Source organism: Phocaeicola fibrisolvens, assembly GCF_025567125.1.
GTDB classification, from domain to species: Bacteria; Bacteroidota; Bacteroidia; order Bacteroidales; family Bacteroidaceae; genus Phocaeicola; species Phocaeicola fibrisolvens.
Genome location: NZ_JAOQJI010000020.1, coordinates 1 through 57,671, shown reverse-complemented (window position 1 = coordinate 57,671; position 57,671 = coordinate 1). Strand labels below are relative to the sequence as shown.

Annotated in this window: 47 protein-coding genes and 2 pseudogenes (1 of these 49 running past the window's edge); 39 read left to right on the top strand and 10 right to left on the bottom strand. The window is 45.4% G+C overall.

Annotated features, from left to right (window positions below):
• Positions 1 to 220, bottom strand: the 5' end (the start) of a protein-coding gene (locus OCV81_RS09930; RefSeq protein WP_148329875.1) for a DUF6242 domain-containing protein. 1,211 nt of this gene lie to the left of the window's left edge; only the first 220 of its 1,431 coding nucleotides appear in the window; its start codon is at positions 218 to 220; the stop codon falls past the left edge of the window.
• Positions 221 to 523: 303 nt separating this feature from the next.
• On the opposite strand from OCV81_RS09930, the gene OCV81_RS09925 reads away from it, so the two are divergent.
• From OCV81_RS09925 to OCV81_RS09910, 4 genes are all read left to right on the top strand, one after another.
• Complete coding sequence (locus OCV81_RS09925) at positions 524 to 2,410, top strand: glycoside hydrolase family 97 protein (protein ID WP_148329874.1); 1,887 nt, start codon at positions 524 to 526, stop codon at positions 2,408 to 2,410.
• A gap of 248 nt (positions 2,411 to 2,658) precedes the next feature.
• Complete coding sequence (locus OCV81_RS09920) at positions 2,659 to 3,261, top strand: carboxypeptidase-like regulatory domain-containing protein (protein ID WP_262640310.1); 603 nt, start codon at positions 2,659 to 2,661, stop codon at positions 3,259 to 3,261.
• Positions 3,240 to 5,732: a SusC/RagA family TonB-linked outer membrane protein gene (locus OCV81_RS09915; RefSeq protein WP_317259222.1), complete on the top strand. Its 2,493-nt coding sequence runs from the start codon at positions 3,240 to 3,242 to the stop codon at positions 5,730 to 5,732. The genes OCV81_RS09920 and OCV81_RS09915 overlap by 22 nt, the downstream gene beginning before the upstream one ends.
• A 19-nt stretch (positions 5,733 to 5,751) precedes the next feature.
• Complete coding sequence (locus OCV81_RS09910; RefSeq protein ID WP_148329873.1) at positions 5,752 to 7,440, top strand: RagB/SusD family nutrient uptake outer membrane protein; 1,689 nt, start codon at positions 5,752 to 5,754, stop codon at positions 7,438 to 7,440.
• A 14-nt stretch (positions 7,441 to 7,454) separates the two neighbouring features.
• Here OCV81_RS09910 and OCV81_RS09905 read toward each other — a convergent pair whose 3' ends face one another.
• On the bottom strand, positions 7,455 to 8,309 hold the full coding sequence (locus tag OCV81_RS09905) for an AraC family transcriptional regulator (protein ID WP_148329872.1): 855 nt from the start codon (positions 8,307 to 8,309) through the stop codon (positions 7,455 to 7,457).
• A 202-nt stretch (positions 8,310 to 8,511) separates the two neighbouring features.
• Between OCV81_RS09905 and OCV81_RS09900 the strand changes: the two genes are divergently transcribed.
• The 8 genes from OCV81_RS09900 (at position 8,512) to OCV81_RS09865 (ending at position 15,979) form a co-directional block, all read left to right on the top strand.
• Positions 8,512 to 10,155, top strand: a complete 1,644-nt coding sequence (locus OCV81_RS09900) for an alpha-L-fucosidase (protein ID WP_148329871.1) — start codon at positions 8,512 to 8,514, stop codon at positions 10,153 to 10,155.
• 4 nt (positions 10,156 to 10,159) lie between these two features.
• Positions 10,160 to 10,540 carry an L-rhamnose mutarotase gene (locus tag OCV81_RS09895; RefSeq protein WP_148329870.1) on the top strand — a complete coding sequence of 127 codons (381 nt, stop codon included), beginning with the start codon at positions 10,160 to 10,162 and terminating at the stop codon, positions 10,538 to 10,540.
• Between the two features lie 11 nt (positions 10,541 to 10,551).
• A complete protein-coding gene (locus OCV81_RS09890; RefSeq protein WP_148329869.1) occupies positions 10,552 to 11,484 on the top strand; it encodes an aldo/keto reductase in 933 nt (310 codons plus the stop codon).
• A 15-nt stretch (positions 11,485 to 11,499) separates the two neighbouring features.
• Positions 11,500 to 12,420 carry an amidohydrolase family protein gene (locus OCV81_RS09885; protein ID WP_148329868.1) on the top strand — a complete coding sequence of 307 codons (921 nt, stop codon included), beginning with the start codon at positions 11,500 to 11,502 and terminating at the stop codon, positions 12,418 to 12,420.
• Between the two features lie 18 nt (positions 12,421 to 12,438).
• Positions 12,439 to 13,689 carry an L-fucose:H+ symporter permease gene (gene fucP / locus OCV81_RS09880; RefSeq protein ID WP_148329867.1) on the top strand — a complete coding sequence of 417 codons (1,251 nt, stop codon included), beginning with the start codon at positions 12,439 to 12,441 and terminating at the stop codon, positions 13,687 to 13,689.
• A 32-nt stretch (positions 13,690 to 13,721) separates the two neighbouring features.
• On the top strand, positions 13,722 to 14,741 hold the full coding sequence (locus OCV81_RS09875; RefSeq protein WP_148329866.1) for a zinc-binding alcohol dehydrogenase family protein: 1,020 nt from the start codon (positions 13,722 to 13,724) through the stop codon (positions 14,739 to 14,741).
• Positions 14,742 to 14,876: 135 nt separating this feature from the next.
• Complete coding sequence (locus tag OCV81_RS09870; RefSeq protein ID WP_148329865.1) at positions 14,877 to 15,389, top strand: flavodoxin family protein; 513 nt, start codon at positions 14,877 to 14,879, stop codon at positions 15,387 to 15,389.
• Positions 15,377 to 15,979: a hypothetical protein gene (locus OCV81_RS09865; protein WP_148329864.1), complete on the top strand. Its 603-nt coding sequence runs from the start codon at positions 15,377 to 15,379 to the stop codon at positions 15,977 to 15,979. The genes OCV81_RS09870 and OCV81_RS09865 overlap by 13 nt, the downstream gene beginning before the upstream one ends.
• Before the next feature lie 19 nt (positions 15,980 to 15,998).
• Here OCV81_RS09865 and OCV81_RS09860 read toward each other — a convergent pair whose 3' ends face one another.
• A complete protein-coding gene (locus OCV81_RS09860) occupies positions 15,999 to 16,625 on the bottom strand; it encodes an HU family DNA-binding protein (protein WP_148329863.1) in 627 nt (208 codons plus the stop codon).
• A gap of 611 nt (positions 16,626 to 17,236) precedes the next feature.
• Between OCV81_RS09860 and OCV81_RS09855 the strand changes: the two genes are divergently transcribed.
• The 14 genes and pseudogenes from OCV81_RS09855 (at position 17,237) to istB (ending at position 38,825) form a co-directional block, all read left to right on the top strand.
• Complete coding sequence (locus tag OCV81_RS09855; protein ID WP_148329862.1) at positions 17,237 to 20,170, top strand: SusC/RagA family TonB-linked outer membrane protein; 2,934 nt, start codon at positions 17,237 to 17,239, stop codon at positions 20,168 to 20,170.
• Between the two features lie 15 nt (positions 20,171 to 20,185).
• Positions 20,186 to 21,700, top strand: a complete 1,515-nt coding sequence (locus OCV81_RS09850) for a RagB/SusD family nutrient uptake outer membrane protein (protein WP_148329861.1) — start codon at positions 20,186 to 20,188, stop codon at positions 21,698 to 21,700.
• A gap of 24 nt (positions 21,701 to 21,724) precedes the next feature.
• Entirely contained in the window at positions 21,725 to 22,612 is an 888-nt protein-coding gene (locus tag OCV81_RS09845) for a DUF4984 domain-containing protein (protein WP_148329860.1), read from the top strand.
• A gap of 23 nt (positions 22,613 to 22,635) precedes the next feature.
• Complete coding sequence (locus OCV81_RS09840; protein ID WP_262640309.1) at positions 22,636 to 24,189, top strand: hypothetical protein; 1,554 nt, start codon at positions 22,636 to 22,638, stop codon at positions 24,187 to 24,189.
• A gap of 13 nt (positions 24,190 to 24,202) precedes the next feature.
• Entirely contained in the window at positions 24,203 to 26,833 is a 2,631-nt protein-coding gene (locus OCV81_RS09835) for a DUF4458 domain-containing protein (protein WP_262640308.1), read from the top strand.
• Between the two features lie 26 nt (positions 26,834 to 26,859).
• Positions 26,860 to 28,641, top strand: a complete 1,782-nt coding sequence (locus tag OCV81_RS09830; protein WP_148329857.1) for a BACON domain-containing protein — start codon at positions 26,860 to 26,862, stop codon at positions 28,639 to 28,641.
• Positions 28,642 to 28,675: 34 nt separating this feature from the next.
• Positions 28,676 to 30,751 carry a S8 family peptidase gene (locus OCV81_RS09825; protein WP_148329856.1) on the top strand — a complete coding sequence of 692 codons (2,076 nt, stop codon included), beginning with the start codon at positions 28,676 to 28,678 and terminating at the stop codon, positions 30,749 to 30,751.
• A gap of 18 nt (positions 30,752 to 30,769) precedes the next feature.
• Entirely contained in the window at positions 30,770 to 31,564 is a 795-nt protein-coding gene (locus OCV81_RS09820; RefSeq protein ID WP_148329855.1) for a DUF1573 domain-containing protein, read from the top strand.
• Between the two features lie 23 nt (positions 31,565 to 31,587).
• Complete coding sequence (locus tag OCV81_RS09815) at positions 31,588 to 32,058, top strand: lipocalin-like domain-containing protein (protein ID WP_022353158.1); 471 nt, start codon at positions 31,588 to 31,590, stop codon at positions 32,056 to 32,058.
• A gap of 418 nt (positions 32,059 to 32,476) precedes the next feature.
• Positions 32,477 to 34,711 (top strand): S9 family peptidase, encoded by a 2,235-nt coding sequence (locus tag OCV81_RS09810; protein WP_148329854.1) that lies wholly within the window; start codon positions 32,477 to 32,479, stop codon positions 34,709 to 34,711.
• A gap of 82 nt (positions 34,712 to 34,793) precedes the next feature.
• A pseudogene (locus OCV81_RS17860) lies at positions 34,794 to 34,934 on the top strand (hypothetical protein); the annotation flags it as partial.
• Complete coding sequence (locus OCV81_RS09805) at positions 34,911 to 35,762, top strand: TGS domain-containing protein (protein WP_394802532.1); 852 nt, start codon at positions 34,911 to 34,913, stop codon at positions 35,760 to 35,762. The pseudogene OCV81_RS17860 and the gene OCV81_RS09805, both read left to right, overlap by 24 nt.
• Before the next feature lie 726 nt (positions 35,763 to 36,488).
• The gene (gene istA / locus OCV81_RS09800; protein ID WP_148329852.1) at positions 36,489 to 38,090 is read left to right on the top strand and encodes an IS21 family transposase; all 1,602 of its coding nucleotides are present in this window, start codon (positions 36,489 to 36,491) and stop codon (positions 38,088 to 38,090) included.
• A gap of 12 nt (positions 38,091 to 38,102) precedes the next feature.
• A complete protein-coding gene (gene istB / locus OCV81_RS09795) occupies positions 38,103 to 38,825 on the top strand; it encodes an IS21-like element helper ATPase IstB (protein WP_262640306.1) in 723 nt (240 codons plus the stop codon).
• A gap of 797 nt (positions 38,826 to 39,622) precedes the next feature.
• Here istB and OCV81_RS09790 read toward each other — a convergent pair.
• The 4 genes and pseudogenes from OCV81_RS09790 to OCV81_RS09775 form a co-directional block, all read right to left on the bottom strand.
• Positions 39,623 to 39,820 carry a hypothetical protein gene (locus tag OCV81_RS09790; RefSeq protein ID WP_262640305.1) on the bottom strand — a complete coding sequence of 66 codons (198 nt, stop codon included), beginning with the start codon at positions 39,818 to 39,820 and terminating at the stop codon, positions 39,623 to 39,625.
• Positions 39,821 to 39,935: 115 nt separating this feature from the next.
• A pseudogene (locus tag OCV81_RS09785) lies at positions 39,936 to 40,341 on the bottom strand (antitoxin HicB).
• A gap of 1 nt (position 40,342) precedes the next feature.
• Entirely contained in the window at positions 40,343 to 40,708 is a 366-nt protein-coding gene (locus tag OCV81_RS09780; protein WP_148329850.1) for a helix-turn-helix domain-containing protein, read from the bottom strand.
• 65 nt (positions 40,709 to 40,773) lie between these two features.
• Positions 40,774 to 41,040, bottom strand: coding sequence for a type II toxin-antitoxin system HigB family toxin (locus tag OCV81_RS09775; RefSeq protein WP_148329849.1), 267 nt, complete (start codon positions 41,038 to 41,040; stop codon positions 40,774 to 40,776).
• Positions 41,041 to 41,413: 373 nt separating this feature from the next.
• Between OCV81_RS09775 and OCV81_RS09770 the strand changes: the two genes are divergently transcribed.
• From OCV81_RS09770 to OCV81_RS09755, 4 genes are all read left to right on the top strand, one after another.
• Entirely contained in the window at positions 41,414 to 41,611 is a 198-nt protein-coding gene (locus tag OCV81_RS09770) for a quinol oxidase subunit 4 (protein WP_148329848.1), read from the top strand.
• 149 nt (positions 41,612 to 41,760) lie between these two features.
• Positions 41,761 to 42,123 carry a BlaI/MecI/CopY family transcriptional regulator gene (locus tag OCV81_RS09765; RefSeq protein WP_148329847.1) on the top strand — a complete coding sequence of 121 codons (363 nt, stop codon included), beginning with the start codon at positions 41,761 to 41,763 and terminating at the stop codon, positions 42,121 to 42,123.
• Positions 42,120 to 42,875 carry a TlpA family protein disulfide reductase gene (locus OCV81_RS09760; protein ID WP_148329846.1) on the top strand — a complete coding sequence of 252 codons (756 nt, stop codon included), beginning with the start codon at positions 42,120 to 42,122 and terminating at the stop codon, positions 42,873 to 42,875. The genes OCV81_RS09765 and OCV81_RS09760 overlap by 4 nt, the downstream gene beginning before the upstream one ends.
• A gap of 60 nt (positions 42,876 to 42,935) precedes the next feature.
• Positions 42,936 to 44,831 (top strand): M56 family metallopeptidase, encoded by a 1,896-nt coding sequence (locus OCV81_RS09755; RefSeq protein WP_148329845.1) that lies wholly within the window; start codon positions 42,936 to 42,938, stop codon positions 44,829 to 44,831.
• 164 nt (positions 44,832 to 44,995) lie between these two features.
• Here the strand turns inward: OCV81_RS09755 and OCV81_RS09750 are convergent, their stop codons facing one another.
• Together OCV81_RS09750 and OCV81_RS09745 are read right to left on the bottom strand one after the other, a co-directional pair.
• Complete coding sequence (locus OCV81_RS09750; RefSeq protein ID WP_148329844.1) at positions 44,996 to 46,489, bottom strand: UxaA family hydrolase; 1,494 nt, start codon at positions 46,487 to 46,489, stop codon at positions 44,996 to 44,998.
• A 20-nt stretch (positions 46,490 to 46,509) separates the two neighbouring features.
• Entirely contained in the window at positions 46,510 to 47,586 is a 1,077-nt protein-coding gene (locus tag OCV81_RS09745) for a LacI family DNA-binding transcriptional regulator (RefSeq protein WP_148329843.1), read from the bottom strand.
• Between the two features lie 219 nt (positions 47,587 to 47,805).
• On the opposite strand from OCV81_RS09745, the gene OCV81_RS09740 reads away from it, so the two are divergent.
• The 4 genes from OCV81_RS09740 (at position 47,806) to OCV81_RS09725 (ending at position 51,612) form a co-directional block, all read left to right on the top strand.
• On the top strand, positions 47,806 to 48,828 hold the full coding sequence (locus OCV81_RS09740) for a sugar kinase (RefSeq protein ID WP_148329842.1): 1,023 nt from the start codon (positions 47,806 to 47,808) through the stop codon (positions 48,826 to 48,828).
• 40 nt (positions 48,829 to 48,868) lie between these two features.
• Positions 48,869 to 49,537: a bifunctional 4-hydroxy-2-oxoglutarate aldolase/2-dehydro-3-deoxy-phosphogluconate aldolase gene (locus OCV81_RS09735; protein ID WP_148329841.1), complete on the top strand. Its 669-nt coding sequence runs from the start codon at positions 48,869 to 48,871 to the stop codon at positions 49,535 to 49,537.
• 182 nt (positions 49,538 to 49,719) lie between these two features.
• Positions 49,720 to 50,814 carry a Nif3-like dinuclear metal center hexameric protein gene (locus tag OCV81_RS09730; protein WP_148329840.1) on the top strand — a complete coding sequence of 365 codons (1,095 nt, stop codon included), beginning with the start codon at positions 49,720 to 49,722 and terminating at the stop codon, positions 50,812 to 50,814.
• 6 nt (positions 50,815 to 50,820) lie between these two features.
• Positions 50,821 to 51,612: a zinc ribbon domain-containing protein gene (locus OCV81_RS09725; RefSeq protein ID WP_148329839.1), complete on the top strand. Its 792-nt coding sequence runs from the start codon at positions 50,821 to 50,823 to the stop codon at positions 51,610 to 51,612.
• 62 nt (positions 51,613 to 51,674) lie between these two features.
• Here OCV81_RS09725 and OCV81_RS09720 read toward each other — a convergent pair whose 3' ends face one another.
• Positions 51,675 to 52,124 (bottom strand): type I restriction enzyme HsdR N-terminal domain-containing protein, encoded by a 450-nt coding sequence (locus OCV81_RS09720; RefSeq protein WP_148329838.1) that lies wholly within the window; start codon positions 52,122 to 52,124, stop codon positions 51,675 to 51,677.
• 206 nt (positions 52,125 to 52,330) lie between these two features.
• Here OCV81_RS09720 and OCV81_RS09715 point away from each other — a divergent pair, with 206 nt between their 5' ends.
• The 5 genes from OCV81_RS09715 to OCV81_RS09695 all read left to right on the top strand — a co-directional run bounded on the left by OCV81_RS09715 (position 52,331) and on the right by OCV81_RS09695 (position 57,067).
• On the top strand, positions 52,331 to 53,107 hold the full coding sequence (locus OCV81_RS09715; RefSeq protein WP_148329837.1) for an AMP nucleosidase: 777 nt from the start codon (positions 52,331 to 52,333) through the stop codon (positions 53,105 to 53,107).
• Between the two features lie 15 nt (positions 53,108 to 53,122).
• Positions 53,123 to 54,139, top strand: a complete 1,017-nt coding sequence (gene holA / locus OCV81_RS09710) for a DNA polymerase III subunit delta (protein ID WP_148329836.1) — start codon at positions 53,123 to 53,125, stop codon at positions 54,137 to 54,139.
• A gap of 709 nt (positions 54,140 to 54,848) precedes the next feature.
• Positions 54,849 to 55,298, top strand: coding sequence for a helix-turn-helix domain-containing protein (locus OCV81_RS09705; RefSeq protein WP_148329835.1), 450 nt, complete (start codon positions 54,849 to 54,851; stop codon positions 55,296 to 55,298).
• 93 nt (positions 55,299 to 55,391) lie between these two features.
• Positions 55,392 to 56,168, top strand: coding sequence for a dihydroorotate dehydrogenase electron transfer subunit (locus OCV81_RS09700; RefSeq protein WP_148329834.1), 777 nt, complete (start codon positions 55,392 to 55,394; stop codon positions 56,166 to 56,168).
• Positions 56,156 to 57,067, top strand: a complete 912-nt coding sequence (locus OCV81_RS09695) for a dihydroorotate dehydrogenase (protein WP_148329833.1) — start codon at positions 56,156 to 56,158, stop codon at positions 57,065 to 57,067. Before OCV81_RS09700 ends, OCV81_RS09695 begins: the two co-directional genes overlap by 13 nt.
• The last annotated feature ends 604 nt before the right edge of the window (positions 57,068 to 57,671 follow it).

Genomic DNA, 57,671 nt, shown 5'->3' with positions numbered 1-57,671 from the left:
TAAACGGATATTTAGAACAGTTAAGCGTGTCAGTATATGCACTATCTTCCCCGTTTTTATCTTTTCCTACCCGGTCAATGTTTAATGTCCCGAGCGAGAAACCCGTGATGCTGGTTTCTGAAGTGTAAGTCATTTGTTCTACATCATTATCCAAACACGATGTCATTATAGATGTTGCGGCAAAGAATACCACAATCAATGGCAAAAACTTTATTTTCATCTGCAAATGAGTTCTTTTAATTACAAGTTGCAAAAGTAGAAAGTTTTTCTTCGTTTCCTCTCTTTTAGGGGAAGTTTTATATAAAATTATATTGTTATCTGCTCTTTATCAAGCTCTGTTTCATAATGTCCTGTTTTGTTAATGTATAAAGGTCCGTGTGAAAAGAGCTTGTCAGAAGGAATTAAAAGACATCAGGAAGTCTATGTTTGAGGCTGTAAATCGATATTGTCCAATATAAAGCAATTTTATGCAATTCATTTCGTGCAAGAACGGGTAATTTTGTAATTAAAAAAGAAGAAAATTATGTATAGCCTACCAAATTCTAGTCAATGGAAATCATGTATCCTCTTAGTCTGTTTGTTGCTGGGTGGTATATCTGGAGAAGCAAGTGAAGTGTTGCACTCTCCCAACGGGAAGATTGCAGTAAGTGTCGATCATTCTTGGAAAGATTTAAAGGTGTCCTATAAAAAAGGGAATAAAATGATTCCGGTACTCCATATTAATGATGTAGGGCTTCAGCTTTTGCATAAGGAAGGAGATTTTGTGTATACGGCTTCTTCTTCAGTAATTCCAATAGAAGAAGATTACACGATGATAACGGGCAAACGTCGCTATTGTACAAATAAGGGTAACCAGCAGGTGTTTCATTTCAAGAATGACCGGGATATATGTCTTGACCTGGAGTTTCGGGTGTACAACGATGGTATTGCTTTCCGCTATGTATTTCCTGAATTAGATGGAGAAGTTTGTATTGCCGGAGAAAAGACCTCTTTTCAGTTTCAGGAGGGCATTACCCGCTGGACCCAGAGGCTGAATCAATCGTATGAAGATTTTTATTTGAAAAATAAAGGGAGGGTGGCAGGCTATACCCAAGGACAGTGGGGATTCCCGGCATTATTTGAAGTTTCGGATGCTGTCTTTGCACTTGTGTCAGAGGCCAATATCATGAGAGGAAACTGTGGCTCTTGGCTGAGTAATGTTTCCGATGAATCTGTCTATCAGGTGGAGATGGCGGCTCCGGCAAAGGTTTCCGGTAAATGGTGCTCTCCATGGCGTTTGGCTATCATCGGCTCCTTGGCCGATGTAGTGGAGTCTACTTTGATTACGGATGTCAGTGAGCCTTGTCGCCTGACGGATGTTTCCTGGATTAAGCCAGGAGTCGTTTCGTGGGTTTATTGGGCTTATAATCACGGTTCGAAAGATTATCAGATTGTAAAGAAGTACATTGACTTTGCGGCCGACTTTCATCTTCCATACGTCTTGATTGATGCGGAGTGGGATGAAATGGCGAACGGAGGCAATGTGAACGATCCCTTGCGCTATGCGAAAGAGAAACATGTTTCTCCTTTGTTATGGTATAATTCTTCCACTGCTTGGTGCTTGTATGGACCTTTGTATCGCTTGAACAAACCAGAAACACGTCAGAAGGAGTTTGCTTGGTTGGAGTCAATGGGGGTGAAAGGAATAAAGGTGGATTTTTTCCATCCGGATAGTGCTTCTGTGATGAACTATTTTGTAGATATTCTGGAAGATGCGGCAAAGTATCATTTGATGGTCAACTTTCATGGGGCTACCATTCCCCGTGGCTGGCAACGTACATACCCTCACATGATGTCCGTGGAAGGTGTATACGGGGCGGAATGGTATAACAACAAGGAGGTACTGACGGATAGTGCGGCTTGGCACAACTGTACGCTGCCTTTCACCCGGAACGTGGTGGGACCGATGGATTATACTCCTTGCACTTTCACCGATTCTCAGCATCCGCATATCACTTCCAACGGGCATGAACTGGCTTTGCTGGTGGTCTTTGAATCGGCCCTGCAACATTTGGCCGACCGACCGGAGGGGTATCAGGCTCAGCCGGCTGAAGTGCGTGCGTTCATATCGTCTCTCCCCACCGTTTGGGAAGACACGAAGCTGCTCGATGGCTATCCTTCTCATCATGTGGTGATTGCTCGAAAGAGTGGAAACTGCTGGTATATTGGAGGATTGAACGGAACTAACGAATTGATGTCTCTTCCGGTAGATTTAAGCTTTATTCGAAATGGCATCAGAGGAATCACCTTGTATGCCGATGGACAGAAGAGCAACCAGTTTGCTGTCTGCAAACTCTCAGGCTTGAAAAAGAACGTACAGGTGGATTGCCTTCCGCGGGGCGGGTTTGTGATGAAAGTCGAGGTAGAATAAGAATGAGTTTGCTTTGTCAATGAAAATATGAGGTTGGGTAAAAAGACGGATGTGAAATAACAATAAGAGAAAGATGGTTATTGTTATTTATATGTGCCGATATAGTTAAATATATGTCGATATTATCCTATTGATAGATTGTGTTTTGACTTTATAAGTCGATTTTGTATTATTGAAAGTTTATTTAATCCTATACTGTGGATATACGGTTAGTTAACTTTGCATTGTACAATTTAAATCTAAAAAAGATGAAGCACAATTCTATTAGGAAAATGTGGCAGGCATTGAGGATGTTTGCTTTACTTTTTGCTTGCTGTATGAGTTCCGTGGCGTGGGGACAAGGAACAAACAATGTGAAAGGTCACATTACAGACACTAATGGGGAGCCCTTGATTGGGGTTAGTATTTTAGTGAAAAATACCAGTAATGGAACTGTAAGTGATTTGGATGGTAATTTTGCGTTATCGGTGAATCCGGGAGATGTTTTACGGATTACGTATGTGGGGTATGCGTCTCAGGAAGTTCCGGCTGTGTCGGGAAGACTGATGCGGATTGTTTTGAAGGAGGATACTGAGGTATTGGACGAAGTGGTAGTTGTCGGTTATGGTACGCAGAAGAAAGTGAATCTCACAGGGGCTGTGTCTGCTGTCACAAGTGATGATTTGATGAATAAACCGGTGATGAGTACGGCGCAGGCTATTGCGGGGTTAGCTCCAGGTTTGAGCGTGGTACAAAATTCCGGGCGCCCGGGTACTGGTGCAAACGTAAAGATTCGTGGAACAGGAACCTTCTCTAGTGCAGGAACCGATCCGTTGGTCTTGATTGATGGATTGGTAATCTGGATGACGTAGATCCTAATGATATTCAGAGTATTTCTTTCTTAAAGGATGCAGCTTCAGCTTCTATTTATGGTAATCGGGCTGCCAATGGGGTAATCTTGATTGAAACGAAGAAAGGGGCACAGGGAAAAACTGTCGTTACTTATAATAACTCTTTTGGCTGGCAGAAAGCAACCGAACTTCCTGATTTTCTTCCTTCATGGGAATATGCGCAGTATTATAACATGGCAATGCAGAATATGGGAAAGTCGGATGCCTATACAGCAGAACAAATTCAGAAATATAGAGATGGTTCGGATCCAGACAATTATCCTAATGTGAATCATTTGAAATGGCTTTTAGAAAGTGGTTCTGGCTTCCAACATCAGCACAATGTCAGTATTCAAGGAGGGAATGCAACCACCAGTTATAATTTGTCTGTTGGATATAGAAATCAAGAAGGACTTACGGCTAAAACATCCAATGAACGTATGACTGCCTTGTTTTCTTTGAGAAGTCAGTTGGGCAAATCGGTTTCTTTGAGTTTGAATATCAATGCATATAATAATAAATACAATGCACCTAATGGAGAACCGACAAGCATTGACGGTATTATTGGGTATGCAGTGCGTGAAGCTCCTATTTATGCAGGACAGAAATCTGATGGCAGTTTCGGCTATCAGGATAACTATAGTCCGGAAGCATGGCTGGCTAGCGAATCGTTTGTACAGAATATCAGCCGCAATATCAGTGCGTCGGGACAGTTAAGATGGGAGACGCCGTTAAAGGGATTGTCATTGACTGGAAAAGCAGGTGTGACGTACTATACGAAATACGATAAAAGCTATCGTGCTGAAACTTACTTTGATGAGAACAAGACCATCGGTCCTTCCATATTGAATATATGGACTTCAAATAATACGAATACAATTCTGGAAGCACTGGCTAATTATGAAAGAACATTTGGCAGTCATGACCTTAAGATACTGGTCGGTACTTCAGTGGAACAGACATCCAATAAAGGCTTAGAGGGATATCGTAATACATTTCCTAACAATTCATTGTATGAACTGGGTGCGGGTGATGCATCTACGGCAACCAATAACAGCTCTTTGGAAGAATATGCGTTGGTTTCTTTCTTCGGTCGTGTGAATTATGCATTTAAAGATCGTTATTTGCTGGAAGCAAACTTGCGTTATGATGGTTCTTCCCGTTTTGCAAAAGATAACCGCTGGGGTATTTTCCCTTCTGTATCTGCTGGATGGAGAATCTCAGAAGAAAATTTCTGGCGCAATGCACGTATCGGCGAAGTGTTCAATAACCTGAAACTACGTGCTTCCTATGGTGTCTTGGGGAATCAGAATATCGGTGTATATCCTTATCAGCAGACATACGATTTAGGGCATAATTATCCATTGGGTAATCCGGCAACCCTAGTTCCGGGTACGTATGTTTCTACTTATCGTAATCCTGAAATTACTTGGGAGAAAACGGCCATCACCAATGTCGGACTTGATTTCGGTTTGTTTAATAACACACTGAGTGGAAGCATTGAATACTTTTATAAATATACTTCCGATATTCTTGCTCCGGTAGAAGTAACAGGTATTATCGGACAAAGTGTAGGAGAGTCAAATGTAGGAGCCGTATCCAATAAGGGTATTGAAGTCAACTTGAGTTATAATGGGCATATTGGAAAAGATTTCCGGTTTAGCATTGCACCTAATTTTACATGGGTAAAGAATGCAGTAGAAGAATTAGCCAACGGAGCTACCGAGGAAATCAACAACAATCGTATTGTAGGGCAGCCAATAGGTATTATTTATGGATATCAAACAGAAGGTTTGTTTGTGGATCAGGCAGAAATTGATGCAGCACCTGAACAGTTGGTAGGAAAAAGTGATTTGAAACCGGGTTATGTGCGTTATAAAGATATTAGTGGCCCGGATGGTGTGCCCGATGGAAAGGTCGATGCAGAATATGACCGTACAGTGTTGGGCAGCACTACTCCTAAATTCTATTACGGTTTGAACCTTTCCGCGTCTTATAAAGGATTCGATTTCTCTGCTTTGTTCCAAGGGCTGGGAGGTTATCAGCGCCAGATAGGTTCTTATATGGCTTATGCGTTCTATAACGGTGGGCAAATTCAAAGATGGCAGGCTGAAAACTGTTGGACAGAAGAAAATCCTGATAAATGGGCGGAATATCCACGGCTGGAAACATTGAATATGAATAATCCGAATCTGCAAACATCTGATTATTGGGTTCGCAATGCAAGTTTCCTGCGTTTAAAGAATCTGCAACTGGGCTATACATTGCCACAGGCATGGACGAAGAAAATTGGTATAGAAAAGCTGCGTGTGTATGTGAGTGGACAGAATCTGTTTAGCTTTAACAGTTTCTATCAAGGCTGGGATCCTGAAAATGAAATCGGAACAGGAGACTCTCCTTCTTATTATCCTATTACAGCGATTTATTCATTCGGATTTAACTTCAAGTTCTAATTACTATAAATCATATTATATGAAACCATTATTACACATATTACATATAGCCAAATTGTCCATTTATACATTGGCTTTGTCAGGAACACTTGTGAGTTGTTCGGATTTATTGGAGAAAAACCCTCCTTCTGCTATTTCAGAAAGCACATGCTGGACCGGTGAGAATGATGCATATTTAGCATTGGTAGGTTGTTATCGGTTCCAAACAGGATGGGCCCATGATGATTTTGCTACTCCTCAAGGATTATTGTATCTGGATTTTGTTGGGGGAAATGGCACGGAAAAAGAAAACTTTACAACTTTGATGGCCAGTTCTAATACCGTAGCAACAAACTCGAATATTACGACATATTGGAAGAATGCTTATACCCAAATAGCAAAATACAATAATTTCTTGGCGAATATAGGAAAATGTCCAATGGATGAAGATACGAAGGAAAAATGGATTGCTGAGGTAAAGACTTTGCGAGCCTATTTCTTCTTTAATTTGGCATTTTATTTTAAAGATGTACCTATGCCGCTTGCCCCATTGAGTGTGGAAGAAGCGAATACGATTGCTCAGACAGCGCAAGCTGATGTGTATGCACAAGTAGAAACAGATTTGAAGGAGGCTGCCCAGTTACTACCAGACAGTTATGATGCAGAGGATTATGGACGTTTGACCAATGCTGCTGCAAAAGTATTGCTATCCCGTTTGTATTTGGCACAGGATCGTTGGAGAGATGCGGCAAATATCTTGCATGAGGTGATTATTTCGGGAGATTATGAGTTGGATCGCCGGAATGGAGAAGAAAGTTATGAGAAATTATTCCAAATAGGCGGTGAATATAGTCCTGAAACCATCTTCTGTATCATGGGTATTGCAGATAAATATACCAACTCACGTTATCAATATTTGTATCCGGAATGTGCGTATGGAGGTTGGCATCAGTTTGCCCCTTATAATGAATTGGTGAAAGAATATTTCTGTACAGACGGAAAGGGCATCGAAACATCGGCTGTGTATGATGAGAATGATCCGTATGTAAATCGGGAGATAAGACTATATGCTTCTATATTTCTTCCTCCTGTAGGATCTTATCCGGGTACAACCTATAATGATATCACTTATAATTGTTTTTTGGGACCTAATACAGCGGATAGTTATAATCGTTATGCTCTGTTTAATGGGTATTGTCCGAAAAAAGGTTGTGATCCTTCAATTACTAATAACATTGCTTCGACTCCGACTTACACTCCGATTATGCGTTATGCAGAAGTCTTGTTGAGTTATTTGGAAGCGTTGAATGAAGTGGCGCCTGGTGAAGTGGACCAGTCTGTTCTTGATTTGACCATCAATGACATTCGTAATCGTGTCAGTCTGCCAGGTTATCAGAAAGCAGATTTGCCTACTCAGGAAGATGTACGTAAAGCGGTGCGGAAAGAAAGACGGGTGGAACTTGCATTTGAAGGTTTCCGGTACTTCGATGTGCTTCGTTGGGGAATTGCCGAACAAGAGTTGAACCACACGTTTACGGGTGTGAAATTGTCTGATGATTCTTCTGCTCCGAATTATCGGGGAAGTGGTTCTGCTGCTTCACCGGTAGATGAAGATATGTATTATCAATTTGAAACTCGTACTTGGGCTGCTCATAATCGTTACTTCCCTATTCCACAGAGTGAAAGGAATGTGAATAAGAATCTGAAACAGAATGAAGGCTACAATTAATTTGTAGTTTTAACTTAATATAGCCGGCGGTATTCTTGAGGAGTCACGCCGGTTATTTTTTTAAATAAACGGTTGAAGTAAGAATAATCTTCAAAAGCCAATTGAAAGGCTATTTCTTTAACCGCTAAATCCTCCGTAATCAGAAGTAATTGGGCTTTTTCTATTTTCTTTTGGTTGATATATTGCAGAGGGGTATTTCCCAATTCTTTCTTGAACAGTCGGATAAAATGGTCTTTCGATAAGCAGGATATTTCGGCCAACTTCTCAAGTTCAATGGACTCGTTAAGGTGCTTGCGAATGTACATCACGGTTTTGGCAATTCGGTTATCTTCCATTTCAATTTTAGGTTGGGCATGTTTCAGGAAGTGTGACAACAGTTGCAGTACAATTCCTCTTGACTCTACTTTGTCGCAGAACGCTCTTTGCCGGTTCTTAAGCAGGTTACGCATAAGTGTCGGATTGTTGTCGTATGTGGTGGGATCTGATTTCTGAAGTGTCATGTGGGGGTTGATTTCACACAAGCGTTGGAAAAGTGCTAAATCGAAGGGGGCGGCTTCTATCTCTACCGGGAATTTCCAGTGCTCCAGCCAGTCATTTTCCGAATAGTGGTCCTCATAAATATGCAAGTAGTAATGAACAAAGTGTGAAGAACAGATATTGGTATGTACCGTAAATGCCGGCACGAAATACATGTGATTGGGATGTAAGGTATGTATTCCGTCGGGTAGTTCTATTTGAGCTGTACCTTCTGTGACATAGTACAAACGTGTAAACGGGCTGTTGACATTTTTCCAGTTCCAGTCGGCGTTGTGGATAGCCAGCCCTACACTCAGGACCAGTGGATGCAGTTGTTCTACTTGCAGATTCATAGGCTAAATTTTGGTGATAAATTTACAGTTTTATTCTTTTTCTTGATGAAAGCTTGTCGAAATAAGTGTGAATAAATTGGGAAAAAGAGGCTTTTGAGGGACAGTTTGTCGATATTGACATATAAACTTACCATTTAATCCTATTCCTGTTTTTAGTTTCTCTGTACATTTGTTTTTGTAAGAATCTCTAAAAATCATACTTATGAAAACAAAACTCATATTGGCTTCTTTATTTTTATCTGTCAGCGGACTGGCTGCTCAAACCTATCAGGTGCCGGTTTCGGAGAAAGACGAACCGATGATGAAAGGCAAATTCGAACCTACCTGGGCTTCGCTTGAAAGCAACTATCAGGTACCGGAATGGTTCCGGAACGTGAAGTTTGGCATTTGGGCGCACTGGGGTCCCCAATGTGTGGAAGGTTCCGGCGACTGGATGGCCCGCTCCATGTATATTGAAGGCTCGAATGAATATAAGTTCCATGTGGAACACTATGGCCATCCGTCGGAGGTGGGTTTCAAGGACATCATTCCGTTGTGGAAGGCCGAGAAATGGGACCCCGACAAGCTGGTGGCCTTTTATAAGAAAATCGGTGCTCAGTATTTCTTTGCCTTGGGCAATCACCACGACAACATGGACTTGTGGGACAGCAAGTACCAATCTTGGAACTCGGTAAACATGGGACCGAAAAAAGACATTCTGGCCGGATGGGAGAAAGCTGCCCGGAAATACGGGTTGTATTTCGGCATCAGTTTCCATGCCGACCATGCGTGGAGCTGGTATGAACCCTCACAGCGTCATGATACGATTGGCCCGAAAAAAGGTATTCCTTATGATGGAAAGCTGACCAAGGCCGATGGAAAAGGTAAGTGGTGGGAAGGATACGACCCGCAGGATTTGTATGCACAGAACCATCCGTTGAGTGAAAACAGTTGGGATAATGGAATGATTCACCGACAGTGGGCGTGGGGAAACGGAGTGTGCATTCCTACCCCGGAATATTGCACAAATTTCTATAACCGTACGGTAGATGCCATCAACCGTTACAATCCGGATTTGATTTATTTCGATGTGACGGTTGCTCCTTTTTATCCCATCAGTGATGCGGGACTGAAGATTGCGGCACATTTCTATAACCACAACATGGCTACACATAAAGGCAAACTGGAGGCGGTGATGTTCGGAAAGATTTTGGACGAAAACCAGCGGAAGGCATTGGTATGGGATGTGGAACGCGGGGCTCCTAATCAGATTATCGACCAGCCTTGGCAGTCATGCTCCTGCATCGGCGGGTGGCATTACAATACGTCCATTTATGAGAAGAATGAATATAAGTCGGCTGCCTACGTAGCCAAACTGTTGGTTGACATCGTGAGCAAGAACGGTAATCTGTTGCTGAGTGTGCCGTTGCGGGCTGATGGAACTTTCGATGAGAAGGAAGAGAAAATCTTGAAGGAGTTTGGCGAATGGATGAACATCAACAAGGAAGCCATTTACGATACGCGTCCGTGGAAAGTGTTTGGCGAAGGCCCGATTGCGGAAGAAGACATTCCGCTGAATGCGCAAGGTTTCAATGAAGGCTCCTACAGTCAGGCGGGAGCCAAGGAAATCCGGTTTACCCAAACCCCGAAAGCTTTGTATGCCACCGTACTGGCCTGGCCGGAAGATGGTAAAGTGACCGTCAAGTCGCTGGCTGCTGGTAGCAAACTTTATGAAGAAAATATTCGGCGAGTAGAATTATTGGGATACGGAAAGGTCGATTTTGTACGTACGGCAGAGGGGTTGCGGGTGACATTACCGACTCAGCCATTGAATCAGATTGCGCCTGTACTGAAGATTATGAAATGATAAAATGGAAGGATATAGAGTAAAAGAATATAGGATGCCCGTCAAGCGCTACTGCCAGACATTGGATTTGAAAAACAATCCGGAACTGATAGCGGAATACCGGGAAATACATAGTCGTGAAAAGGCTTGGCCGGAGATTCGGGAAGGTATTCGGTCGGTCGGGATTCTGGAGATGGAGATTTACATCATCGGCAGCCGCCTGTTCATGATTGTGGAAACACCATTGGATTTTGACTGGGATACCGCGATGAAACGCCTGGCTCAATTGCCCCGGCAGGCCGAATGGGAAGACCATGTAGCCCGTTTTCAGGAATGTGTGCCGGGCAGCACTTCTGCCGAAAAATGGCGGTTGATGGAACGAATGTTTTATTTGTATGAATCTTAAATAAAATGACTATGCAATACCATGAAATTGGAAAAACGGGAATGAAAGTTTCTTCCCTGAGTTTTGGAGCTTCTTCTTTAGGAGGAGTATTCCATGACATTAAAGAAAAAGAGGCCTTGGAGGCGGTGTTTACAGCTATCGATTTGGGAATGAATTTTATAGATGTGTCACCTTATTACGGGCATTACAAGGCGGAGACCGTGTTGGGAAAGGCGTTGAAGGATATTCCACGCGACAAGTATTACCTCTCCACGAAGGTGGGACGTTACGGAAAAGATGGCGTGAATACGTGGGATTATTCCGGCAAACGGGCTACGGAGAGTGTGTACGAAAGCATGGAACGCCTGCATATTGATTACATCGATTTGATTAACGTGCATGATATCGAGTTCGCCGATTTGAACCAGGTGGTGAATGAAACTCTGCCAGCCTTGGTGGAACTGAGAGAAAAAGGGGTGGTAGGCCATGTGGGCATTACCGACCTTCAGCTGGAGAACCTGAAATGGGTGATTGACCATGTGCCGGACGGTACGGTGGAATCGGTGTTGAACTTTTGTCATCACTGCCTGTGTGACGACAAGCTGTTGGATTTCCTGGATTATTTTGAATCGAAAGGTATCGGCGTCATCAATGCCTCTCCGTTGTCTATGGGATTGCTGACGGAAAGAGGCGTACCGGCTTGGCATCCGGCACCCCAGCCGCTGGTAGAGGCCTGTCGGAAGGCGATGGAACATTGCAAAGCCAAGCATTATCCCATTGAGAAGCTGGCCATGCAGTATGCAGTCAGCAATCCGCGGATTGCCACTACATTGTTCAGTACGGCCAATCCGCAGAATGTGAAGAAGAATGTAGCGTATATCGAGGAACCGATGGATGAGGAATTGGTACGTGAAGTGCGGGAAATCATCGGCAACCAGTTCCGCGTGAGCTGGGCTAACTCATAAAGGAGGAAGTTGTATATGGGGTTGATTATAGATGCACATTCTCATTTATGGTTGAAGCAGGATACGGTGGTTGATGGACTGCCTATCCGTACCTTGGAGAATGGGCGGTCATTGTTTATGGGGGAAGTGCGTCAGATGCTTCCCCCGTTTATGACCGACGGGGTGAACAGTGCCGAAGTATTCCTGTCGAACATGAATTATGCGCAGGTGGCTGCGGCAGTGGTGACACAGGAGTTTATCGACGGTTTTCAGAATGATTATCTGGAGGAAGTCGCTGCCCGCTATCCCAACCGGTTCTTTGTGTGCGGTATGTGCGAATTCCGCAAACCGGGTTTTCTGGAGCAGGCGCGTCAGCTCATTGCTCGCGGGTTCCGGGGTATTAAGATACCGGCTCAGCGGCTGTTGCTGAAAGAAGGCCGTGTGTGGCTGAACAGTGAGGAAATGATGCAGCTGTTCCATTTGATGGAACAACACGGAGTATTGCTTTCCATCGACATGGCCGACGGGGCTACGCAGGTGGGTGAGTTGGAAGAGGTGATTCAGGAATGTCCTGACCTGAAAGTGGCCATTGGCCATTTCGGGATGGTGACCACTTCCGGTTGGACGGAGCAAATCAAGCTGGCGCGCCATCCGAATGTGCGTATTGAGTCGGGCGGTATCACCTGGCTGTTCAACGACGAGTTTTACCCGTTCAAGGGGGCTATAAGGGCCATTCGGGAGGCAGCCGATTTGGTTGGTTTCGAAAAACTGATGTGGGGGTCGGACTATCCGCGGACGATTACCGCCATTACGTATCGGATGTCGTACGATTTCGTGAGCAAGTCGAAGGAACTGACAGACGAGGAGAAAGCCCTGTTCCTTGGAGAGAATGCCCGCCGTTTTTATGGTTTCCAGAAGTTGCCGGAACTTCCTTATGTCAAGAATATGTCGGAATAAGTGAAAAAGCAGGATACGATGAAAAACAAAAGTTATACACTTCCGCTGGCACTGGTGTTCAGCTTGTTCTTTTTGTGGGCCATCAGCAGCAACCTGCTGCCTACCATGATCCGGCAGCTGATGAAGACCTGTGAGCTGAATACCTTTGAAGCCTCTTTTACGGAAACGGCCTACTGGCTGGCTTATTTTATTTTCCCGATACCGATTGCCATGTTCATGAAGCGTTACAGCTACAAGGCGGGTATTGTGTTTGGATTGTTCCTGGCAGCCGTGGGAGGCTTGTTGTTCTTTCCGGCAGCCATCTTGAAAGAATATTGGGCGTATCTGTGCATCTTCTTCATTATTGCCACCGGGATGTGTTTCCTGGAGACAGCGGCCAATCCGTATGTCACGGCGTTGGGTGAGGCGGCTACTGCTCCCCGGCGCCTGAACCTGGCGCAGTCGTTCAACGGGCTGGGTGCCTTCATCTCGGCCATGTTCTTGAGCAAACTGGTGTTGAGCGGTACTCATTATACGCGCGAAACGTTGCCTGCGGATTATCCAGGCGGATGGGACGCTTATATCCAGTTTGAAACGGATGCCATGAAAACTCCTTATCTGGCGCTGGCCGTATTGTTGCTGCTCATTGCCGTGGTATTCCTTTTTGCCAGACTGCCGAAGATTGGCGACGAAGGTCACCGTGAGTCGGTTAAGGAAAAACTGATAGATTTTGGGGTATGGAAACGGTCGCATCTGCGCTGGGGAGTAATTGCCCAGTTCTTCTATAACGGCGGGCAGACGGCCATCAACAGCCTGTTTCTGGTGTACTGCTGTACGTATGCAGGCATTTCGGAAACCGTGGCTACCACGTATTTTGGATTATATATGCTGGCTTTCCTGCTCGGACGATGGATTGGTACCGGACTGATGATTCGTTTCCGTCCGCAGGACATGTTGCTGGTGTATGCACTGGTGAACGTGGTGCTGTGTCTGCTAGTGACCGTGTGTGGCGGGCGGACCGGGCTGTATGCCATGCTGGGCATCTCCTTCTTTATGTCCATCATGTATCCCACACAGTTCTCGCTGGCATTGAAAGGGTTGGGCGACCAAACCAAGAGCGGGGCCGCTTTCCTGGTGATGGCCATTGTGGGAAATGCCTGTCTGCCTCAGTTCACGGCCTATCTGATGCATGTCAATGCGCAGATGTATCATGTGGCTTATCTTGTTCCGATGGTTTGTTTCCTGTTCTGTGCCTATTATGGCTGGAAGGGATACAAGGTGTTGGATTAAAATAGAAACGTAGAATTAAAAATAAAAAGAAAATGAAAGCTGTTCAAATTGCAGCTCCCCAGCAAATGGCGGTCGTGGAGATTGAAAAACCCGAACTGCACGAAGGGGAGATATTGGTAAAGATTGAGTATGTAGGTTTTTGTGGTTCCGACTTGAATACGTATCTCGGACGGAACCCGATGGTGAAGATGCCGGTCATTCCGGGACATGAAGTCGGTGCCGTGATAGAAGCCGTAGGGGCAGGAGTACCCGACAGTTTCAAGAAGGGCATGAGTGTGACGCTGAACCCTTATACGAATTGCGGCAAGTGTGCTTCGTGCCGGAACGGACGAGTGAACGCTTGTGAACACAATGAAACCCTCGGTGTGCAGCGTCAAGGGGTAATGTGTGAATATGCCGTACTGCCCTGGAACAAGGTGATTCCGGCAGAGGGTATTTCTGCCCGCGACTGTGCCCTGATTGAGCCGATGAGTGTGGGCTTCCATGCCGTGTCACGTGGACAGGTGGTCGACAACGAACTGGTGATGGTCATTGGTTGCGGAATGGTCGGTATGGGAGCCATCGTACGTGCGGCCTTACGCGGTGCCACGGTGATTGCCGTCGACCTGGATGACGAGAAATTGGCATTGGCCCGTAAAGTGGGTGCTTCGTATGTGATTAATTCACGGACAGAGAACGTGCATGAACGGGTGCAGGAGTATTCTGGTGGAATGGGTGCCGATGTGGTAATCGAAGCGGTAGGAAGTCCGGCTACTTATGTAATGGCAGTTGATGAAGTCGGCTTTACTGGTCGGGTGGTTTGCATTGGTTATGCCAAGAGTGGAGTGGAATTCCAGACGAAGTTTTTCGTACAGAAGGAACTGGACATTCGGGGCTCCCGAAATGCACTTCCCGCCGATTTTCGCGCTGTAATACACTATATGCAGACAGGAAATTGTCCGGTTGAGAAACTTATTTCAAGAATCGTCCTGCCGGAAGGGGCTGCAGAGGCCATGTCCAGTTGGGCTGCCAATCCAGGTAAAGTATTCCGTATCTTGGTCAAGTTTGCCTGATGAACACTTTGTTTTATTCCTAATCCATTGAACCATTAGCCTTTTTGGCTTGTTCTTTAGTAGAGTATCCCCCGGCCTTTAAGAAAGTTGGGGGATACTTTTATCAGAATATTTAAAGACAAAAGAGTAAGGTAAATGAGATTAATTATGAGCGATAGGCCACTGGAGGTCACATTGCGTGATGATGCACGTATGAAATACATTGATTTGTCCTCATTGAAGATTGCGAACTGCATGGGATGTTTCGGGTGCTGGACAAAAACGCCAGGACGTTGTGTGATTCGTGATGATGCCACGACAGTATATCCGTATATAGCCCAAAGTGAGGAACTTCTTTATGTCAGCCGTGTCAAATATGGAGGATATGATACGGTGATGAAGACCATGCTGGAACGTGCAATTCCTGTCCAGCAGGCATTCTTGCGTATCTTTAAGGGGGAGACACACCATGTGCAGCGCGCAGTATCGATGAAAAAAGCCACTATTTTGGCCTATGGATGTATGTCTTCGGAAGAAGAGGATATTTTTCGAAGGCTGGTTGCCCGAAATGCGCACAACATGAGTTTTGAGAGTTACGAGGTTTTGTTTGTAGAAGAAACCAAGGTTGCCGATAGGGTGAAAAAAATTATTGAGCAATGGGGAAAGTAATGATGGTAAATGGGAGTCCACGGGCTCCGAAATCAAATTCACGGCATTATGCTGAGATATTTGCCCGGTATTGTCCGGCAGAATGTGATTATTTTGTGTTATCCAGAAACAATCATGAAGACTTGTGTCGCAGGATGAAAGATTATACGGATGTGTTGTTCGTCTTTCCGCTTTATGCAGATGCTCTTCCAGTGGGATTTCTTGGTTTTTTAAAGTTTCTGGAAAAGAATCCTCCCTGTAAGAAGCCTGTTGTGTCTCTGCTTATTAATTGCGGTTTTTTGGAATACCAGCAGAGCGACGTAGCAGTCAGTATGATGAAGCTTTTCTGTCGTCAGTGTGATTATGAGATGGGTTCCATCCTGATGCTGGGTAGTGGTGAGGCCATTTTGCGGACTCCGTTTAAGCCGTGGGCCGTGTGGAGCATCCGGAAACTGGCCCGGTCGGTGGGCAACGGAAATTACCGGCTGTTTCAAATGACCATGCCGTTGTCCAAGAGACTGTTTCTGATGGCCTCCACCTATTACTGGACACGTTATGGTCGGAAGTTTGGTGTCACAAAGCAACAGATGCAGACCATGCAGATAGAGTGATGTCTCTTTGAACAAAGTGTTAGCGTATGAGGTTGTCACAGGGAAGTACATAAATTTTATGCGGGGCCTTCCCTTGACTTTCCAGAACTTTGTTCTTCAGCCAGTTGTTCAAATCTTTCCATGCTTTTGATTTTTGCAGTCCGGTCAGGTTGCCATATTCCGTACGTGTAATGAACGGATGCTGTTTCAAATAATCCCTCAAGAGGCTGAGGCGTTCTGCTTCTGTGTAGCGGGTGGAACTTTGCTTGAACTTCCATGCAGCCTTGGCCCGTGTCAGTTGTTGTCCTCTGCATCTTTGATTGAAACTTTTGGCCGTGCGGAACCGTACTTTGTTAAAACGGATGTTCTGTGCATGTATTTCTCCTTCATCCGTGATTTCTTTTTCTGCTTTCAGGTTGGCTACAGCGTATGCCATGTGTCCTATTTCTACACATTCCCCTTTGGAAATATAATAAGCAGTCCATCTTTCTATTTCTTCCATGACTCCGATGACAGTTCCTTCCTTGAAGCCGGAAGAGCGGGCTATTTGTCTGATGATTTCACTGAAGGGTACAGCCCCTCTGGTTACGAGCTTCGGGTAAAGTTTCGGATTCTGTGCATCACTTTTTGTACCGGGTACGGGAAGAAAATCGTATAATGCTTCCATGTTTTTTAGATGATTTATAGTTAATATTTATGTCTCTGCTGCTGAAAACGTAAGTTTCGTATGGTGGAAACGTAGGTTTCTGCTTGGGAAAACATACGGTTCACATGAGCGAAATCTATTATGCTACAAGGCAAATATAGAAAAAGGCTTCGGCGCTTTGTAGACATTTGAAGAGATACGTACACTTAAGAGGTTATTATGAGTAAAAATTCCGCTTGTTTTAATATTTATTTGATTAAAGTCTTATAGCTGATAAAATAAGATGGATAAAAATATGTCATATTATAGTTTTTGTGTACTTTTGCAATCAGATTTATTAGAGAGTAAATAGGGTTCATGAATATATATTCATTTTGTATGATTATAGGTATTAGCAATCGGGATTGGGTATTTCGTAATGTAAAGTCACGTGATTCTTTCTGAAAGGAGTAGATAGAAAGGTGGGACTTTCCTGATTTTGTATTTTCTGATTTATGTTTAAGCACATTCACGGATTGTGAATGGAAGATAATTTTGTCCGGTTTCGTCGTGTGACGAAGCGGGATAGATTGTTGATGTGTGGTCGAAATTTTTTTTTATTTAATCATTAATTTTTATTTTACAGACAAAAGATGAAAAGATTTAGTCTTTGGTTACTCTTTTTTGCTGTATTAAGTGTTCAATCAGTCTTGGCCCAGTCGTATAGGGTGAAGGGTAATGTCGTGTCGAAAACCGACAATGAACCGTTGATTGGAGTATCTATTCTGCAAAAAGGAACTACTAATGGTGTGGTTACTGACATTGACGGTAACTATGAGCTGCAGATTCAGGGTGGCGAAGCTACTTTGGTCTTCTCTTATATCGGTATGCAAACGCAGGAACTGAAGGTGAATGCTAAGACAGGCATACTGAATGTGGTTATGACAGACGATTCACAGATGATGGACGACGTGGTGGTCGTGGCATACGGTGTTCGTAAAAAGGGAACCATTGCGGGTTCTGTGTCTACCGTGAAGAGTGAAAAGTTGGAAAATGTTCCTACAGCCAGTTTCGATCAGGCATTACAGGGACAAACTCCAGGTTTGACTGTCATTGCAGCTTCCGGTGAACCTAGCCGAGCAGCAACTTTCCAGATTCGTGGTACAAACTCTATCAATTCAGGAACGACTCCGCTTTTTATCCTGGATGGGGTACCTATCGAATCTTCCAGTTTCAATGCATTGAACCCTAGTGATATAGAGAGTATTTCTGTGTTGAAGGACGCTTCTTCCACTTCTATTTATGGAGCACGTGCAGCCAACGGTGTGGTAGTGATTACGACGAAGCGCGGACGTGATATAGGTAATGCAAAAGTTACTTTCCGTGGACAGTGGGGATTCTCTCAGTTGGCTGGAAACAACTGGAACCTGATGAATACTGCAGAGCGTATTCAGTATGAAAAGGAAATCGGATTGGATCTTGGAGATGACTTTTATAATAAGGTAAAGGATATTGATGTAAACTGGATGGATGAGGTGTTTAATAACAATGCCCCTTCACAGAGTTACGAGCTGTCTGTCAATGGAGCCACAGAGAAAACCAATTATTATGTATCAGGGGGCTTCTTTGATCAGGATGGTATTACAATTGGCTCCTCATTCAGCCGTTATAACCTTCGTGCCAACGTGGAAAACCGGGCAAAGGACTGGCTGAAACTGGGTACCAACACGTTGCTGGCCTATGAAGAGATGGAACAGGCTGAGGACGGAGAATATACTTTGTATGCGCCGATTTCGGCTTCTCATTTCATGCTTCCTTATTGGAATCCGTATAATGCGGATGGAACATTGGCTTCACAGAATGAGGGTGAATGGACTGGGACAGGACAGAATCCGATTGAATGGATGGAGAATAATCCGGTGAAACATAAGGTCTACAAAGTTATTTCTTCTCTTTATGCGGAAATTACTCCGATTGAAGGGCTGACCATTCGTTCACAGTTCGGTGCGGATTATTCACACTCCACTACTTTCATGCAGTCGTTCCCGAGTTATATTTTGAATAATAACTCAGGTTCTGCAGGTAGAGCCTCTACCGATGGATTGACATTGACCATTACGAATACGGCCAACTATCATTTCAACCGAGACAACAAGCATGATTTTAATTTTATGATTGGACAGGAAGGAGTAAATTATCATTATGAAACTTTCCAGGTGGTAGCCGACGGTCAGACCAACGATGCCTTGACCAATCTTTCTGCCGGCTCGTACGCTACGACATGGATGGATTCGACCACTGATTATGGCTTCCTTTCTTTCTTTGGAAGAGCTGAATACAATTATGACAGCAAGTATTATGCTGATTTCTCTATTCGTGCAGACGCTTCTTCCCGTTTTGGTAAGGATAACCGTTGGGCAGGATTCTGGTCTGTCGGACTGATGTGGGATTTCAAGAAGGAAGATTTCTTTAAGAAATATGACTGGCTGACGAACGGGCAGTTGACTTTTAGTACGGGTACCTCCGGTAACTCTTCTATTTCCAACTATGAACATCTGGCTTTGGTGACAGGAGATTCCAATTATATGGGTGAGACCGGTCTTACTCCTTCACAGCGTGGAAATGAGAATCTGACATGGGAAAAACTGTGGACAACCAACATCGGACTTCGCTTAGGATTCTTCAATCGTGTGAACTTTACGGCAGAATTCTATAACAAGCTTACTACCGACATGCTGATGCAGGTACCTGTAAGCTATGCCGACGGAGGTTATGGCTCTTATTGGGACAACGTGGGTGCAATGGTGAACCGTGGTATTGAACTGTCGGTAGATGCCGACCTTATCCATACCAAGAATTTCACATGGAACGTGTTTGCCAATGCTTCGTTCAACAAAAATAAACTGACGGAACTTTACAATGGTATAGACCAGTATGTAGACAGTAATGTCAACATGTATGCGGTGGGACACGATGTGTCGAATTTCTATATGGTACGTTATGCAGGTGTCAATCCGGCCAATGGAGATGCATTGTGGTATACAAAGGATGGAGAAATCACAAATGTCTTCAGTGAAGAAAACCGTGTGCTGATTGAAGGCAAGAGTTTTGTGGCTCCTTGGCAGGGAGGTTTTGGAACCAATCTTTCGTGGAAGGGGATTACTCTTTCTGCTCAGTTCAGCTGGATGGCCGACCGTTGGGTATACAACAACGACCGTCTGATGGATGAAAGTAACGGACTTTATACTTCCTATAATCAGTCCAGACGCTTGCTGTATAATCGCTGGAAGGAACCAGGTGACGTGACAGATATTCCAAGACATGGAGTGACTCCGCAGTTTGATACCCATTATCTTGAAAATGCGTCTTTCCTGCGTCTGAAGAATCTGATGATTGCCTATAATTTCCCTAACAGCTTGTTGGGAAAAACACACTTCTTTGATGCAGCCCGGATTTTTGTTCAAGGACAGAACCTGCTGACATTTACGAAGTTTACCGGTCTTGACCCTGAGGTCAGCTCAAATATATACCGGGCACAATACCCTATGACACGTCAGTTTACCTTGGGTGTGGAGTTGAACTTTTAAAAAAAGATGAAGACAATGAGAAATATTAGAATATATTTATTAGGTGTTGCGACAGCACTGCTTTCAACCTCCTGCTTGGATAAGGAACCAACTCATGCCATCCTTGCCGACCATGCGATTACTACCGTGGAAGAAGCAAATCAGGCGGTAGTAGGTATCTATGCAGACTACAAGAGCCAGTATCTTTATAGTGGAAACCTGACACTGTTGCCTGATATCCAGGCCGATCTGGTGTATGCCGTGAACGGATATTCAAATACGTACGGAGATATATGGCGTTGGAACATCAATCCGACCAACTCGGATATAGAAGCGGTGTATGGTACGCTTTATAAAGTGATTGGTGACTGCAATTTCTTCTTTGAGCAAATCGCAAAATGGGAAAATACCTTGGTGGATGACGATGCGTATGACCGTTTGCAGGGATTTAAAGGAGAAGTCTACTTTGCCCGTGCGTTAGCCTATTCTGAACTGATTAAATGTTTCTGCAAGGCATACGACCCGGCTACCGCAAAGGATGAACTAGGTGTGGTACTTGTTTCAAGCTACTCCAATCCGGGAGAGATGAAGCGTGCTTCTTTATACGATTCCTATCAGTTTGTGTTGAATGATCTGGCAAAGGCTGCAGAAGCTCTTGATTCGGATCAGGATGAAGATGCGGCTAATCTTTACAATACGCCTTACTTCACTTACTATACAGTGCAGGCGCTGTATGCACGTGTATATTTGTATATGCAGGATTGGGACAATGCCATTGAAGCGGCTTCCAAGGTGATAGACAGCAATAAGTTCTTGCTCTCGGATGCAAATACCGTTTATACCGGGAACTATTCTTATTACGACTACATGTGGCAATATGATCAGGCTACAGAAATTATCTGGAAAGTAGGGTTCACCAATACTTCTTATGGCGGTAAGCTTGGACAGGTGTTCTTGAATTATGACTTTTCAACTTATCGTCCGGATTATGTGCCGGGAAGTGCGGCACTTTCTCTGTACCAGACAGGAGATTTGCGTTATAATGCTTTCTTCGGAACGACAACTACCGGATATAGTCATGGCTTGACCTGGCCGTTGCTTATCAAGTATCACGGTAATCAGGATTTCATCAACAACTACAACATTCTTCATGTGAGCATGCCGAAAGTGTTCCGCTTGTCTGAACAGTATCTGATACGTGCAGAGGCTTACTGTCGTAAGAAACAGTTTGACAAGGCGATGACGGATGTACAAACTTTGCGTAAGGCCCGTATCTCATCGGAAGGTTCTTCTTCCTTGAACCTGACAGAAGACAACTGGCTGGAGAATATCAGTAACGAACGGGTTCGCGAACTGTATATGGAAGGATTCCGTCTGAATGACTTGAAGCGTTGGGGTAAAGGTTTTACACGTACACCTCAGACACAGAGTGTGAGCGACGGAAGCAGCTTGAAGATAGATGCGAACAATCCGCTGTTTGTATGGCCTATTCCACAGCATGAATTGGATTTGCCGGGATCGGCAATTGCGCCTAATGAAAGTAACAAATAATCTATTAAACATTCGATAATAATCATGAAACGACTTTTGAAAAATTGGGGTATGCTTTTCTTTGCACTCTCTGTCATGGCTGGGTGTAGTGAGGAAAATGCGACCTATAGCGGTCCGGATTATGTGATGTTCTCTGATACGCTTCAGACCATCGCCGTACAGAGCGACGATACGTATTATGACATTCCGGTAACAGCGACTACAGCTTGCGATTATGATCGTACTTATTCTGTTGAAGTCGTAGACAAAGGAAGTAATGCCATTGAAGGAGTGCATTACGATCTTCAGTCAAACAATGTGACGATTAAAGCAGGAGAACGGACATCTTCCATCAAGATACGTGGACATTATAATAATTTTGAAGATACAGATTCCATTGGGGTCATGTTGCGACTGACTGCCGACAAAGATAAAATCTGGGATTTGTATGGACGCGATACAAAAGTAGTGTTGGTCAAGGTTTGCCCGTTTGATATCAATACGTTTGTCGGGTATGCTGTGCTTACTTCTACTTTCTTCACCGATTATATGCAGACTACAGAAATGCGGTTGTTGACTACGGAGAAGGACCCGGAAGTAGAAAACGGTATTATTCTGAAGAATTTCTTGTATGATGGGTATGACATTAAGGTTTCGTTTAATACCGACAATCCGTTGCAGCCTCTTCTGGAGATGGAACCGCAAGTGGTTGGTTCTACAGTGGAAGCTTTTCAAGGAAGTTGGCACGGAGACGACAAGCTACGTGTCATGAATGCCACAGGTGCAATCTCTTATTATAATGTATGTCAGAACTTCTTCTTCCAATACATGACGTTCTATGTAAACGGAGTAGGTACCGTAGGAACTTATGCCAATGTGGTGGAATGGATTTCCAAAGAGGAATATGATTATCTGAAGAAACAAGGGTATTAATAATGTTAATCTACTTATTGGATATGAATGTGATAAAAAATATATCTATACTTAAGCGGTTCTGTCTGTTGGCTGCATTGATGTGTACAATGGCGGCCTGTTCCGATGAGGAAGAAGCCGTGGCACCGTCATTCCCTGAACAGGAGATTGTGGAGGCTGTTACTCCTGGAACTGCGCATACGCTTTCTTTTACTGCAAACCTGGACTGGAAGGTGACTTCTTCCGCTTTGTGGTGTAAGTTCTCCAATGGTCTGACTTCTATTTCCGGTGAAGCTGGAGAAGTGTCTTTACCGCTCACAATTTCAGATGAGGCGTGGTCGGTGAATGAACTGACGGTGGACATTACGTTGATAATGGGTAATGAGGAAAAAGTGATAGCCAGATACATCCGTACTGGAAAGGATTTAGCCGTGATGGATGTGGATGGAAATGCCTATAATGCGGAGAATAAACTTACGTTGTCGTATGTGAACAATGACGTCATTAATGGAACTTTTTCCGTGGTGACCAATTTTGCCTGGGAACTGAAAGATGCTCCGGAATGGCTGGCAATAGATTTACCTTTAAAAGTGAAAGCCAACCAGAAGTTTGATTTGTCGGTCCAGCTGAACAACGGTTATCTGACTGAAGTACAAGAAGGAGTACTAAGATTTTATGAACAGAACAGTGACCGCTATTATGATGTGCCGGTCTGCTATTCAGGAATGCCGGAAGGGGTTATCCGGGTAGATGGACTTGGTTCTGCCTGGAACTGGACGGTGTCATTGGATGGAAGTCAGTACTGGCAGGCAGCCTTGACAGAAGGAGATGAAGATGTAGAGAAAAAATTCTTCCCTCTGTCATTTAATGTACTCGCTCAAAACAATGAATATGTAATCCGTTGCTTGGGTGAAGAGAACGGCTGGATGAATATCGATGAGAACTTGTTCTATCAGTGTAAAGATGACCAGCATGGAAATCTGACATTGAGTGATTTCCAGGAAAATGGTGGGGCTAAGAGAAAAGGATACATTTTGGCCTTCCCTAAAAAAGATTATGATGAAATTTCTCATCAGGGAACCTGGCCGGATCGCAACACGTTATTGGATGCTTCAGGCAAGGATGTTTCTGAAGATGTCATCAAATATGTGATTATGTCTTTTGAACAAGAAGGTACACAGACTTCTTCTGTGGCTCCTGTCAAAGTCAATGTAAATGGAGAAGGAGACGTAGAAGCCACACAGGGCCTCGGAAATATCATGAATCCGGATGTGTTGGATGCTATCAGTCAGTTGTATTTTGCTGATGAAGCAAATAAGAATAATTACATCTTTAATTATTCAGTGCCTGCAGGAAGCTTCGTGACAATTACTCCTTATATAAAGAACTACTTTGGAGAAAATGCCGCTATAGGTTCATGTGAACTCAGAACTTTCTCTAATCCTTATGAGTCTAATACATCTATAGAAGTAAATAAGGAAGGAGAGACCTATGAAGACAGCAATGTCTATTTCATGTGTGGAGATGAACCGTTGATTGTAATCTTCAAAGATGAAAACATGATGATTTGTAAAGTGCTGATATTAAATGTAGAATAAAATGCATGTTATGATGAAAAAATTACGAAATATAAGTTTTATCTGTATCAACCTGATACTCTTGTCGCTCTTGTGCTTTTCATCTGGATGTAAGGATGAAAATGACGAGTTGCCAGCCGGTAGCGGTTATGTACAGTTTAAGGTGTACAAAAGTGCATCTTATGCAAAAAATGTAGCTTCGCGTGCGAACGCCAATGTGCTCGATTCTCTTTATGAAGCAGCCAAAGTGAAAGTGGTGTTGAGAAGCAATGATTTTGAGTTTTCTCAGACAATGGCTTTGCATGCATACGATGCGGAAAACGCGGAATATGGTATGCGCAGTGACAAGTTGGAATTGCAGGAAGGTGAATATACGCTTGTAGGATTTTATTTGTATAACAGAGCCGAAAAGGAAATCTACGTGGGTTTGCCTGCCGAAAAGGCTACGTTCTGTGTTACAGGTGGAGGACTGGTAGTACAAGACTTGCTGGTAGATGCTATCAGCAGAGGTAGAGTCAAATTCCAGTTGGTAAAGAATATTCTTAGCCGAGGTGTGGATGATGCGGAAAAAGCTTATCCCTTCAGTAGTATTGACAAGGTAGATATCCGGGTAAAGAATGTTGATACCAAAATCGAACAGGAATTTAAATCATTGAAGGTAACGTATGAAGAAGATTTCGATGGTAGTGGGACCGGATATCGTACTTCAGTGGGTAAGATTGATTCTCTTGTCACGATTGAAGCAGGTACTTACCAGGTAATGTCGTATACGGCCTATAAGGGTAGTGACATTTTGCAGTATTTCAATGACGAGGTGTTGAAAGAATCTGTTTTTACGGTGACAGACAATTCGCAGACCAATGCGGATGTGCCGGTCACACTGATTGAATCGGCACCCAATATCAAGGACTATGTTGCCTTGAAAGCCATTTGGGAAAAGATGGGAGGTGAAAACTGGTATTACCGTGGACAAACTTACCCTGCAGGTGTAAACTGGAGTTTTGACGACAAGGATATTGATATGTGGGGCGATCAGCCGGGCGTTGTGCTTGATGCCAACGGCCGTGTAACCTCATTGTCTATCGGTGATTTTGGTGCAGTAGGTATGGTGCCTGCTGAAATTGGCCAGTTAAGCGAACTGAATACTCTGGCTTTGGGTACGCATAATGATTTGCTTGGTTTTGACAACAAAGACCCTCTGACCAGTTTGAAGGGACAGTTGACAGCCAACGATTTGAAGGCGATACGTAATGACTATATGGATCATTTTGTAGCTCACGACATACGGGAAGATTTGTCTTCTCCTTTGCAGTTGGGTATGGAAATAAAAGGGGACTACAAACGTAAGACGACACGTAAAGGAATCACGACGAAAGATGTGTCTTGGGGTGATTTGACCAATGGCATTACAGGCATTCATCCAGCCATCGGAAAATTGAAAAAGCTGGAAATCTTCTATGTAGCCAATGCACCTATCACAGCTTTGCCGGAAGCTACGGTAGGAAATGAGGAGGAAGAACCGGGTTTTGCCGGTTTGACAGCTCTTACCGACCTGGAAATTTATAATTGCCCGAAAATGAAGACCTTCCCTTCCGTGATAGCTCAGCTTCCGGAATTGGTTCAGTTGAATATGGCGATGAACAAGCAGTTGTCTTCTGACGAATTCAATAAGGGACTGAAAGAACTGGTTACAGGAAAGTCAAAAGAGAAGGTTCAGATTCTTTATTTGGGATACAACAATATTTCTGAGTTGCCGAAAGAAGTGTCCAACATGGTAAAATTGGGTAAGATTGACATTGTGAACAACAAGTTGAAAAAGGTTCCTGCCTTTGGGGCGAATGTAAACCTGGTGCAGGCTGCTTTTGATTACAATGAAATTGAGACCATTGAAAGTCAGAATGGGATTTTCTGTGGGATGGATGATGTGGAATCATTGTCATTCTCTCACAATAAGTTGACTCAATTGCCTGATATTTTTGATGTGAAATCCATCTATACCATGGCCTCTGTCGATTTTTCTTATAATGAAATTGACGATGCTGGTCTTGAAGGTTTTAGCGGAATCAATGCCGGTGAACTTTCTTTGGCTGGAAATAAACTTAAAAAATTCCCTAAGCAGTTGTTTAAGACAGGTTCTCCGCTTACAGTGCTTAACTTGAGTGCCAATCAGATTTCTGAGTTCAATAAGGGAGACCTGACAGGTTCAAAGACTTATCTGTTGACTACGCTTGATTTGACTTATAATCGTTTGAGCAAGCTTCCGGACGATTTTGACGGGCACACCTTGCCTTATTTGTATGGATTGGATCTTAGTGGAAACCGTTTGACTACTTTCCCTTGGGGGGCTGCCAACATTTCTTATCTGACCGTACTTTCATTGCGTAATCAGCGGGATGATGCGGGCAACAGAGTTTACGAAGAATGGCCGGAAGGTATCTACCAGCACATTGGTTTGAGAGCTTTGTTCTTGGGTGGAAATAATATTGGAAAAGTGCCTGATACGGAAACGATATCTTATTTGATTTATACTCTTGATGTGAGTGACAATCCGAACTTGATATTGGATGTTTCAGATGTTTGTGCGTATATAAAGGCCGGTATGTATACTCTAATTTATGATCCGACTCAAGATATCCGTGGTTGTGATGCCTTGGATTTGGAGTGATGAACAACTAGATAAAAAGAGCTAAAATGAAAAATAATATCAAATATTTTGTAACAGGATTATTTTCTGTACTCACTCTCTGTTTTTATTCATGTAAGGAGGATGACGAAATCACATCTGAATTTTCATTGGATAAAGAGGAAATCGCCGTTGGTGAGAATGGCGGAATAGAGATTGTAAATGTAGGTGGAAATGTGAAATGGCAGACTACAACCGACGCTACATGGGTACGGGTAGTTCCTTCTAGTGGAGTAGGGGCTGCAAGTTGTGAGATTCAAGTAGATTCATCAGTCGTTGCCGATTTCAGAAATGCTGAGATTCAGTTTATGGCACAAGGGCTGGCTGCACCTAAAATCTTGAAGGTGGTGCAGGCAGGTTATGCCAAAGGTGTGTTTGTGGAGAATGCAGACCAGGAGATTGTCATTGAAAACTCAGCAGAATACGGAAAGCGTTATTATGATCTTCAGATGACGGCAAATACCAATTTTTCTGTGAGCGTGACCTCTGAAGGGAATTGGCTGAGATATAAGGATAAAGTTCCTGCCTATGATTATGGCGATCGTCCGCGTACATTTACTCAGCGGTTTGAATGGGATATCAATGTATCGGAAGCAGAACGGACAGCACAGATTACGATAACTCCTGCAGAAGGAGAGCCTGTAGTGCTTCAGGTACGGCAGAAGTCGGCTCCGAAGATTACAGATGACCGTGCGGGAGACTCACTGGCTCTGTTGTCTATCTACAAAAGCATGAATGGAATGCTGGGATGGAATGACGGAGAAAATATGATGTATTGGGATGGTGTGGAACTTTGGAAAGCAACCGACGGAGTAAGCAAGAATATGATCGGACGCGTGAAATCGGTTACATTCCGTTTGTTTGAGATATACGAATCATTGCCTTATCAGGTGAGATATTTGAAAACTGCCCGGTCTATTACCTTTACCGGTAATGCCAATACGTTTATCAAGAGCATCAAACTGGGACCGGAAATCTGTGAGTTAGCTCAGTACAATAATCTGAAAGAACTGACAATTAGTGCATACGGATTAACTGCATTGCCTGATAACTTTAAGGATTTAGGAAAGAATTTGGAGTTGCTTGATTTGAGTAGCAATAACTTTGAAGATGGGCTGGAAGTCATCAACAAAGCGAACTTCCCGAAACTGAAGGTTTTGCGTCTGAATAAAATTAATCGTTATGATACCACAAAAGACTTGAGTCAGGTGGAAGATAATGATACTATCGGTTTCAGATGGTACACTGGTTTTGGAGAAGGTTTTGAATCACTCCCTGCCAAGACGAACCGTACTTTCTTCAAGAACCTGCTTCAATGGGATACTTTGGAAGAATTGTCATTGACCATGAGCCTGCTTCAGGGTGAACTGCCTTCTGACGAAGAAGTCAGAAATATTGTTGGCGCCGACAAGGTTTATACTTGGGACTATATTTCTCAGACATTTGGAGATACAATCAAGCTGGAAGATGCTAAAAAATACCTGCTGGCAAATGGGGGTGCTCCAATGGTATGGCCAAAAATGAAATCTCTGTCATTAAATCTGAGCTTCTTGACTGGAAAGCTGCCTAAATGGTTATTGTATCATCCGTATCTGGCATACTGGAATCCATATTCCATGATCTTCCAGCAAGAATTGAGTGCCATCAATTCCAATGGAGATAAGGTAGGATTTAGCAATGAACCGACCAGCCTTAGCAATTATTCCAATACGGGATACACAGAAGGCAGCTATTATGAGGTTTATCCAGGCAGGAAACCTGATTACGAGGATAGCGGTGCGACCGAATGAGAAAGGTTTTGTTTGATTTAACGTAACATTGAAAATGAAAAAGAAATACATATTATCAGCGCTATTATGTGCGTCAGTCTTATTCTCTTGTAGCGATTCGGAAACTTTGGTTTCCGAATCGAATGGAGGAGACAATGGAAGTGCAACCATAGTCAATATCCCCGACGATGCGGTAAGTGGAGAATTGTTTATCAAGTTCAAGCCGGAAGTCGAAGAGGTATTGGATCAGGCTAATGCGTTAAGTAGAAGTGGAAAAATGTCACGCTCTTCCATTCCTTCGGTCGATGAAATTCTGGACATTGCAGGAGCATACGAGTTTCAACGGGTTTTCCCGGTGGACAAGCGTAACGAGGAACGTACACGGAAATGTGGATTGCATTTGTGGTATCTGGTGAAGTTTGATAAGAACATGGATGTGCAGAAGGTAGCACAAGACATGTCAAAACTGGCCGAAGTAGCCACAGTAGAGTATAATCACGAAATCAAGCGGGCTTATAAAACAGACCGGAAAGCCAAAGGGGTGAATCCGGTGGCATTGACAGCAGACGGTGTCACAGAACTTCCATTCAATGACCCGGATTTGAGTAAGCAATGGAGCTACATCAATGACGGAACGATTTTGGATGGAAAGGATTCTCCTGTGCAGGCGATTGCCGGATACGATGTGAATTGCAAGGAAGCATGGAAGAAATGTAAAGGAGATCCGTCGGTCATTGTGGCTGTAATGGATGAAGGAGTCATGTATAACCATGAAGACTTGAAAGGTAACATGTGGACGAACTCGGCGGAAGAACTGGGAGGAACCACAGACAATGACGGTAATGGTTATGCAGGCGACCGCTATGGATATAACTTCGTGACCGATTGTGGCCTGATTACTTATTCAGATATCAATGACCTTGGACATGGCACGCATGTGGCAGGAACCATTGCTGCCGTGAACAACAATGGGACCGGTGTATCCGGCATTGCCGGTGGAGATGGAACACCCGATTCTGGTGTAAAGATCATGTCTTTGCAGATTTTTGCAGGAAACAGCGGTTCTACTTTCTTGCAGGAGGCAAAAGCCATAAAATATGCTGCAGACAATGGGGCTGTAATTCTTCAGTGTAGTTGGGGATATAACTCCGGACGAGCCAATATCAACAATTATACGCCAGGTTATTTGTCGGATGAAGAATGGTCTGAGAATTGTGTGTTGGAGAAAGAAGTCATGGAATACTTCCTTCATAATGCTGGTGATCCAAACGGGGTGATGGAAGGCGGACTGATTATTTTTGCCGCAGGAAATGAGTATGCGCCGATGGCTGCCTATCCGGGTGCGTATAAAGACTTTATTTGTGTTGCTTCCGTAGGTCCGGATGGAACTCCGGCCCCTTATTCAAACTACAGCACACCGAGCGGTAGTGAGAATATGATTACAGCTCCAGGTGGCGACGGAGAAGGTACGAAGACAGAGGATGCAGGACTTATTTTGTCTACAATGCCGACGGCTGCCATTGAAGGGGGAGACCCGACGATGAACCAGAGTGGATATGGCTATATGGAAGGAACCTCTATGGCATGTCCTCATGTTTCTGGTGTGGCTGCATTGGGCTTGTCGTATGCAGCTAAGTTGCGTAAACATTATCGTGCAGAAGATTTCCAGAAATTACTGCTCCATTCTGTCCGTCCTTTCTCAGATGATAAACTGAGTGGGGAAAAATCATATTGGTATGGATGGGCTACATACAAGGATGCGGCTCCACACATGTCATTGAATCTGTCGAATTATCGAGGCAAGATTGGAGGCTTGATCGACGCCAATATGGTATTGAGCAATATTGAAGGAAGTGACTATGATGCTCAGCCGATGCGTGTACCTAACGTCTATGTAGCTCTTGATGGAACGAAAGTGGTAGACTTGAGCAAAATTTATGCCGATAATGTGACTGCTACTGACTTCAATGTGGTGGACAGCAATGTGGCTGCCGTTTCTTTGAAAGACAATAAACTGACGGTAAAGGGAACCAAGGTGGGAATGACCAAGGCCTCGGTGACTAGCAGTGACGGAAATACGCAGGAATTTGTCATTACTGTACGTAAGACTACTGGAAACGGATGGATGTAATTTAGGTACGGAATTTTTATGAAAACTGTAATTATCTTGATGTCAATGTGGCTTTCTGTGTCGTGCTTATCGGCACAGAAAGTATTTACTCAGCAGGAGCTTGAATCTGTGTTCAACCCCGTATTGGTGGAAAATGCACAAGCTTTGTTGCGCTTTGAGCCTATTGAGATAAATGCGGGAGTCTTGTCGGAGGATGATAAACCTCAGGTATACACTTTTACCTGTACGAATGTGAGTAAGAAAAGAATAGTCGTGACAAGAATTTCTACTACTTGCGGATGTACGGATGCTCATATCGATCATGCAGTGATGAATCCAGGTGATAAAGCGGTTGTCAGTGTGACTTATAATCCTTTCGGACAACCGGGAAAGCTCTTTACGAAAGCCTTTGTCTATACCGACATCTCTGAAAAACAACCTGTTGCCGCATTGAGTATTGTAGGCAAAGTAACTCCCTCGAGTGCTTTGTGGAAGGACTATAAATATGCAATGGGAAATTTGAGGATACGTACCAAGACGGTAAGTTTTGGGGCCGTGAGTACAGGCATGCATCGAGTGGAGAAAATTGCTTGTGCGAATGCGGGAAACGAGGTGTTGCGGATTGGTGCTGTGAAGGGATTTTTGCCTGAGTTTATTCGTCTGAGTACGGAGCCTGAGGTCTTGGAACCGGGGCAGGAGGGTTATCTGATTCTTGAACTGGATGGTGGAAAGATTCCTGGAGCTAAAGGAAAAAAACAGTTTAATGTGCTGCTTGATGGAATCTCTGCTCGTCCGTCTGACCGGACAATAAAAATTAATGTAGAAATAAAATAAATAACTTTTTAAACAAGATAGATATGATAAGATTCATATTCAGACTGATGATGTGCCTTTCGTTGTTGACAATGGTTGCATCTTGTAGCAAAGACGATGAGGCTCCGGTGGTGTATCAGGAAGTGAATTATGCCACGTTGAACGGAACCTGGATGTTGACTGAATTAAATGGAACTCCATTACAGGAAGGTCAGTATGTATATATTACGTTCAATAGAAAAGAACATACTTTTGAAATGTATGACAATATGGGAAGTATGTATTCTCATAAATCTACTGGTAGTTTTGAAATTGAAGAGGACGAGGAACTGGGATATATTCTTACGGGGGAATATGATTATTCTCATGATTTGTGGAATGAGTATATTGTTTCAGAAATGACCGATGAAACAATGAAATGGACCATGAAGGATAACAGTGAGGATGTGTCTGTGTATACACGTTGTGCAGAAATACCGGACGACATTTTGAATGGAAGCCGGAGCTTGAGATAATTGATGCCCGTCATTGACCTGGTGGTCTTTGACGGGTTTTTTTTAGGTGCGCTCGGCATGAGTCTTAATAACGGATGTAAGTTTTCAATGAACCTTAATAGCGAGAGCTATACAGTGAAGAGCTATGTCCATCGTAAGGTGGAATCTGAAGGAAGCTGTCGACAGATTTCTGGTCCGACGAACAGAAATTTCAGATAAAGCATATAGAATGCTCCATGAAGGACTGAACCAACTAATTCAATGATAGTACTGACAGTTGGATAGAATGCAGAAAACATCAGTCCAATTTGAGATAGCTTCCAGTTTAAAATTTTTTTAGACAGCCTCTACTCGATTGCCTTATTCTTTCGTGCTTATTGTAAAATGTTGTACTTTTATCGAAAAATTAGAAATTTTTCTTCTAAACAATAAAATTAGTATGCAAATGAACATTAGAAAGGCGATTTTGGTATCTTGCTGTTTGGCTTTCCTTCCAGCGTATGCACAGCATATCCCTACTTTGGAGGAGGTGGTGAATGGAGGTTTGGTAATTACAAAAGGAGAGAGCCGGGTAAACTGGCTTTCGGATGGAAGCAAGTACTCGAAAAAAGAAAAGAACCCGGCGGGAGGATATGACATCGTGTCGTATGATGCAGCCAAGAAGGATAAACGTGAAGTGCTGATACCTGCAGCTTCGTTTGTAAAGCCAGGTACTTCTGATACTCTGTCGGTCAGAAGTTTCAGTTTTGATGCCTCACGCAAGCAGGTCTTGGTTTATACAAATACCAAGCGAGTATGGCGTTACGATACTCGGGGGGACTACTGGGTGCTCAATATGCAAACAGGACAGTTGCAACAGTTGGGAAAAGATCTTCCGGAAAGCAGTCTGATGTTTGCCAAGTTCTCGCCCGATGGGACGCGGGTGGCCTACGTGAGCGGGAACAATATTTATGTGGAGAATGTGTCCGACGGGAAAATCACCCAGCTGACACACGACGGAAGCAGTACGATTGTGAATGGAACTTTTGACTGGGTGTATGAAGAGGAATTTTTCTGTCGGGACGGTTTCCGCTGGAGCCCTGACGGCAAGTACATTGCCTATTGGCAGAGCGATACGGAAGGCACCGGCTGGTTTGATATCATTAACAATGTGGATTCCCTGTACCCGAAAATCATCCGCTTCCCCTATCCAAAGGCCGGAACCACCAATTCAGCCGTGAAGGTGGGTTATGTGGCAGCTACCGGAGGTGAGACCACTTGGATTGATTTGCCCGGTGACCCCCGTCAGAATTACATTATGCGGATGGAGTTTATTCCCGAAAGCAACGACTTGTTTATCCAGCAGATGAATCGTCCACAGAATACGAACAAGGTATGGATTGCTTCCATCGGAGGTGGTGCACCCAAAAATATCCTGACAGAAATGGATGCAGCTTGGGTGGAAACCAACGACCAGGTGACCTGGCTGAAGCACAATACGTATTTTACCTGGCAGAGCGAACGGGACGGATGGCGGCATCTTTATCGGGTGAGCCGCGATGGAAAAGATATCCAGCTCATCACGAAAGGCAATTATGATTTGATTGAGCAGGTGGGCATGGACCTGAAGAAAGGGCTGGTGTATTTCATAGCCTCACCGGACAATTATACCCAGCGTTATCTGTATTCGGCTAGCTTGTTCGGCAAGGGAGAAGTGAAGCGCCTTTCTCCATTGAAGGAACAAGGGCAGCATAAATATGACATCTCTCCGGATGGGAAGTACGCCGTGCACACCTTTAGCAATGCCGTTACTCCTCCGCGAATAGAGATGGTGGCCTTGCCGTCGCACAAGACCTTGTCGGTCATTGAAGACAATGAGAAAGCACTGGCCCAGTATCAGCAGTTGAAGTTACGTCCGAAGGAATTTGTCAAGACACATTCCGGCGACTTGGTATTGGATGCCTTTATGATTAAACCGGTAGATTTTGATCCAGCAAAGAAATATCCGGTCATTATTGACGTGTATGGGGAGCCGGCCAGCTCTACGGTGCAGGACGTATGGCAGGGAGGTGATATGTGGCACCAGTTCCTGGCCAACCAGGGTTACATCGTCATCAGTATTGATAATCGGGGAGCTGCTGCCCCTCGCGGAAGGGAATGGCGTAAATGTATTTATGGCGAGGTCGGTACTTTTGCTTCGCAAGACCAGGCACAGGGAATCCTCGATTTGGCCCGTCAGTATCCGTTCATCGATACTTCCCGCATCGGCATTACAGGCTGGAGTGGGGGAGGAAGTCAGACCCTCAACTGCATGTTCCGTTATCCGGATGTGTTCCGCACGGGTATTGCCATTGCGTTCGTAGCCGACCAGCGGTTGTACGACACCATTTACCAGGAACGCTACATGAACACGCCGCAGGCCAATCCGGAAGGCTATCGCAAAGGTTCGCCCATCTCCTATGTGGAAGGCTTGAAAGGGAACCTGCTCCTCATTCACGGTACCGGTGATGACAACGTGCACTATCAGAATTGCGAGATGCTGGTCAACGAGCTAGTGAAACACGGCAAGGTGTTCTATCAGCTGTCCTATCCGATGCGCTCGCATGCCATCAATGAGCGGGAAGGCACTACCTATCACCTGCGGAAATCGATGACGGACTATTTCCTGAAAAATCTTCCGGCAGGAGGTAAATAAATCATGAAAGGCTGGCTGTGTGCCGGCCTTTTGTTTTTACAAAGTTTCGATGTAGGTAGCCGTTACTCTATCCAAGGAAAAGCCGGGCAGTGTGTCCAACTACATCAATGCTCCCAAGGAGAACGGCTACCAAAGTTTTCACCTGAAACTGTTGTGCGAGAACGGAAGCTGGGAAGAAATTCATATTTCTTCTGAGAGAATGGTCCGCAATTCCCGGTTGGGATGTGCAGCAGAACGAACCGAATCGAACTTGAAAGCCTGGCTGGATAAGTTCAAGTCTGTGCTTCAGGATGTGGCCTATAATAACGAGATGGACTATATGGACGGGGTGACCTCTTCTTTCTATAATGATGACATCATGGTGTTCACTACTGAAGGGAAAGGGATTATCCTTCCGAAAGGGGCTATTGCCCTTGATTTTGCCTACGAGGTTGACGGCCAGGCAGGCGACCAGGCGATGTATGCCAGAATCAATGGGAAGCTGTCGTCGGTAAAGACGGAATTGCACCGTGGTGATTGTGTGGAGATTGGGACGGATGTGCAGTCCAAACCTGACAAGGAGTGGCTGGATTGTGTCAAAACTTACAAGGCGAAACGATATCTGCGTCAGTTCTTTCATGATCAGCCGGTCTTGAAATACATCCGATGTACTTGTTGTCATCCGTTGCCGGGTGATGAAGTGATTGGCTTTAAGGATGAAAATGGTAAGATTACACTGCATACCCGAAATTGCGCGGCTGCCATCCGGCAGGCCTCTCGACAAGGTGATTCCATTGTAGCTGTCAGCTTTGAAGCCGACAATCGGTTCTTGTATCCTGTACGCATTCAGATTCGAGGGGTGGACCGGTATCATATTCTCAGCGATGTGGTGGAATGTATCACAGATAAACTCCGGCTTTCAATTGATTGCCTGCATACCGAAACAATCGACCGGATTGTGGAGTGTTATGTGGACTTTAAGGTACACTCCAGAAACGAGCTGGATAATGTCATTACTCTTATCGGCAGCATCGAGGGTGTGGATGAGGCTTATGGGATTAATATTGGATGAATGGAGGTTTTTTAGTATTTGTATCGTTTGCGGGGGATAATCCAAAAGTATATTTCTCCTTTGAGTGGGTTTGTGCAGACTTCTATGGACGGGAAGAGACAAGCGGCAGATAATTCTGTAGGTGAATTGTTTGTCGCTTTTTGAAAAGCTCCTGATATGGGTGATGAATTATGGATGCAGGTAGCTTCCGTTTTTATACCTCTCTTTGGATATATTTTAGTCATTATGATTATCGGAACCTTGATAGATTACATTTCTTCATTATTTGGGTTTTCACGGAATTGGGGTATAAACTTGATATCTTATAACATGTGATGTCATAGTGGATTTGTTTATAAACAAGAACAAAGTAAGTCCTTAAAATGCATATTCCGGAGCATACCCGTTCACATTCCGGTAGCCTATAAAGCATAAAAATAGCCTTTAAAAGCACAATTTTATATCCGTTCATCCCCTAAAAAGGATGAAAAAATGGATAACCAGACATTAAAATCTCAATTTTTCCGGAGCATATCCGTTCACCTCCGAGAATTGCACGTTGTAGCACCTTTTTTCCGGGGCATACCCGTTCACTTTAGACGTATGCTTTCAGATTTTCCGGAGTATATCCGTTCAACCGTGCATGGAATTGTCCGCGTATATCTTCGTTTCCGGAGCATATCCGTTCATTCTTTCCCCGGTTTCAGTTTCCTTTGTGCTGGTAAGCTAACAAGAAACAGCACAGTCATGGCAGGAACAACAAAGGATATGAGTCTGATAAAACAAGTACTCCAGCTCAAGCAGGCCGGAGAATCCAACCGCGGTGTAAGCCGCAAGTTACCGATAGACAAGGAAACCGTCAACGGTTATGTGAATACAGTAAAAGCCAACGGATGGAACATCAGCGACCTCCTTGAGATTGACGATCCCGAGTTGGAACGGATGTTCCATGCCGGTTCACCGGCATATACGGACAGGAGAATGGAAGAGTTCCTCAGTCTGCTCCCCAGATACAGGGAGCTGCTGGCGGATCCCAAATCCCATATAAGCCGTCAGGTCCTGTTCGATGAATACCGTGCGACTCATCCCGACGGTTATGGCAAGTCACAGTTCTATTATCATCTGAAACAGAATCTCGTTGCGAAGAAGGATGTCACAGCCGTACTGGCCAACACCTACAAACCGGGCGAGAAACTCATGGTCGACTTTGCCGGTGACAAGCTCAGCTATGTGGATACCGAAACCGGAGAAATTATCAAGGTGGAAGTGTTTGTCGCCTGTATGCCTTACAGCGACTATACCTATGCGATATGCGTACCTTCGCAGAAGACGGAGGACTTCCTGTATGCCATAAGGATGTGCCTGGAACATCTGGGCGGTGTACCTCCCATACTGACTCCGGACAATCTCAAATCTGCGGTAATCAGCAATGACCGGCATGAGCCGAAGCTGAACAAGGCTCTTGAGGACATGGGCAACTACTACCATTTTGTAGTGCTGCCATGTGACCCGGCATCACCGACACAGAAGGCTCTGGTAGAGGACTCTGTAAGAATCACATACAACCGTATTTATGCCAGGTTGCGTAACCGCACCTTCCATTCACTCATAGAGTTGAACCGTGCCGTATGGGAGCTGATGGAAAGGCACAACCAGACCCGCATGCAGAAGCGTCCCTACAGCCGTGAGGAACGTTTTCATGCCATGGAGAAGGAGCTGCTCAAACCCTTGAAGCCGGAACCCTATGAGATGCGCCTGTATGCCGATCTGAAAGTACAGGCAAACTGCCATGTGGAGCTGAGACAGGACAAAGTGACCCATTTTTACTCCGTCCCTTATATCCATGTAGGAAAACAGGCAAGAGTAGTCTTTACCCGTTCATGGGTCAAGGTCTATGTGGAGCAGAAACTGGTAGCCTCGCATATCCGCAGCCATACATACGGCTATACCACAGTCAGGGAACATCTCGCATCCAGTTGCAGGGTAATCATGGAGCGTTCGGCAGCCTATTATGTGGAAAAGGCGAAGGACATATCGCCGGACTGCCATGAATACGTAAAGAGCATCTTTGACCCCAAACGTACCGCACAGCCTGAAGAGGTGTATTACAAGCTGTGCAACTCCATAGTCAGCCTCAGAAGGAAGTATGACCTTGCCACGTTTGACCTTACCTGCCGCCAGTGCATGAAGTACGGTATTTATTCCTACAGCAAGTTTGAAGCCATACTCAAACGTAACGGTGTGAATGCATCTGCCGACGAGACGGTAATCTTCCATGCGCCTACATCGTCAAACCACGGAAACATGCGTGGAAAAGACTATTTTACAGGAAATGACATGAACCAATAACAATAAATGATTATGAGCAACGAAACAGAAAGAACACTGCACGAGCTGAAGCTTCCGGGAATGGCAAGCTGCTGGAGCTCCCTGGAAGAAACACATCAGTTGGACAAGCTTACCCTGCGTGAAGGCATGCAGATCATGCTCCAGTACGAACGTGACACGAGAGGGAACAACCGCATCCAGCGTCTTATAAAGAATGCCGGCTTCCGTCTGAGAGCCTCGATGGAAGAACTTGAAACGGACACGGCAAGGGGAATACAGGCCTGCTCTGCAGCCGACCTTGCAACCGGAAATTACATTACGGGCGGAATGACGGTCATCATTACCGGACCGGCAGGAACCGGAAAGTCCTACTTCGCCTGCGCCTTGGGTGACAGGGCATGCAGGAACGGCCGGAAGGTACTGTACTTCACGATGAACATGCTCATCGAGAACCTGAAGCTTGCACATCTGGAAGGACGGGAGACAAACTTCTTCCGCAAACTGAACGCACATGATCTGCTGATTATCGATGACTTTGGGATGGTCAAGCTTGACGGCCAGATACAGCATGACTTTGAACAAATCATAGATGACCGCTACAACCGGAAGGCACTCATTCTGGCCAGCCAGCTTCCTGTTACAGACTGGTATGATGTGTTCCAAAGCGAGCTTATTGCGGAAGCATGCCTTGACAGAATCGTGCACAAGGCCATTAAATTTACTTTATCGGGAGAAAGTCTAAGAAAGAAGTATTAACTTTGCCAACGACACTGAATACTAACTGGGGAGTGAACGGATATCACCGGAAATGCTGAACGGGTATCCGCCGGAATATGCAAAAAGTGTCCTTTTTTATTTAAAAGCTAATTTATAGTTTCGCAGAAGCAGAAGCCAATCTCGCTTTTCGGGTGAAGTGTACCATGTCGGTAGACTGATAGAATCGGAAGCAAGATTAATTATGAAATTCAAGAATTTTCCCATGCAAGCTTCTAATGTACTTTATGTATCAGGAACAACTTAACGGTTATCCAATAATCAAGTTATTGAAAGATTTGTATGACATCATTTCATACTTGATCGAATAATAAGAATCCTATCTCTCAAAGATTCTTATTGATTGATAACGGAATAGACTTATATATCCAAGAAAATATTTACAAATCAAGCCCTACGGAATTTAACACAAAATCTCCCCTTACTTATACTATTGCTATGTTTAAGCTATTAGGTTACTCGAATGCAGATATAAGGAAATCTATTCTAAGCTTGTCAGATTTAGATTTATTGAATTGTATAAATGTATTTTTATATATCTATCCGGCTATTTCAGCTAACTTCTTTATCTACAATGAGACATCATATCTTATTACAATTTCTTCAAGCGCTTCTATCAATAAAATTCAAATAGAACCGAGACATTTTTATGGCGGAAATCCTGAAAGACTGACAAAAGAAAAAATAGATAAATGTATAGACAAAGCATTTGACTATGTCAGAAAATAAAAGGATATAACACAGCCGTGGGAAATTTTACCCCTCACGGCTGTTAGACGTCATACATCATCTGCCTTACACCCTTCAAGATAGCTGTCAATCCCTTCTTCAAAATCCTTTCGGAGTTCGTTGATGGTAGTCCCTTCATAAAGAATCAAGGCTTTATTGCCCATTCCTTGCACCTTACCGCAAAGGCAATTATCATCTTTACTGTATTCTACAGAACCTTTGTAACCTTTGTATTCCAAATAATCCATAAGCCTTTATATTACTTAAATGTTGGTAAGTTGCTTTTTGCATCCACGCTTTCAATCCCATCTAAACATTTTCATCTTCTATAGGAGATAATTCTCCCTTTCTTTTCACCATTCATCACACCAAATCTATAGCTGCCAGTTCCTCTGCCAGTGCGTTAATACCATTCTGAATCTTCTCCAACTGCTGTTTGCGGGGTTTGTGAACTCCAGCCGCATAGTGCCACAACTGGCGTTCATTGATTCCGGTTATCCGGCTCAAAGCTGCCTTGGGGAAGATACTGCTATAATAGTTAATGAAGGTAGTCGCCATCTATCTTGAACTTCAAGATAAACTCTCCCTGTAATACTTCCACTGGAGCAATGTGCATATCCTTGCATGACTCCAGGTAAAGCTCAACAGCTTCCTTCATATTCTTCTCGATTTCTTTTACATCGTTGCCGACAGTAATTACCGGAGCACCCTCAATGTAGGCACTCAGATTATTTCCAGCATTTTCAACTAATACTTCAACGGCTTTCATATCAAACACCCAGCACTATATTAGCGTCAATATTCAGTTTTTGACTAATTTCACGAGCGACCTTCAATGTCGGTTCACATTTACCAGACATATAATCACTTAAACGTGAAGGACTAACACCAATCAATTTAGCCAATGCTTTTTGGTTAAGCCCCATTTCATACATACGAAGTTTGAGCACATCCACAAGTGAAGGTTCCCCCAGCGCAAAATGCTCTTCTGAATAGTCAGCAACAAGGTTAGAAAGTAATTCCAACTCTATGCTATTAGGATCATCGAGAGGGGTTTCATCTGCAATCAGTGGAAGTAATTCCTCAACTCTTTTTACAGCCCAGTCGTATTGAGCTTTTGTTTCTATCTTTGTCATAGCTCTTTGGTAATCGGTAACCGCCGATTCGGTTTAATTATAAAACTGAACAATCAGCTATTCTATTATTCGGCATGAGTGCCAATGAAACGAACATAAACAAACTTTATAGTGAATTTTATTACTACAATCAACCTGTAATTAATTCCTTTAATATTGAATACATAATGTTGGTTACCCACATTATCCACACTATTGAAAGTCTTTTTTACGTCTGCAAAGCAAGTCCATTCGCTTTTCTGGACGATGGTAGTCCATTCTTGTAAAGCTACCTTTGCATCAGGATACGTTTCTGCATATTCCTTTATAACTTGTTCTGTAAATATCCTCATTAGGTTCACTCAATTATCATATTGCAAAAGTAAAAATAAAGTTCTGTTTTTCAAAATTAAATTCTATTATCCATAATCGTAAAAATAGCGATACCTCGAAAGATGCCGCTATTCAATTAGTCAATATCTTAGTTAGTTGATTTCATATAAGTCCCGTAATTTTCTGACTTGATTATTCTATTCTTCAGATTTACCCCGGTCCTTTTGAAAGAAGGAAGCTATCTCTGTTTAACGTGCAGCGTCAATGCCGTGGTTATTTCTTTAAGGTTATCTTATTTCAGAAGCTGATTACCTTTCATAGAAAACTGAACCGCTCAGCACAAATTATCCCTCTTTTTTCGTAACTTCACAAAAATCCTAAACCGAAATCATTATGAAAGCAAAGTTACTGATTGCCCTGTTCGGCTTGTTGCTCATCCTGGGCACTACCTCGTGCGTGACATCACGACACGCCAAGAGACCTCCCCACAAGAAAGAAGTTCCTCCCGGACATGCCAAGAAGAAACACGGCAAGAAAGCGGCCAAGTTCGATACTCCGGGACACCGCAAGCCGCTTCCTCCGCAGGTCTGAGAAATAGAAATTCCCCCTTCGGACCAGCCTTCAGCGGAAGTGTCAGGAGGGGAAAAGAGGAAATAACTACTCTTTTTAGTTATTTAACTAATAAAATTAGTTTATAAACTAAAAGTTTTAGTTCTTTGCGGTAACCAAATGAAACAGATATGAAAACACTTACCGCCAAAGAAGAAGAAATCATGGGATTTTTTTGGGAGAAAGGCCCCATGTTCGTCAAGCAGCTGGTGGAACTCTACGATGAACCCCGGCCGCATTTCAATACCCTGTCTACTATTGTACGGGGGCTGGAAGAGAAAGGCTACCTGTCGCATACAGCGTTTGGTAATACTTACCAGTATCATGCCGTAGTGTCGGAAGAGGAATTCCGGCGGAAAACCCTGCGTGGGGTCATCTCCAAATATTTCAACAACTCTTTCTTAGGGGCTGTCTCCTCGCTGGTGAAAGAAGAAGACATTTCGGTGGAGGAACTCAAGGAACTGATACAGAAAGTAGAAGAAGGAAGGCTATGAAAAAACGTATATTGCTGACAACGTGGCTGCTATATAGCCTGATGCTGCCTTTCTGGGGACAGACGGAAAGTAAAAAGGAACCGAAACTGCTGATAGACGGCTGTTTCTTCATGGAAACGCCCTCCGAACTGGATGGGGCAAAACTCAAGATGGCAGTTCTGAAGAGCGAAGACGGACGGATGATGATACTGGTAACAGGCGTCAAACTAAGCGAGAACTCAAAGACGTACGCCGTTCCTCTGTCTGAAGTGAAGGATGCAGATTATTGGCTGGAGAAAGCGAAGGAAAACGTAAAGTTTATGTCAATGATTACTCACACTTCTAAACTAGCCCTGAAGGAAGGGGAGCACATTAAGCCTTTCAGCGTACAGTCTACCGACAGTACCCGCTGGACTGACCGCAATACCCTGGGACGTCCGCTGGTGCTCAACTTCTGGTACACGGGGTGTGGTCCTTGCATCCGCGAGATGCCCGAACTGAGCAAATGGCTAGATGCCTGCCCTGATGTGAATTACCTGGCCGTCACCTGGAACACTCCCGAACAGATACAGACGATTGTGGAACGTCAGGGATTCCGCTTTCATCAGGTAGCAAACGATTCTGCGTTGTGGAAGATGTTCGGCGTACAGCAGACACCCACCACGGTAGTGATTGATAAGCAGGGGGTAGTGCGAAAGCTCACCATAGGCACCAACCAGCAGAAACGTGACGAACTACTGAAAACCATCCGACAATTATCGGCCGAGAAATAAACAGAAATTAGAAAAGACCTTGGTCGGTACAGAATAATAACTGTAAACACACATAAAGTCATGGGAACTTTTTTAGTCTATATACTCAAGTCGGCTGTCTGCCTGGCGATGTTCTATCTGTTCTACCGCCTGCTACTCAGCAAGGAAACTTTCCATCGTTTCAACCGGATGGCTTTGCTAGGGGTGATGCTGCTATCATGCCTGCTGCCTTTGGTAAAGGTGACGGTGGAACAGGCTTCGCCGGTAAATGCACAAGTGATGTCGATGGAGGACTTGCTGCTGATGTATCAATGGAACAGCGAAGCAGTAGTGGTGGAAGAGGGAAGTCGCCCGTTCCACTGGCAGGAAGGGCTGGTGTTAGTCTATTTTGCGGGATTGTTTTTTGTCATCGCCCGTCACCTCTGGTCGCTGGGACGCATGCTTTATCTCATTCGCCACAGCCGGTGTGAAAGGTTAGACAACGGTATCTGCTTAGTAGTTCACCATCGCAAACTGGCTCCTTTCAGCTGGATGCGCTACATCGTGATTTCTGAAACAGACCTGAAGGAAAGCGGACATCACATTCTGGTGCACGAAATGGCCCACATCCATCACCGTCACTCATGGGACTTGTTGCTGACCGAAATCTGTGCCTGGCTGCAATGGTTCAACCCGGCCATTTGGCTACTCAAACAGGAGTTGCAGAACATTCATGAATACGAAGCCGACGAAGAAGTACTCCGTCAGGGCATCAATGCGAAAGAATATCAAATGTTATTAATAAAAAAAGCCGTTGGCGCAAGGCTCTACTCTATTGCCAACAGCTTTAATCACAGTTCACTTAAAAAACGTATCACTATGATGATTCGAAAAAAATCCAATCCGTGGGCACGCGCCAAGTACCTCTATGTACTTCCGCTGGCAGCCATCACCGTGGCCGCCTTTGCCCGTCCCGAAATCTCCCAACCGCTGGACGAGATTTCAAGTGTCAAAGTTAATGATTTATCGGCAGTTCTGGAAACGTATGCCGATAAAAATGTGCCGAACCCTGCCGAAAAGGTCACCCTGAAGATGAAGGTAGTAGATGAGAAGGGAGAACCCGTCATCGCGGCAGCCATACTCGTAGTGAATACGACCAACGGTACCATTACCGACGAAAACGGCAACTTCACGCTTGAAACCGCTACCGACCAAAGCATCCAGGTGTCCTACATCGGTATGAGTACGGTTACCATGACGGTGAAGGATTGTCTGAAAAAGGCCGACCAGACGATTGTACTACCTGAAGGTGACACAAAGAAAGATGTGAAGGTAGTAGCACCTGTTCCGCAAGCCGTAACTTCGGACGACCGGACCTTTGACGTAGTGGAACAAATGCCGGAATTTCCGGGAGGCATGAAAGAATGTCTGAACTTTGTGGCCCGCAACGTGAGATACCCTACCAAAGCACAGGAAGCCGGTAAGCAGGGACGGGTCATCGTACAGTTCATCGTGCAGAAAGACGGTTCGCTGAGCGACCTCCACGTGCTCCGACCGGTCAACCCGTGGCTGGATGCGGAAGCCATCCGGGTGATTGGCACCATGCCGAAATGGAAACCGGGCATGCAGGGCGGTCAGGCGGTTGCCGTGAAATTCACCCTGCCGGTCACCTTTATGCTGGAGGGTTCCAAGCACAAGCCGCAGGCAGGCGACAATGATGTCGTAGTAGTAGGATATGGAGTCACTCCGGATCCTCAGAAAAGCGAAGTTCCGGCAGCAATCATCCAAATGTTTCAGAACGGCAAGGACGGTCTGGGAAAAGAGGAAGCATTGCCGATGGTGTTGATAGACAAAACAGAGGCCTCCACCGAAACGATGAACAAACTCGACCCACAATGCATTGAATCAATCACTGTATTGAAAGACGCATCGGCTACGGATATATACGGCGAAAAAGGGAAGAACGGCGTGATTCTCATCACCACCAAAAAGAAGTAAAAACGTACTTGCGCTCTCACTGAAACATAAGTACGTTAAAAGAAAAACACCTTTGCACTTGAAATAAAACGTAAAGGTGTTTTCAAACCAAACGCAAGGACGCTTTACCGCATACGTCCTTGCGTTTTTTTATGGATTTCAGCGATGATTTTATAAACGCAATCTTAAAGCGTTACCCCATTCTTGAAAATAGCGATTTCGCGGTAGTTCTTCTTCTCGTTGTTCACGAACTCCCCGCTGGCCACCCGAATCACATAGTCGGTGAAACGGCGGCAGGTGATCTCCATCGGTTCGTCTTCCACGATGACCCCCGCATTGAAATCAATCCATCCGGGTTTCTGTGCCGCCAGGTGGGAGTTGGTGGAAATCTTCATCGTGGGCACGAAGGTACCGAAAGGAGTACCGCGCCCCGTGGTGAAGAGCACGATGTGGCAGCCCGAAGCGGCAAGGGCCGTAGCGGCCACTAGGTCATTTCCCGGAGCCGAAAGCAGGTTGAGCCCCTTGGCCTGCAAGCGGTCACCATAGGCCATCACGCCCGACACGTAACTCTTGCCACACTTCTGCGTGCAGCCCAAAGCTTTCTCTTCGAGGGTAGAGATGCCGCCCGCCTTGTTACCCGGCGAAGGATTCTCGCCCACAGCCTCCCCGTGGGAAAGGAAATATTCCTTGAAGTCGTTAATCAGGCTCACGGTCTGCTGGAAGAGTTCAGGCGTGCGGCAACGGTTCATCAGAATGGTTTCCGCCCCGAACATCTCGGGCACTTCCGTCAGCACCGAGGTGCCTCCCTGCGCAATCAGATAGTCGGAAAACATGCCCAGCAGCGGATTGGCCGTGATGCCGGAAAAACCGTCGGAGCCACCGCATTTCAGTCCCACGCGCAACTCGGAGAGGGGCACATCGGTACGCTCGTCCTGACAGCACTTGGCATACAGTTCACGCAAGATGCGCATGCCTTCCTCGTATTCATCGTCCACCTTCTGCGCCACCAGGAAACGGATACGGTCTTCGTCATACGGGCCGATGAATTCCCGAAACACGTCGGGCTGGTTGTTCTCGCATCCCAAACCTACCACCAGCACGGCTCCGGCATTGGGATGCAGCACCATGTCGCGCAGAATCTTCTTCGTGTTCTCATGGTCTTCGCCCAGCTGCGAACAACCGTAATTATGGGGGAAAGCCACGATGGCATCTACCCCCTTTCCACCGTCCGTCTCGCGTCGGAGTCCGTCGGCCAACTGGTTCACGATACCGTTCACGCAGCCCACGGTCGGGATAATCCAAATCTCGTTGCGTACTCCCACATTACCGTTGCGGCGGCGGTAGCCCTTGAACGTGCGATACTCCACGGCGATGTCTGTATGTACTTCCACCGGCGTGTAGGTATAGTCCAGCAGTCCCGCCAGATTGGTCTTGATATCTTTTTCGCTCACCCAGGTACCTTCGGGCACGTCCTTCATCACGTGACCGATGGGGTAGCCGTATTTAATGACATTTTCTCCGGCACGGAAATCCTTCAGTGTCACCTTGTGTCCGGCAGGCACGTCCGTGCGAAGCGTAATAGTGCGACCGTCTGCCTCAATGGTCTCTCCCGCACGAAGGGGAGCGATGGCCACCGCCACATTGTCGGCCGGATTGATTCGCAAATAAGTTGTTTTCATATACTAATAACATGATCAGGTTATTCGTTGACGTGCGCATCGAAATAAAAATCGATGTTCTCTGTCGTAATCAGGTTGATAGGCATGTAGTTGCAGTCCTTCACCTTCTTGCGCAGAATCAGGTGGTTGCACAAGCATTCAATGCTGTTGTATCCCTGTACCGTAGGTTGCTGGGCGATGATAAACTCAATGCTTCCCGCTTTCAGGCAAGCTACATTGCGGCGCAACAAGTCGTATCCCATCAAGTGGAAATCCGTGCGTCTGTGACGCTGCATGTATTCCCCAATGATGTAAGCCTTCGAATTGAACGTAATGCCACATTTCACCGCCGGGTGTGCAGCAAAAAACTCGTCCAGCAGTGATGCATCTTCGCCCGGCTGCTTGGCATAGAGGTTGAGTTCCCACATCTTCAGTCCAGGACAGTGTTCCTTCATATAGGCATAAAAACCTTCTTCACGGTAAAGCTGCTGATTGGACCCCAAACGTCCCTCGTTAATCTGCCGGAAAATCACAATTTCCGACTGGCCTTGAGCAAGCAGGCGCAACATGCGTGCTGCAAAATAACCGCTACGCTGGGCATGCTGGCCGAAAAAAGTCAGCGGAGCAAGGCGCGGAATGTTCGAATCAATAAATATATAAGGTATACCGGATTCCTGCAACCGGGTAACGAATCTTTCGGTTTCCTCTTCGATGGTAGGAGACAGGATAACTCCGTCGGGCTGTTCGTCGAGGATGTGCTGCCCTGCTTCCGTAAAGGCTCCCGATTCATACTGGTCATAATAGAAAGCAGACAGCGAAACATTGAAATCGGAGAAACGAGTCACGGCCTGTTGCATGCCGCGCTCCACATCGTTCCAGTAGTCACCCTCGTTGTGCGAAGGAAGCAGGCAGGCAAACCTGTATTTCTTGTTCGAAGCCAGTGCGCTGGCATACATATTGGGCTGATAATTCAGCTTCTGTAATATTTCTTCCACTTTGATACGGCTGGATTCTGACACCCCGCTCCGCGAATGAAGCACACGGTCGACTGTACCCACCGATACTCCGGCCATCTGGGCAATATCCTTTATCCGGATTCTATCTTGCTGTTTCTCCATGCTTTTCCTACCTTATTATATTATAAAAACTCTGTGTGAAGTAAAAAATCATTTTTTTCGATACAAATATATAACTTATTTTGGTTTTTAAAAAATAAACCGTACCTTTGTGTGCGTACACAGAAAGGATATTTATAAAGAGAAAAAAGAAATATTTCGTTCTGCTACACGAGCTAAGAACTACATTATTAATTACATAAGTATTAAAAATATCTAGCAATGGGAAAAATTGTTACTTTAGGCGAAATCATGCTGAGATTGTCTACACCAGGCAATACTCGCTTTGTTCAATCTGACAGTTTTGACGTCGTTTACGGCGGAGGTGAAGCAAACGTGGCTGTAAGCTGTGCCAACTACGGCCATGATGCATATTTCGTAACCAAATTGCCGAAACATGAAATCGGACAGTCGGCTGTAAATGCATTGCGCAAATACGGCGTAAAAACGGACTACATCGCCCGCGGTGGTGACCGTGTAGGTATCTATTACCTGGAAACAGGTGCTTCTATGCGCCCCAGCAAGGTTATCTACGACCGTGCTCATTCAGCCATCGCTGAAGCTGACCCCTGCGACTTCGACTTTGATGCCATCATGGAAGGTACCGACTGGTTCCACTGGTCAGGTATTACTCCGGCTATCTCTGACAAAGCTGCCGAACTGACTCGTCTGGCTTGTGAAGCTGCAAAACGTCACGGAGTAACAGTTTCCTGCGACCTGAACTTCCGCAAGAAATTGTGGACAAAAGAAAAAGCACAGTCTATCATGCGCCCGCTGATGAAATATGTAGACGTATGCATCGGCAACGAAGAAGATGCAGAACTCTGCCTGGGCTTCAAGCCGGATGCGGATGTAGAAGGTGGAAAGACCGATGCGGAAGGCTACAAAGGCATCTTTACTGCCATGGCCAAGGAATTCGGCTTCAAGTATGTGATTTCTACTTTGCGTGAATCTTACTCTGCTACTCACAACGGATGGAAGGCCATGATTTACAACGGAGAAGAGTTCTATGTTTCCAAACACTACGACATCGACCCGATTATCGACCGTGTAGGTGGAGGTGACTCTTTCTCAGGCGGTATCATCCACGGCCTGCTGACCAAACCGACTCAGGGCGAAGCATTGGAATTTGCAGTAGCAGCTTCTGCCTTGAAGCACACTATCAACGGCGACTTCAACCTGGTTTCTGCCGAAGAAGTAGAAGCATTGGCAGGTGGTGACGCCAGCGGACGTGTACAGAGATAATTTTCAAGAAACAACCAACAACAAAATATAGGTTAGAAAAATGGCTAAATTCGATAAAATTGCGGTTCTGAACAAGATTGGTTCAACCGGTATGGTACCTGTATTCTACCATAAGGATGCAGAAATTGCAAAAAAAGTGGTAAAAGCTTGCTATGACGGTGGCGTACGCGCATTTGAATTCACCAACCGTGGCGACTTTGCACACGAAGTGTTTGCCGAAGTAGTGAAATTCGCTGCCAAGGAATGTCCGGAAATGGCAATGGGAGTGGGTTCTGTAGTAGACCCGGCTACGGCAGCTCTTTATATCCAGCTGGGTGCCAACTTCGTGGTAGGTCCGTTGTTCAATCCTGAAATCGCCAAGGTTTGCAACCGCCGTCTGGTGGCTTACACTCCGGGATGCGGAAGCGTGTCTGAAGTAGGTTTCGCTCAGGAACTGGGATGCGACTTATGCAAGATTTTCCCGGGCGACGTGCTGGGTCCGAAACTGGTAAAAGGCATGCTGGCCCCGATGCCGTGGTCTAAACTGATGGTAACCGGTGGAGTAGAACCGACACAGGAAAATCTGACCTCTTGGATCAAGGCCGGCGTATTCTGCGTAGGTATGGGTTCCAAACTGTTCCCGAAGGACAAAGTAGCCGCAGAAGACTGGACTTACGTTACTGAGAAATGTAAGGAAGCACTGGGTTACATTGCAGAAGCCCGCAAATAAAACAGGAATTCATTTTGTTTAAAGGTGTATAAGTGAGAAGCCTCGCAATGTCTTTTCATACATTGCGGGGCTTTTTCATGTCTGTATGCAAAGGAATATTCATGAAAAAATACAAAAACGATGTCCCCTCCATGGATATGTGCACGAAAAATCCTATCTTTGCATGAAATTCTTCGCGAAATATGAAAATTAAGGAAATTGTGAATGCCCTTGAGATATTCGCGCCTCTGCCTTTACAGGACGGATTCGACAATGCCGGACTGCAAATCGGATTGACAGACGCGGAAGCTACAGGGGCTTTGTTGTGTCTGGACGTTACGGAAGCCGTGGTAGACGAAGCCATCACGCTGGGATATAACCTGATTGTGTCCCATCATCCGCTCATCTTCAAAGGCTACAAGTCAATCACCGGACGCGACTACGTGGAACGCTGCATCCTGAAGGCCATCAAAAACGATATTGTGATTTTCTCGATGCACACCAACCTGGACAATGCACCGCAGGGAGTGAACTTCAAGATTGCCGAAATCATCGGCCTGAAGAACCTGCGCATCCTGGAGCCGAAAGAAAACCAGCTGCTGAAACTGGTCACCTTTGTCCCCACAGCCCAGGCCGAAGAGGTGCGCCGCGCCTTGTTCGAAGCCGGATGCGGATGCATCGGCAACTACGACTCCTGCAGCTACAGCCTGGAAGGAAAGGGGACTTTCCGTGCACAGCCGGGCACACATCCTTTCTGCGGAGAAATTGGCCAGTTGCACGAAGAACAGGAAGTACGGGTAGAGACGGTGCTTCCGGCCTACCTGAAAGGGAAGGTGCAGAAGGCCCTCATCGAGGCCCATCCCTACGAGGAACCGGCCTACGACTTCTATCCCTTGCAGAACGAATGGGCACAAGCCGGTTCGGGACTGGTGGGCGAGCTGGAAGAGCCGGAAACAGAGACCGACTTTCTGCGTCGCGTGAAGAAACTGTTCGAAGTGGGCTGCGTGAAACACTCCCGTATGACGGGAAGACTTATCCAGAAGGTAGCCCTCTGCGGAGGGGCCGGAGCCTTTCTGCTGCCCAACGCAGTAGGTGCGCACGCCGATGTCTTCCTGACGGGTGAGGTGAAATATCACGACTATTTCAGCTACGAGAACGACATCCTGATAGCAGAGATAGGGCATTACGAAAGCGAACAATATACCAAAGATTTATTATATTCAATCATACGGGAGAAGTTTCCGACACTCGATGTCCAGCTGACGCGTGTCAATACCAATCCCATAAAATACTTGTAGAAAACTATGGCTAAAGAAGCAAAAAAAGATCCGAATGAATTGAGTGTAGAAGAAAAGCTGAGAGCGCTCTACCAGTTGCAAACCATGTTGTCGGAGATTGATAAAATCAAGACACTGAGAGGGGAGCTTCCGCTGGAAGTGCAGGACTTGGAAGACGAAGTGACCGGTTTGAGCACACGTATTGAAAAAATCAAGGGTGAAATTGAAGAATTGAAGTCAAATGTAGCCAGCAAGAAAATCGAAATCGAAACGGCCAAGACTTCAATCGACAAGTATAAGAGCCAGCAGGACAATGTGCGCAACAATCGTGAATACGACGTACTGACCAAGGAAATCGAATTCCAGAGCCTCGAAGTGGAACTCTGCGAAAAACGTATCAAAGAATACACTGCCGGCATCAAGGCCAAAGAAGAAGAAATCGTAAAGAGCGAGCAGATGCTGGAAGAAAGAAAGAAAGACTTGGAAGTAAAGAAAAACGAACTGGACGAAATTGTAGCCGAAACCAAGCAGGAAGAGGAAAAGCTGAGAGAAAAAGCAAAGAACTTGGAAGCTACCATCGAACCGCGTCTGCTTCAGGCTTTCAAGCGTATCCGCAAGAACTCACGCAACGGTCTGGGTATCACTTACGTGCAGCGTGACGCCTGCGGAGGTTGCTTCAACAAGATTCCGCCTCAGAAACAGCTCGACATCCGCATGCGCAAGAAAATCATCGTTTGCGAATACTGTGGTCGTATCATGATTGACCCGGAATTGGCTGGAGTAGAAACAGAAAAGCACTTGGAGACAAAAATAAAATAAACACCGGAATTTCGGTGAGCAAAAGAAGGGATTCCCATCCGGGGATTCCTTCTTTTTTATGCCTACAGGTCGGCATAGCGGGGGATGTCGGGGAGGAAATAATACGTGTTGCGCGCATAGTCGATTCGGCAGCAGTAGTGGTAGAGCCCGTTGCTCACCACCAGGTAATCCACCTTCAGCACCATGTTGTAGCGCGTAATCTGGTCGAAGACCGCCTGCGTAATCTCCACCGTAGGGGCCTTGTACTCCACAATCATCTGCGGGGTCAGGTCGCGCCGGTAAAGCACCGTATCGCAGCGTTTCTTCGTCCCGTTCAGGCTGATCTGTATCTCATTGGCCAGTAGCCCTTGCGGATAGCCTTTCACTTCCAGCAGAAAATGCGTGAAATGCTGGCGCACCCATTCTTCCGGAGTCAGCGCCACATAGCGGCGGCGGATTACGTCGAATATCACGTGTTTCCCGTCGCGCTGCGCAATCTTGGCGTCAAAGGCGGGTAAGTTCAATGCATCCATAAGCGTCCTTTTATTACGGGGCAAAGATACGCTATTTTCCCAAAACCACATAAAAGCCGAATTATTTTCCAAAATCTGCGGGTCTCCGGTGCGAGAAAATACTGATTTCTTTTTCCTGTTTGCATTATTATTGTACATTTGCGTAAATAGAACGTAATTCCACGTTTCTGAGAAAACCTTATTGGCAACACAAATTCTGAAATCCAATGAAAACGAAAGAAGAAATAGTAGCAAACTGGCTCCCGCGCTACACCAAGCGGAAGCTGGAAGACTTTGGTGAATACATCCTGTTGACGAACTTCAACAAATACGTCGAAATCTTTGCCGAACAGTTCAACGTGCCCATCCTGGGACGCGACGCCAACATGATTTCGGCCCACGCAGAGGGAATCACCATCATCAACTTCGGGATGGGAAGCCCCAACGCCGCCATCATCATGGACCTGCTGAGTGCCGTGCATCCCAAGGCGTGCCTCTTCCTGGGCAAGTGCGGGGGCATCGACAAGAAGAACCAGATAGGCGACCTGATTCTCCCCATTGCCGCCATCCGCGGCGAAGGAACGTCGAACGACTATTATCCACCCGAGGTACCGGCACTTCCGGCCTTCATGCTCCAGCGTGCCGTATCTTCAGCCATCCGTGACCACTCGCGCGACTACTGGACGGGTACAATCTACACCACCAACCGCCGTATCTGGGAGCACGACGAGGACTTCAAGAAGTACCTCGTGAAAACCCGTGCCATGGCGGTGGATATGGAGACAGCCACCTTGTTCACCACCGGATTTGCCAACCACATCCCGACGGGCGCCCTGCTGCTCGTATCCGACCAACCCATGATTCCGGAAGGCGTGAAGACCGAACAGAGCGACTCGATGGTGACCAAGAACTTCGTCCATGAGCACGTAGAAATCGGCATCGATGCCCTGCGCATGATCATCGACGAAAAGAAGACCGTGAAACACCTGAAATTCGACTGGTAAACGAGGCAGGAGACAATGGCAAAGGAAGTCACATACGAAGAGATTGTACGCAACCTGAAGAACCGGGTCTACGCGCCTGTCTATTTTCTGATGGGCGAAGAGGATTACTACATCGACCGGATTGCCGACTACATCATCGACACCGTGCTGAACGAGACGGAAAAGGAATTCAACCTGACCGTAACCTACGGGGCAGATACTGACGTGCCCAACGTCATCAATGCCGCCAAGCGTTATCCGATGATGTCGGAATACCAGGTAGTGGTGGTCAAGGAGGCACAGAGCCTGAAGCGCCTCGACGAGCTGGCCTTCTATCTGCAGAAGCCCCAGAAATCGACTATCTTGGTAATCTGCTACAAGCACGGCAGCATCGACCGCCGGAAGAAGCTGGCCGCCGAAATCGAAAAGAACGGCGTGCTCTTCGAATCGCGCAAGCTCAAGGACAGCCAGCTGCCCGGTTTCATCTCGTCGTACTTAAAGCGCCGGAAGGTGGAAATCGAGCCCAAGGCTTCGGAGATGATGGCCGAGTTCGTGGGAGCCGACCTGAACCGCATGGCGGGCGAACTGGAGAAACTCATCCTCACGCTTCCGGCTGGTATGCGCAGAATCACGCCGGAGCAGATAGAGCGCAACATCGGTATCAGCAAGGACTATAATAACTTCGAGCTGAGGAATGCGCTGGTGGAAAAGAACGTACTGAAGGCCAACAAAATCATCAAGTATTTCGAGGAAAATCCCAAGAACAATCCGTTGCAGATGACGCTGGCCATCCTGTTCAATTTCTTCTCCAACCTGATGCTGGCCTATTATGCTCCCGAGAAATCCGACCAGGGAATCGCCGCCCAGCTGGGCCTGAAAAGTCCGTGGCAGGCGAAGGATTACATGCTAGCCATGCGCCGTTATTCAGGCGTGAAGGTGATGCAGATTATCCATGCCATCCGCGAATGCGATGCCAAGTCAAAAGGCATCGGCAATCCGTCCACGCCCGACGGGGAACTGCTGCGCGATCTGATTTACTTTATCCTGCACTAAATTTTCTCTCCGAAGCGGAGAGGTTACGATAAGCCCTCAAAAAAGCGGCATACATTCGGAAAATCGCCGGATGTATGCCGCTTTTTTCGTTTGCGCGAGAATTGAAAATTCCGGAGCGAAATACAAATGGACGTCAAATTTTGAATTCTCACGAAGTTTCCCTACAAACGGTCAATTACAAGTAGAAGTGGATAGGTGAAAATACAAAAGTAAACCCAATAATATGTAGATTTGTATAGTTTACATTTGTATTTGTCTATTTTACATAGCACAAATGTAAACTTTTAGAATCGGATATGGGAGTGATTACACTGATACAAAGCGATTTACAAGAATAAACCGTTACACATCTAAATGTAAACGAATAAATATAACCTTTACTTTAATAATACATAATACACTGATTACCAGCAATTATAAGACAAAAATCCACAAATACCTTCAACAAAACAAGGGAATACAGCGAATAAATTTCAATTTCAGCCCTAAATACACATGTATATCTACATAACACAATGAATACCAAATAAATAATCACTTATAATAAAGTAGATTACAAATGTATTTACACTTGTACAGAAGCAATATTATACAAATGGAACGCATTGTTTTACATCTGTAACGATGTAAATTTAGATTTATAAATTTGCATTTCTAAATTTAAAGGATTACTTTTGTAATCAATAAACAAAGCCATTTCCATTTGTATATGAAGGACCGGATTCTAAAAATCATGCAAAAAGAGGGATTGACGAACGCCGAATTCGCCGAGAAGATAGGGATTTCCACCTCGTCACTGTCGCACATCTTCAGCGGACGAAACAAACCGAGCCTGGAAGTCGTGATGCGCATCCACAAAGCCTGTCCGTATGTCAACATCAACTGGCTGCTCTACGGAGAAGGCGAAATGGAAGAAAGTGCTCCCGCCGTGACAGGCATGGACTTGTTCACCCAACCATTTGAGAATCCAAAAAACACGACCGACGAACCGGATTCTCCCGATTTTTGCAAGGAGAACGAGGTTTCCAAGGTAGTTTATCCCCCCAAAGAGATTATCAGAGAGGAAGTTAAGTACATCGAAAAGCCGCATCCGAAGATTACCGAAATACGCATTTTCTTCGACAACGGCACCTACGAGGTCTTCAAACCCGAAAAATAACACCCCGCACGGGAAAAGCATTCCCCCGGGAGCTAGGCATATAAAAGGTAAATTCGTATCTTTGCGTGAAAGAAACGAATTTACCTTTTTTATATGAAGAAATACATCTTAGATTTGACAGTCACCGAGAACCTTCGCCTGCACGCGAACTACGTTCTCATCAAGCTGACGCAAGAGGCTCCCTTGCCCGAAATGCTTCCGGGACAGTTTGCCGAAATCCGGGTGGACGGCTCGCCGACTACTTTCCTGCGTCGCCCCATTTCCATCAACTATGTAGATAGAGAGAAAAACGAAGTGTGGTTCCTCGTCCAGCTCGTGGGCGACGGTACCCGTAAACTGGCCACCGTAGAGAAAGGCGACACGGTGAACGTGGTGCTCCCGCTGGGCAACGGATTCACAATTCCGGATTCGCCCGACACCAAGGTGCTGCTCGTGGGCGGCGGCGTGGGTACAGCTCCCATGCTCTACTTGGGTGAAGCCCTCCTGAAACGGGGATGCAAGCCGACCTTCCTGCTGGGTGCCCGCTCGCAGAACGACCTGCTCCAGCTGGAAGAGTTCAAAGCTCTCGGCGACGTGTACACCACCACCGAAGACGGCAGCATGGGCGAAAAAGGATACGTCACCATGCACAGCGTACTGAAAGAAAAACGATTCGACCTGATCTGCACCTGCGGCCCGAAACCCATGATGGTGGCAGTGGCCAAGTATGCCAAGGCAGAAGGCATCGAATGTGAAGTGTCACTGGAAAACACCATGGCCTGCGGCGTCGGCGCCTGCCTCTGCTGCGTGGAAAAGACCGACGAGGGACATGTGTGCGTATGTAAAGAAGGTCCGGTATTTAATATAAAGAAACTATTATGGCAGATTTAAGCGTAAACATCGGTAAATTGAACATGTCGAACCCGGTCATGACCGCATCGGGTACATTCGGATATGGACTGGAGTTCCAGGATTTCGTCGACCTGGAGAAAATCGGAGGCATCATCGTGAAGGGTACCACGCTCCATCATCGGGAAGGAAACCCTTATCCGCGTATGGCCGAAACGCCCATGGGTATGCTCAATGCCGTGGGACTGCAGAACAAGGGCGTGCATTATTTCGTAGACCATATCTATCCTCAGATTAAGGACATCCGCACGAACATGATTGTGAACGTGTCCGGCTCACAGGTGGAAGACTATGCCGAAACGGCTTCCATCATCAACGAACTGGAAAACATCCCGGCCATCGAGCTGAACATTTCCTGCCCGAACGTGAAGCAGGGAGGTATGGCTTTCGGTGTGACGGCCCACGGAGCAGCCGAAGTGGTGAGCGCCGTGCGCAAGGTCTACAAGAAGACTTTGATTGTGAAGCTGTCGCCCAACGTGACCGACATCACTGAGATTGCCCGTGCAGCCGAAGGTGCCGGAGCCGACAGCGTGTCGCTCATCAACACCCTGCTGGGTATGGCCATCGACGCGGAGAAGCGCCGTCCGGTGCTGTCTACCGTAACCGGCGGTATGAGCGGTGCAGCCGTGAAACCCATCGCCCTGCGCATGGTATGGCAGGTGGCCAAGGCCGTGAAGATTCCGGTAGTAGGCCTGGGCGGTATCATGAACTGGAAGGATGCCGTGGAATTCCTGCTGGCTGGTGCCACTGCCATCCAAATCGGTACGGCCAACTTCATCGACCCGGCCATCACCGTGAAAGTGGCCGAAGGCATCAATGACTATCTGGACCGTCACGGATACAGTTCCGTACGCGACATCATCGGGGCATTGGAAGTCTGAAAACCGGCTTCTCAGTGCCCGAAAACAAGCAATTGAAAAACGTCGAAGCGTTCGTCACAAAACGCTTCGACGTTTTCTTTTAAACGCCTAAGAGTTTTGATTGAAACGCCGAAGCGTTTTACTTCAAACGTCGAAGTGTTTTAATTGAAATGCCTAAACGTTTCAGAACAAACGCTTCGACGTTTTCCTGAAATAAACCTTCCATTCTCGTATAAACACAAAATGAATATAATCGGTATTATGTTTAATTATAAAAAGAAGCAATCCCCTTTTCTGTAAAAATCAAACGAAAAAAGAAAGTAACTACAAAAAGAATAGCTTCAGAAGCTTTTTAAAGACCTCTAGGAGTCAAAACAAGATTCAGACAAAGGATTATATTCCCCACAAAAAATTCTACAATAGACGCCGATTTTATTCAGTCTCTAGAATTCTTTTTGTTCAGGCTGGCTAAAATTTATGCTTAATCAACGAATCCCTCAGATTTTTACGTTGAGCCCTGAATCCGGCTCAACGTAAAAATCTGAGGAGTAAACCGTATAAAATCGTATCTTTGCAAACAACGAATCATCAGCAGCTATGGAAACAAACGGTTATCGCCTCCTTC

Coding starts and splice junctions, on each gene's coding strand:
- OCV81_RS09920 (WP_262640310.1), top strand. CDS start 2,659: ATGAAGCACAATTCTATTAGGAAAATGTGGCAGGCATTGAGGATGTTT.
- OCV81_RS09770 (WP_148329848.1), top strand. CDS start 41,414: ATGAAAGCAAAGTTACTGATTGCCCTGTTCGGCTTGTTGCTCATCCTG.
- OCV81_RS09705 (WP_148329835.1), top strand. CDS start 54,849: ATGAAGGACCGGATTCTAAAAATCATGCAAAAAGAGGGATTGACGAAC.
- fucP (WP_148329867.1), top strand. CDS start 12,439: ATGAAAAACAAAAGTTATACACTTCCGCTGGCACTGGTGTTCAGCTTG.
- OCV81_RS09820 (WP_148329855.1), top strand. CDS start 30,770: ATGAAAACTGTAATTATCTTGATGTCAATGTGGCTTTCTGTGTCGTGC.
- OCV81_RS09860 (WP_148329863.1), bottom strand. CDS start 16,625: ATGGAAGCATTATACGATTTTCTTCCCGTACCCGGTACAAAAAGTGAT.
- OCV81_RS09900 (WP_148329871.1), top strand. CDS start 8,512: ATGAAAACAAAACTCATATTGGCTTCTTTATTTTTATCTGTCAGCGGA.
- OCV81_RS09790 (WP_262640305.1), bottom strand. CDS start 39,820: ATGGATTATTTGGAATACAAAGGTTACAAAGGTTCTGTAGAATACAGT.
- OCV81_RS09895 (WP_148329870.1), top strand. CDS start 10,160: ATGGAAGGATATAGAGTAAAAGAATATAGGATGCCCGTCAAGCGCTAC.
- holA (WP_148329836.1), top strand. CDS start 53,123: ATGGCAAAGGAAGTCACATACGAAGAGATTGTACGCAACCTGAAGAAC.
- OCV81_RS09725 (WP_148329839.1), top strand. CDS start 50,821: ATGGCTAAAGAAGCAAAAAAAGATCCGAATGAATTGAGTGTAGAAGAA.
- OCV81_RS09780 (WP_148329850.1), bottom strand. CDS start 40,708: ATGACAAAGATAGAAACAAAAGCTCAATACGACTGGGCTGTAAAAAGA.
- OCV81_RS09720 (WP_148329838.1), bottom strand. CDS start 52,124: ATGGATGCATTGAACTTACCCGCCTTTGACGCCAAGATTGCGCAGCGC.
- OCV81_RS09815 (WP_022353158.1), top strand. CDS start 31,588: ATGATAAGATTCATATTCAGACTGATGATGTGCCTTTCGTTGTTGACA.
- OCV81_RS09745 (WP_148329843.1), bottom strand. CDS start 47,586: ATGGAGAAACAGCAAGATAGAATCCGGATAAAGGATATTGCCCAGATG.
- OCV81_RS09805 (WP_394802532.1), top strand. CDS start 34,911: ATGGTCCGCAATTCCCGGTTGGGATGTGCAGCAGAACGAACCGAATCG.
- OCV81_RS09755 (WP_148329845.1), top strand. CDS start 42,936: ATGGGAACTTTTTTAGTCTATATACTCAAGTCGGCTGTCTGCCTGGCG.
- OCV81_RS09865 (WP_148329864.1), top strand. CDS start 15,377: ATGGGGAAAGTAATGATGGTAAATGGGAGTCCACGGGCTCCGAAATCA.
- OCV81_RS09700 (WP_148329834.1), top strand. CDS start 55,392: ATGAAGAAATACATCTTAGATTTGACAGTCACCGAGAACCTTCGCCTG.
- OCV81_RS09840 (WP_262640309.1), top strand. CDS start 22,636: ATGAATGTGATAAAAAATATATCTATACTTAAGCGGTTCTGTCTGTTG.
- OCV81_RS09735 (WP_148329841.1), top strand. CDS start 48,869: ATGGCTAAATTCGATAAAATTGCGGTTCTGAACAAGATTGGTTCAACC.
- OCV81_RS09845 (WP_148329860.1), top strand. CDS start 21,725: ATGAAACGACTTTTGAAAAATTGGGGTATGCTTTTCTTTGCACTCTCT.
- OCV81_RS09715 (WP_148329837.1), top strand. CDS start 52,331: ATGAAAACGAAAGAAGAAATAGTAGCAAACTGGCTCCCGCGCTACACC.
- OCV81_RS09835 (WP_262640308.1), top strand. CDS start 24,203: ATGAAAAAATTACGAAATATAAGTTTTATCTGTATCAACCTGATACTC.
- OCV81_RS09695 (WP_148329833.1), top strand. CDS start 56,156: ATGGCAGATTTAAGCGTAAACATCGGTAAATTGAACATGTCGAACCCG.
- OCV81_RS09810 (WP_148329854.1), top strand. CDS start 32,477: ATGCAAATGAACATTAGAAAGGCGATTTTGGTATCTTGCTGTTTGGCT.
- OCV81_RS09855 (WP_148329862.1), top strand. CDS start 17,237: ATGAAAAGATTTAGTCTTTGGTTACTCTTTTTTGCTGTATTAAGTGTT.
- OCV81_RS09750 (WP_148329844.1), bottom strand. CDS start 46,489: ATGAAAACAACTTATTTGCGAATCAATCCGGCCGACAATGTGGCGGTG.
- OCV81_RS09870 (WP_148329865.1), top strand. CDS start 14,877: ATGAGATTAATTATGAGCGATAGGCCACTGGAGGTCACATTGCGTGAT.
- OCV81_RS09885 (WP_148329868.1), top strand. CDS start 11,500: ATGGGGTTGATTATAGATGCACATTCTCATTTATGGTTGAAGCAGGAT.
- OCV81_RS09830 (WP_148329857.1), top strand. CDS start 26,860: ATGAAAAATAATATCAAATATTTTGTAACAGGATTATTTTCTGTACTC.
- OCV81_RS09890 (WP_148329869.1), top strand. CDS start 10,552: ATGCAATACCATGAAATTGGAAAAACGGGAATGAAAGTTTCTTCCCTG.
- OCV81_RS09775 (WP_148329849.1), bottom strand. CDS start 41,040: ATGAGGATATTTACAGAACAAGTTATAAAGGAATATGCAGAAACGTAT.
- istB (WP_262640306.1), top strand. CDS start 38,103: ATGAGCAACGAAACAGAAAGAACACTGCACGAGCTGAAGCTTCCGGGA.
- OCV81_RS09825 (WP_148329856.1), top strand. CDS start 28,676: ATGAAAAAGAAATACATATTATCAGCGCTATTATGTGCGTCAGTCTTA.
- OCV81_RS09875 (WP_148329866.1), top strand. CDS start 13,722: ATGAAAGCTGTTCAAATTGCAGCTCCCCAGCAAATGGCGGTCGTGGAG.
- OCV81_RS09740 (WP_148329842.1), top strand. CDS start 47,806: ATGGGAAAAATTGTTACTTTAGGCGAAATCATGCTGAGATTGTCTACA.
- OCV81_RS09910 (WP_148329873.1), top strand. CDS start 5,752: ATGAAACCATTATTACACATATTACATATAGCCAAATTGTCCATTTAT.
- OCV81_RS09905 (WP_148329872.1), bottom strand. CDS start 8,309: ATGAATCTGCAAGTAGAACAACTGCATCCACTGGTCCTGAGTGTAGGG.
- OCV81_RS09760 (WP_148329846.1), top strand. CDS start 42,120: ATGAAAAAACGTATATTGCTGACAACGTGGCTGCTATATAGCCTGATG.
- OCV81_RS09730 (WP_148329840.1), top strand. CDS start 49,720: ATGAAAATTAAGGAAATTGTGAATGCCCTTGAGATATTCGCGCCTCTG.
- OCV81_RS09925 (WP_148329874.1), top strand. CDS start 524: ATGTATAGCCTACCAAATTCTAGTCAATGGAAATCATGTATCCTCTTA.
- istA (WP_148329852.1), top strand. CDS start 36,489: ATGGCAGGAACAACAAAGGATATGAGTCTGATAAAACAAGTACTCCAG.
- OCV81_RS09765 (WP_148329847.1), top strand. CDS start 41,761: ATGAAAACACTTACCGCCAAAGAAGAAGAAATCATGGGATTTTTTTGG.
- OCV81_RS09850 (WP_148329861.1), top strand. CDS start 20,186: ATGAGAAATATTAGAATATATTTATTAGGTGTTGCGACAGCACTGCTT.